Source organism: Aquitalea sp. ASV11, from assembly GCF_016429185.1.
Classification (GTDB): Bacteria; Pseudomonadota; Gammaproteobacteria; order Burkholderiales; family Chromobacteriaceae; genus Aquitalea; species Aquitalea pelogenes.
On sequence record NZ_JAELUD010000026.1, the window covers coordinates 1 to 53,421 of the forward strand.

The 53,421-nt window shown below is 59.1% G+C and carries 52 protein-coding genes and 1 pseudogene; 18 read left to right on the plus strand and 35 right to left on the minus strand.

Annotated features, from left to right (window positions below; all coding sequences use genetic code 11):
• The first annotated feature begins 69 nt into the window (after positions 1-69).
• From JHD62_RS10275 to JHD62_RS10295, 5 genes are all read left to right on the plus strand, one after another.
• A complete protein-coding gene (locus tag JHD62_RS10275) occupies positions 70-1,152 on the plus strand; it encodes an ABC transporter ATP-binding protein (protein ID WP_045845294.1) in 1,083 nt (360 codons plus the stop codon).
• Positions 1,153-1,155: 3 nt separating this feature from the next.
• On the plus strand, positions 1,156-1,926 hold the full coding sequence (locus tag JHD62_RS10280; protein ID WP_045845293.1) for an ABC transporter ATP-binding protein: 771 nt from the start codon (positions 1,156-1,158) through the stop codon (positions 1,924-1,926).
• Positions 1,923-2,633 (plus strand): ABC transporter ATP-binding protein, encoded by a 711-nt coding sequence (locus JHD62_RS10285; protein ID WP_045845292.1) that lies wholly within the window; start codon positions 1,923-1,925, stop codon positions 2,631-2,633. The genes JHD62_RS10280 and JHD62_RS10285 overlap by 4 nt, the downstream gene beginning before the upstream one ends.
• A gap of 72 nt (positions 2,634-2,705) precedes the next feature.
• Complete coding sequence (locus JHD62_RS10290; RefSeq protein ID WP_233160830.1) at positions 2,706-3,440, plus strand: YdcF family protein; 735 nt, start codon at positions 2,706-2,708, stop codon at positions 3,438-3,440.
• A 33-nt stretch (positions 3,441-3,473) separates the two neighbouring features.
• Positions 3,474-4,226 carry a molybdopterin-binding protein gene (locus tag JHD62_RS10295; protein WP_199102813.1) on the plus strand — a complete coding sequence of 251 codons (753 nt, stop codon included), beginning with the start codon at positions 3,474-3,476 and terminating at the stop codon, positions 4,224-4,226.
• Positions 4,227-4,258: 32 nt separating this feature from the next.
• On the opposite strand, the gene JHD62_RS10300 is transcribed toward JHD62_RS10295, so the two are convergent.
• The 8 genes from JHD62_RS10300 to JHD62_RS10335 form a co-directional block, all read right to left on the minus strand.
• Positions 4,259-4,582 carry a DUF2834 domain-containing protein gene (locus tag JHD62_RS10300; RefSeq protein ID WP_199102814.1) on the minus strand — a complete coding sequence of 108 codons (324 nt, stop codon included), beginning with the start codon at positions 4,580-4,582 and terminating at the stop codon, positions 4,259-4,261.
• A 64-nt stretch (positions 4,583-4,646) separates the two neighbouring features.
• Positions 4,647-5,738, minus strand: coding sequence for a polyamine ABC transporter substrate-binding protein (locus tag JHD62_RS10305; RefSeq protein WP_199102815.1), 1,092 nt, complete (start codon positions 5,736-5,738; stop codon positions 4,647-4,649).
• A 362-nt stretch (positions 5,739-6,100) separates the two neighbouring features.
• On the minus strand, positions 6,101-6,991 hold the full coding sequence (gene mmsB / locus JHD62_RS10310) for a 3-hydroxyisobutyrate dehydrogenase (protein WP_199102816.1): 891 nt from the start codon (positions 6,989-6,991) through the stop codon (positions 6,101-6,103).
• Between the two features lie 24 nt (positions 6,992-7,015).
• Positions 7,016-8,137, minus strand: a complete 1,122-nt coding sequence (locus JHD62_RS10315; protein ID WP_199102817.1) for an enoyl-CoA hydratase/isomerase family protein — start codon at positions 8,135-8,137, stop codon at positions 7,016-7,018.
• 11 nt (positions 8,138-8,148) lie between these two features.
• Positions 8,149-8,931 (minus strand): enoyl-CoA hydratase, encoded by a 783-nt coding sequence (locus JHD62_RS10320; RefSeq protein WP_199102818.1) that lies wholly within the window; start codon positions 8,929-8,931, stop codon positions 8,149-8,151.
• Between the two features lie 167 nt (positions 8,932-9,098).
• Entirely contained in the window at positions 9,099-10,259 is a 1,161-nt protein-coding gene (locus JHD62_RS10325; protein ID WP_199102819.1) for an acyl-CoA dehydrogenase family protein, read from the minus strand.
• 100 nt (positions 10,260-10,359) lie between these two features.
• Entirely contained in the window at positions 10,360-11,862 is a 1,503-nt protein-coding gene (locus JHD62_RS10330) for a CoA-acylating methylmalonate-semialdehyde dehydrogenase (RefSeq protein WP_199102820.1), read from the minus strand.
• Between the two features lie 45 nt (positions 11,863-11,907).
• Complete coding sequence (locus tag JHD62_RS10335; RefSeq protein WP_199102821.1) at positions 11,908-12,759, minus strand: 3-hydroxybutyryl-CoA dehydrogenase; 852 nt, start codon at positions 12,757-12,759, stop codon at positions 11,908-11,910.
• Between the two features lie 144 nt (positions 12,760-12,903).
• Here JHD62_RS10335 and JHD62_RS10340 point away from each other — a divergent pair, with 144 nt between their 5' ends.
• Both JHD62_RS10340 and JHD62_RS10345 read left to right on the plus strand, forming a co-directional pair.
• The gene (locus JHD62_RS10340; RefSeq protein ID WP_045845282.1) at positions 12,904-13,296 is read left to right on the plus strand and encodes a MerR family DNA-binding transcriptional regulator; all 393 of its coding nucleotides are present in this window, start codon (positions 12,904-12,906) and stop codon (positions 13,294-13,296) included.
• 35 nt (positions 13,297-13,331) lie between these two features.
• Entirely contained in the window at positions 13,332-14,519 is a 1,188-nt protein-coding gene (locus JHD62_RS10345; protein ID WP_199102822.1) for an acetyl-CoA C-acyltransferase, read from the plus strand.
• A 95-nt stretch (positions 14,520-14,614) separates the two neighbouring features.
• On the opposite strand, the gene JHD62_RS10350 is transcribed toward JHD62_RS10345, so the two are convergent.
• The 4 genes from JHD62_RS10350 to dsbD form a co-directional block, all read right to left on the minus strand.
• Positions 14,615-15,052 (minus strand): PH domain-containing protein, encoded by a 438-nt coding sequence (locus tag JHD62_RS10350; RefSeq protein ID WP_199102823.1) that lies wholly within the window; start codon positions 15,050-15,052, stop codon positions 14,615-14,617.
• A gap of 18 nt (positions 15,053-15,070) precedes the next feature.
• A complete protein-coding gene (locus tag JHD62_RS10355) occupies positions 15,071-16,186 on the minus strand; it encodes an AI-2E family transporter (protein WP_199102824.1) in 1,116 nt (371 codons plus the stop codon).
• 133 nt (positions 16,187-16,319) lie between these two features.
• Positions 16,320-17,717 (minus strand): methyl-accepting chemotaxis protein, encoded by a 1,398-nt coding sequence (locus JHD62_RS10360; RefSeq protein ID WP_199102825.1) that lies wholly within the window; start codon positions 17,715-17,717, stop codon positions 16,320-16,322.
• Between the two features lie 260 nt (positions 17,718-17,977).
• Positions 17,978-19,771, minus strand: coding sequence for a protein-disulfide reductase DsbD (gene dsbD / locus JHD62_RS10365; protein ID WP_199102826.1), 1,794 nt, complete (start codon positions 19,769-19,771; stop codon positions 17,978-17,980).
• Positions 19,772-19,935: 164 nt separating this feature from the next.
• On the opposite strand from dsbD, the gene JHD62_RS10370 reads away from it, so the two are divergent.
• Entirely contained in the window at positions 19,936-20,730 is a 795-nt protein-coding gene (locus tag JHD62_RS10370; RefSeq protein WP_199102827.1) for an alpha/beta fold hydrolase, read from the plus strand.
• Between the two features lie 234 nt (positions 20,731-20,964).
• Positions 20,965-21,639, plus strand: a complete 675-nt coding sequence (locus JHD62_RS10375) for a methyltransferase (protein ID WP_199102828.1) — start codon at positions 20,965-20,967, stop codon at positions 21,637-21,639.
• On the opposite strand, the gene JHD62_RS10380 is transcribed toward JHD62_RS10375, so the two are convergent.
• The 4 genes from JHD62_RS10380 to JHD62_RS10395 all read right to left on the minus strand — a co-directional run bounded on the left by JHD62_RS10380 (position 21,636) and on the right by JHD62_RS10395 (position 26,054).
• A complete protein-coding gene (locus tag JHD62_RS10380; RefSeq protein WP_199102829.1) occupies positions 21,636-22,928 on the minus strand; it encodes an MgtC/SapB family protein in 1,293 nt (430 codons plus the stop codon). The two genes, JHD62_RS10375 and JHD62_RS10380, sit on opposite strands and share 4 nt — an antisense overlap.
• A 142-nt stretch (positions 22,929-23,070) precedes the next feature.
• Positions 23,071-24,918: a 1-deoxy-D-xylulose-5-phosphate synthase gene (gene dxs / locus JHD62_RS10385; protein ID WP_199102830.1), complete on the minus strand. Its 1,848-nt coding sequence runs from the start codon at positions 24,916-24,918 to the stop codon at positions 23,071-23,073.
• 16 nt (positions 24,919-24,934) lie between these two features.
• On the minus strand, positions 24,935-25,831 hold the full coding sequence (locus JHD62_RS10390; protein ID WP_199102831.1) for a polyprenyl synthetase family protein: 897 nt from the start codon (positions 25,829-25,831) through the stop codon (positions 24,935-24,937).
• Entirely contained in the window at positions 25,821-26,054 is a 234-nt protein-coding gene (locus tag JHD62_RS10395; protein ID WP_045845349.1) for an exodeoxyribonuclease VII small subunit, read from the minus strand. The genes JHD62_RS10390 and JHD62_RS10395 overlap by 11 nt, the downstream gene beginning before the upstream one ends.
• Before the next feature lie 162 nt (positions 26,055-26,216).
• Between JHD62_RS10395 and JHD62_RS10400 the strand changes: the two genes are divergently transcribed.
• Both JHD62_RS10400 and JHD62_RS22980 read left to right on the plus strand, forming a co-directional pair.
• Complete coding sequence (locus JHD62_RS10400; protein WP_199102832.1) at positions 26,217-27,050, plus strand: SDR family NAD(P)-dependent oxidoreductase; 834 nt, start codon at positions 26,217-26,219, stop codon at positions 27,048-27,050.
• Between the two features lie 454 nt (positions 27,051-27,504).
• Positions 27,505-28,671: pseudogene (locus tag JHD62_RS22980) on the plus strand (methyl-accepting chemotaxis protein); the annotation flags it as partial.
• 151 nt (positions 28,672-28,822) lie between these two features.
• Here the strand turns inward: JHD62_RS22980 and JHD62_RS10410 are convergent.
• From JHD62_RS10410 to JHD62_RS10440, 7 genes are all read right to left on the minus strand, one after another.
• Positions 28,823-29,500 carry a hypothetical protein gene (locus JHD62_RS10410; protein ID WP_199102834.1) on the minus strand — a complete coding sequence of 226 codons (678 nt, stop codon included), beginning with the start codon at positions 29,498-29,500 and terminating at the stop codon, positions 28,823-28,825.
• Positions 29,501-30,081: 581 nt separating this feature from the next.
• Complete coding sequence (locus JHD62_RS10415) at positions 30,082-30,606, minus strand: hypothetical protein (protein ID WP_199102835.1); 525 nt, start codon at positions 30,604-30,606, stop codon at positions 30,082-30,084.
• A 23-nt stretch (positions 30,607-30,629) separates the two neighbouring features.
• Complete coding sequence (locus tag JHD62_RS10420; RefSeq protein WP_199102836.1) at positions 30,630-31,523, minus strand: DUF4747 family protein; 894 nt, start codon at positions 31,521-31,523, stop codon at positions 30,630-30,632.
• A gap of 97 nt (positions 31,524-31,620) precedes the next feature.
• Positions 31,621-31,968, minus strand: coding sequence for a DUF86 domain-containing protein (locus JHD62_RS10425; RefSeq protein WP_370541052.1), 348 nt, complete (start codon positions 31,966-31,968; stop codon positions 31,621-31,623).
• Between the two features lie 14 nt (positions 31,969-31,982).
• Positions 31,983-32,273, minus strand: a complete 291-nt coding sequence (locus JHD62_RS10430; RefSeq protein ID WP_199102838.1) for a nucleotidyltransferase family protein — start codon at positions 32,271-32,273, stop codon at positions 31,983-31,985.
• Between the two features lie 228 nt (positions 32,274-32,501).
• Entirely contained in the window at positions 32,502-34,451 is a 1,950-nt protein-coding gene (locus JHD62_RS10435; protein ID WP_199102839.1) for a methyl-accepting chemotaxis protein, read from the minus strand.
• Positions 34,452-34,856: 405 nt separating this feature from the next.
• Positions 34,857-37,673, minus strand: coding sequence for a valine--tRNA ligase (locus JHD62_RS10440; RefSeq protein ID WP_199102840.1), 2,817 nt, complete (start codon positions 37,671-37,673; stop codon positions 34,857-34,859).
• Positions 37,674-37,847: 174 nt separating this feature from the next.
• Between JHD62_RS10440 and JHD62_RS10445 the strand changes: the two genes are divergently transcribed.
• Positions 37,848-39,119 (plus strand): diguanylate cyclase, encoded by a 1,272-nt coding sequence (locus JHD62_RS10445; protein WP_199102841.1) that lies wholly within the window; start codon positions 37,848-37,850, stop codon positions 39,117-39,119.
• Between the two features lie 52 nt (positions 39,120-39,171).
• Here the strand turns inward: JHD62_RS10445 and JHD62_RS10450 are convergent, their stop codons facing one another.
• Positions 39,172-39,507, minus strand: a complete 336-nt coding sequence (locus JHD62_RS10450) for a multidrug efflux SMR transporter (protein ID WP_199102842.1) — start codon at positions 39,505-39,507, stop codon at positions 39,172-39,174.
• 16 nt (positions 39,508-39,523) lie between these two features.
• A complete protein-coding gene (locus JHD62_RS10455; RefSeq protein ID WP_199102843.1) occupies positions 39,524-39,979 on the minus strand; it encodes a multidrug/biocide efflux PACE transporter in 456 nt (151 codons plus the stop codon).
• 98 nt (positions 39,980-40,077) lie between these two features.
• Between JHD62_RS10455 and JHD62_RS10460 the strand changes: the two genes are divergently transcribed.
• Complete coding sequence (locus JHD62_RS10460; RefSeq protein WP_199102844.1) at positions 40,078-40,941, plus strand: LysR family transcriptional regulator; 864 nt, start codon at positions 40,078-40,080, stop codon at positions 40,939-40,941.
• Positions 40,942-40,989: 48 nt separating this feature from the next.
• Here JHD62_RS10460 and JHD62_RS10465 read toward each other — a convergent pair whose 3' ends face one another.
• Genes JHD62_RS10465 through JHD62_RS10475 form a run of 3 tightly spaced genes read right to left on the minus strand, consistent with a single transcriptional unit; the run spans position 40,990 to position 44,152 of the window.
• A complete protein-coding gene (locus JHD62_RS10465; RefSeq protein ID WP_199102845.1) occupies positions 40,990-42,780 on the minus strand; it encodes a hypothetical protein in 1,791 nt (596 codons plus the stop codon).
• The gene (locus JHD62_RS10470) at positions 42,780-43,172 is read right to left on the minus strand and encodes a GtrA family protein (RefSeq protein ID WP_165494181.1); all 393 of its coding nucleotides are present in this window, start codon (positions 43,170-43,172) and stop codon (positions 42,780-42,782) included. Before JHD62_RS10470 ends, JHD62_RS10465 begins: the two co-directional genes overlap by 1 nt.
• A gap of 8 nt (positions 43,173-43,180) precedes the next feature.
• Complete coding sequence (locus tag JHD62_RS10475; protein ID WP_233160831.1) at positions 43,181-44,152, minus strand: glycosyltransferase; 972 nt, start codon at positions 44,150-44,152, stop codon at positions 43,181-43,183.
• Between the two features lie 202 nt (positions 44,153-44,354).
• Between JHD62_RS10475 and JHD62_RS10480 the strand changes: the two genes are divergently transcribed.
• On the plus strand, positions 44,355-45,059 hold the full coding sequence (locus tag JHD62_RS10480) for a glutathione S-transferase N-terminal domain-containing protein (protein WP_199102846.1): 705 nt from the start codon (positions 44,355-44,357) through the stop codon (positions 45,057-45,059).
• 42 nt (positions 45,060-45,101) lie between these two features.
• Here the strand turns inward: JHD62_RS10480 and JHD62_RS10485 are convergent, their stop codons facing one another.
• Together JHD62_RS10485 and JHD62_RS10490 are read right to left on the minus strand one after the other, a co-directional pair.
• Positions 45,102-45,344 (minus strand): GlsB/YeaQ/YmgE family stress response membrane protein, encoded by a 243-nt coding sequence (locus tag JHD62_RS10485; RefSeq protein ID WP_199102847.1) that lies wholly within the window; start codon positions 45,342-45,344, stop codon positions 45,102-45,104.
• A gap of 138 nt (positions 45,345-45,482) precedes the next feature.
• Complete coding sequence (locus JHD62_RS10490; protein ID WP_045845263.1) at positions 45,483-46,217, minus strand: peptidylprolyl isomerase; 735 nt, start codon at positions 46,215-46,217, stop codon at positions 45,483-45,485.
• A gap of 254 nt (positions 46,218-46,471) precedes the next feature.
• Here JHD62_RS10490 and JHD62_RS10495 point away from each other — a divergent pair, with 254 nt between their 5' ends.
• Entirely contained in the window at positions 46,472-47,773 is a 1,302-nt protein-coding gene (locus JHD62_RS10495) for a ferric reductase-like transmembrane domain-containing protein (protein WP_199102848.1), read from the plus strand.
• A 13-nt stretch (positions 47,774-47,786) separates the two neighbouring features.
• Here the strand turns inward: JHD62_RS10495 and JHD62_RS10500 are convergent, their stop codons facing one another.
• From JHD62_RS10500 to coaBC, 3 genes are all read right to left on the minus strand, one after another.
• Positions 47,787-48,770, minus strand: coding sequence for a GGDEF domain-containing protein (locus tag JHD62_RS10500; protein WP_199102849.1), 984 nt, complete (start codon positions 48,768-48,770; stop codon positions 47,787-47,789).
• Between the two features lie 146 nt (positions 48,771-48,916).
• Positions 48,917-49,369 carry a dUTP diphosphatase gene (gene dut / locus JHD62_RS10505; protein ID WP_062791246.1) on the minus strand — a complete coding sequence of 151 codons (453 nt, stop codon included), beginning with the start codon at positions 49,367-49,369 and terminating at the stop codon, positions 48,917-48,919.
• A gap of 78 nt (positions 49,370-49,447) precedes the next feature.
• Positions 49,448-50,626, minus strand: a complete 1,179-nt coding sequence (coaBC, locus tag JHD62_RS10510) for a bifunctional phosphopantothenoylcysteine decarboxylase/phosphopantothenate--cysteine ligase CoaBC (protein ID WP_199102850.1) — start codon at positions 50,624-50,626, stop codon at positions 49,448-49,450.
• Between the two features lie 170 nt (positions 50,627-50,796).
• Here coaBC and radC point away from each other — a divergent pair, with 170 nt between their 5' ends.
• The 3 genes from radC (at position 50,797) to JHD62_RS10525 (ending at position 52,373) form a co-directional block, all read left to right on the plus strand.
• Positions 50,797-51,471 carry a DNA repair protein RadC gene (gene radC, locus JHD62_RS10515; protein WP_199102851.1) on the plus strand — a complete coding sequence of 225 codons (675 nt, stop codon included), beginning with the start codon at positions 50,797-50,799 and terminating at the stop codon, positions 51,469-51,471.
• Between the two features lie 119 nt (positions 51,472-51,590).
• A complete protein-coding gene (locus JHD62_RS10520) occupies positions 51,591-51,842 on the plus strand; it encodes a hypothetical protein (RefSeq protein WP_178972851.1) in 252 nt (83 codons plus the stop codon).
• A 156-nt stretch (positions 51,843-51,998) separates the two neighbouring features.
• A complete protein-coding gene (locus JHD62_RS10525) occupies positions 51,999-52,373 on the plus strand; it encodes an oxidoreductase (protein ID WP_045845257.1) in 375 nt (124 codons plus the stop codon).
• A 77-nt stretch (positions 52,374-52,450) separates the two neighbouring features.
• Here JHD62_RS10525 and JHD62_RS10530 read toward each other — a convergent pair whose 3' ends face one another.
• Together JHD62_RS10530 and JHD62_RS10535 are read right to left on the minus strand one after the other, a co-directional pair.
• On the minus strand, positions 52,451-53,059 hold the full coding sequence (locus JHD62_RS10530) for a 3'-5' exonuclease (RefSeq protein ID WP_062791242.1): 609 nt from the start codon (positions 53,057-53,059) through the stop codon (positions 52,451-52,453).
• The coding region (locus JHD62_RS10535) for a putative nucleotidyltransferase substrate binding domain-containing protein (RefSeq protein ID WP_304506246.1) at positions 53,059-53,421 on the minus strand (363 nt) is incomplete at its 5' end. The genes JHD62_RS10535 and JHD62_RS10530, both read right to left, overlap by 1 nt.

The window sequence follows — 53,421 nt, forward strand, 5'->3', positions numbered from 1 at the left end:
GATTTTCCGTCCGTCCGGCCTGCTGGGCGAAAAGATGGCTGACCGCGCCTGATCCGGGGGAGAAATAACATGAGCAAGGCATTTGATTCCAAACAAATCGGGCTGTTCATCGCCAGCGGCATTGCCCTGTGCGTACTGCCCTTCGTGGTAGGCGGCGCGCTGGGTAATTCCTGGGTGCGTATCGTCGACTTCGCGCTGTTGTACGTGATGCTGGCACTGGGCCTTAACATCGTGGTGGGCTTTGCCGGCCTGCTCGACCTGGGCTTCATCGCCTTCTATGCCGTGGGTGCCTACACCTACGCATTGCTGGGTTCGCCGCACTTCGGCATTCACTGGCCCTTCTATGTCACCATTCCGCTGGGTGCGCTGTTTGCCGCCTTCTTCGGTATTCTGCTCGGTACTCCGGTACTGCGCCTGAAGGGTGACTATCTGGCCATCGTGACGCTGGGTTTCGGTGAAATCATCCGTATCTTCATGAACAACCTGAACGCGCCGGTCAACATCACCAACGGCCCGCAAGGTATCAACCTGATCGACCCGATCCGCGTTGGCGCTGCCGACCTGGGTTCGCCGATCAACCTGTTCGGCATGTCCCTGCCGCCGGTTTATCTGTACTACTACCTGTTCCTGGTATTGACCGTCATCGTGGTGATCATGGCTTCCCGCCTGCAGCACTCCCGTATCGGCCGTGCCTGGGTTGCGCTGCGTGAAGACCAGATTGCCGCTTCGGCCATGGGTATCAACATCCGCAACATCAAGCTGCTGGCCTTTGCACTGGGTGCGCTGTCCGGTGGTGTGGCCGGTGGCCTGTTCTCTGCCTTCCAGGGTTTTGTATCGCCGGAATCCTTCAGCTTGCTGGAGTCCATCATGATCCTGGCCATGATCGTTCTGGGTGGCATGGGTAACATTGCCGGTGTGATCCTGGGTGCTGTCGTGCTGACCATTGCGCCGGAAATCCTGCGTGACGTGATTGGCCCGCTGCAGATGAAGACCATGGGTCGCATGCTGATCGACCCGGAAAACGCCCGCATGCTGCTGTTCGGCATTGCCATGGTGGTGATGATGCTGGTTCGTCCGGAAGGCATGCTGCCGTCCAAGCGCCGCAAGGCCGAATTCAAGGACGCCAAAGAAGCGGCTGCGCAGAAAGGTTAAGTCATGGCTGAAGTACTGCTGAAAATCGAAGGCATCAACAAGCGTTTTGGCGGTCTGCACGCACTGAGCGATGTCGGCCTGACCATTAACAAGGGTGAAATCTACGGTCTGATCGGCCCGAACGGCGCCGGCAAGACCACGCTGTTCAACGTGCTGACCGGCCTGTACGTGCCGGACGAAGGTTCCTTCACCTTCGACGGCCACAACCTGTTCCAGGCCAAGCCGCACGTGGTGGTGAACGCCGGTATCGCCCGTACTTTCCAGAACATCCGTTTGTTCGCGGAAATGACTGCGCTGGAAAACGTGATGGTGGGTCGTCATATCCGTTCCAAGGCCGGTGCACTGGGCGCGGTACTGCGTGACCGTCGTACCCGCGAGGAAGAAAAGGCGATTACCGCCAAGGCCTGGGAACTGCTGGAATACGTAGGCATTGCCGACGTGGCCGACGAACGTGCCCGCAACCTGTCCTACGGCCACCAGCGTCGTCTGGAAATCGCCCGCGCGCTGGCCACCGAGCCCAAGCTGCTGGCACTGGATGAACCGGCTGCCGGTATGAACCCGCGTGAAACCGAAGAGCTCAAGGAGCTGATGAGCAAGATCGCCAAGAGCGGTACTACGGTTTTGCTGATTGAACACGACGTCAAACTCATGATGGGTCTGTGTGACCGTATTGCGGTGCTGGACTACGGCAAGAAGATTGCCGAGGGCATTCCGGAAGAAGTACGCAAGAACCCGAGAGTGATTGAAGCTTACCTGGGAGCGGCACACGCATGAGCCTTCTGGAAGTTAAAAACCTGCAAGTGGCTTACGGCGGCATTCAGGCTGTTCGTGGCGTGGATTTCCACATCAACCAGGGCGAGCTGGTCACCCTGATCGGTGCCAACGGTGCCGGCAAGACCACCACCCTGAAAACCCTGATCGGCATGGTGAAGCCGTCCGGCGGCAGCATCACTTACGATGGCAAGCTGAACGGTACCATTCCGTCCCACGACTATGTGCGTCATGGTCTGGTGATGGTGCCGGAAGGCCGTGGCATCTTCAGCAAGCTGACGGTGGAAGAAAACCTGCAAATGGGTGCCTACTACCGCAATGACAAGGCGGCCATCCAGAGCGAAATCGAGCGCGTGTACGAACTGTTCCCGCGCCTGAAAGAGCGTTACAAGCAGCTGGCCGGCACGCTGTCCGGCGGCGAACAGCAAATGGTGGCCATGGGCCGTGCCATGCTGTCCAAGCCCAAGCTGCTGCTGCTGGATGAACCGTCCATGGGCCTGGCGCCCATTATCGTGGAAAAGATCTTCGAGATCATCCAGATGATTGCCAAGGAAGGCGTGACCATGCTGCTGGTGGAGCAGAACGCCAAACTGGCCCTGGAAGTGTCCCAGCGCGGTTATGTGATGGAAAGCGGCCGTATCACCATGGGTGGCCCGGCGCGCGAATTGCTCGACGACGAACGCGTGCGTAACGCCTACCTCGGCGAGTAAGCAAAAGAGTCTTCAATGACAGCAACGATTAGCCCCGAAGTACTGGTCCACCAGCTCCTCGGGGCCTTTTTATTGCCCCCGCTGCTTTTCATTCTCCCCATCGCCCTGGGGCTGTTGCTGCGCCGCCGTGCGCCTGCCATGGGGGCCTGTCTGGTATGTGTCGGCCTGCTGCTGGCCTATCTGTTGTCTATCCCCCGTACCGCCATGTGGCTGACAGCCGGTCTCGAGCGCTATCCGGTGGCAAGCATGGCCCAGCTGCAACAGCAACAGGCCATCGTGGTGCTGGGCGGCGGCAAGAAGCCGGCTCCCGAATACGAGCGTAACGAACCCAGTGCCGATACCCAGACCAGGCTGCGCTATGCCGCCTTTCTGGCACGGCGTACCCATCTGCCGCTGCTGGTGACCGGTGGCTCACCCTATGGTGGCGAGCCGGAAGGTGAGGTGATGGCGCGAACCCTGCAACAGGACTACGGCCTGTCAGTACGCTGGGTGGAAATGCAGTCCAATACCACGCTGGAAAATGCCCGCTATAGTGCGCTCATGCTGAAAAAGGCCGGTATCAGCCGTATCGTGCTGGTCAGCCAGGGCTGGCATCTGCGCCGCGCGCTGCCGTTTTTTCAGGCCCAGGGCCTGAATGTGCTGCCTGCACCCACCGGTTTTGTCCGTTATGATGGCGCAGGGCTGGCCTGGTATCTGCCCACCGGGCGGGCCATGCAGGAATGTCATTCTGCCTTGCGCGAATGGCTGGGCATTTTCTTTTACTCGGTACAAGGCTGGTTGCACGGCAGGGCCACGCAGCCGGATTGATACCGGGCTAACTCCGAGCAAGAGGTGTGAAGCGTGAACGTTGCAGCCATCATCATCGGCGATGAATTATTGTCCGGCAAACGGCAGGACAAGCATTTGCAATCCCTGATCCGCATTCTGGCGGCGCGTGGCCTGAGCCTGGCCGCTGCGGAATACGTGGGTGACGACCCGGCACGCATCACCGCTGCCTTGCAGCGTGCCTTTGCCAGTGGCGAACTGGTGTTCAGTTTTGGCGGCATCGGTGCCACCCCGGACGACCACACCCGCAGCTGTGCCGGACAGGCGCTGGGCTTGCCGCTGGAGGTTCACCCAGAAGCCGGTGCGCTGATCGAGGCACGCTTTGGCGAGGATGCTTATCCGCACCGCATCAATATGGCGATGTTCCCGGCGGGTAGTCGCATCATTCCCAATCCGGTGAACCAGATTGCCGGTTTCTCGCATGGCGATGTGCATTTCGTGCCGGGCTTCCCGGCCATGGCCTGGCCGATGATCGAATGGGTGCTGGATAGCCAGTACCGCCATCTTTTCAACGATAGCCCGGATGTGGAGCAGGGCGTGATTGCGCTGGGTGCGCGCGAGGGCGACCTGATCACCCTGATGCAGGATTTCAGCCAGCGCTATCCTGCCCTCAAGCTCTCCAGCCTGCCCAGTTTTGGCAACGAAACCATTCCGCAGATGCACATCGACTTCGGCTTTACCGGCCAGCGCCAGCTGGTGGACATTGCCATCGCTGAATGGCGCAAGGCGCTGGCGGCGGCGGGGTATATGCTGCGTGACAGGGATTAAGGTGATGTGGTGCGCTGTTTTGCGCCCAGCCCTCAGTGCATCGACAGCGCTGAATTGACGCTAGAGTGTCGTTCTCGCAATAGCAGAAACAAGGGCAGCGCCAGAGACACCCCCACGCACAGCAGAGCGAGTAGGGGTAACCACCACTGCCGCATGCCGATACGCCGACTTTCCACCATGATAAACACGGCAAGGGTGATGGCGGACAACAATACGTCAGCCCAGGCAAAAGCAGCCACTGGCGTGGCCAGCGCAGTCTGCAGCAGCAAGAGCGGCTGTAGTCCATGCTGATCCAGCCAGGGGGCAAGCTGGGTAAAGGGCAGGACACCGCCTAGCAGACATAAAACAAGATACATAGCTTGCATGGTGTCCCTTGGTTTGTTCATATCGTTGATATGACGATTCCCTTGCCAGTGCCGCTCAGCGCCCGGTTTTCAGCTGTGTCCACAGCCGGTTTTGCAGCCGCATGATGTCAGCCGGTACCGGCTCCAGCAGGAACAGCTTGTTGATGAGCGCCGGTGGCGGGTAGATGGCAGGGTCGTTGGCAATCTCCGGTTTCACGAACTTGCGCGCCGCCGCATTGGCGGTGGGGTAGAACACGGTATTGGTGATGCCGGCGTTCACCTGCGGGGTTTGCATGTAGTTGATCCACTGCAGGGCGGAATCGACATTCTTGGCCCCCTTGGGAATCACCATCACGTCAAACCACAGTGGCGCACCGGTCCTGGGGATGTAATAGGCCAGTTGATAAGGGCGTTTGGCTTCGGCGGCGCGGGCCTTGGCAATGACCACGTCACCGGAGTAGCCCAGCACCATGCAGATGTCGCCATTGGCCAGCTCATTGATATAGCCGGAGGAGCTGAAGCGCTTGATATAGGGGCGGATTTTTTGCAGGGTCTGGAAAGCCGCCTGGTAGTCGGCCGGGTTGCGGCTGTTGGGTTGTTTGCCCAGATAGTGCAGGGTGGTGGCGAACACCGCCTTGGCATCGTCCAGCACCGAAATGCCGCAGCCTTTCAGTTTTGCCGCTTTTTGCGGGTTGAACAGATTGTCCCAGTCGTCCAGCGGCGCGTCCTTGCCCAGCAGCGGTTGCACCTTGGTCAGGTTGTAGCCCAGGCCGTCGGTGCCATAGGCCCAGGGTACGCCATACAGATTACCCGGGTCGGCACCGGCTATCTTGGCCATCAGTGCCGGGTCCAGATTACGCAGATTGGGCAGCTTGCTCTTGTCCAGCTTCTGGAAGGCCCCGGCCTGTATCTGCTTGGCCATGAAGTCCGAGGTGGGGGTGACGATGTCGTAGCCGGAGCTGCCGGTCAGCAGCTTGGATTGCAGGGTTTCATTGCTGTCGTAGTTGTCGTAGCGCACCTTGATGCCGGTCTGCTTTTCAAAGCCGGGAATGGTGTCCTTGGCAATGTAGTCGGACCAGTTATATACATTCAGCACCCCGGCGGCGCTGGACGCCTGGCTGGCAGCGGCCAGCAAGAGGGTGGTGGCAAGCAGTTGTCTGGTTTTCATGGCTGGTTTCCTGAGCGGTTGTATACGTCGTCATGAAAGACCTTGGACTGTTGCTGTCTGGCATGGTTTCGCTACGCGCATGACAACCGTCCAAACTGCCCTGTGTGAATACGCCGGATGCAAAAAGCCCGGCATAAAGCCGGGCGCCGATTATTGACAAGCCCCCTCTCGCTTTCTGAAAAGAAAGCGCGGCTCCCTTTCAGGGAAAGGGCGGGGGGATTGGGATTAGATGGAAAGGCTGCGGAATAGAGTGCTTAGTCGGAAGGCCCGGCTTTGCTGGGTCCAGTGCCATCGCATCACATTACTTTGTCAGCAGCCTGGGCCCGGCACCAGGCCGGGCAGGGACAGGCAAGAAAATGGCTTCAGTCTTGCCGGTGGAAATACTGCAGGATGCTGGAAAAATCCAGCTGACCATTACCGGCTGTCGCATGGCTTTCGTACAGATTGCGGGCGAGTGAACCCAGCGGCGTGGCGGCGTGGCTGTCCAGCGCGGTGTTTTCCGCCAGGCCCAGGTCTTTGAGCATCAGCGCGGTCATGAAACCGCCGCTGTAGCCACGGCTGGCCGGGGCGGTTTCCATCACGCCCGGCCAGGGGTTGTACAGCTCCAGCGCCCAGTTGCGGCCGGAGCTCTTGCTCATGATGTCCGACAGCACTTTCGGGTCCAGCCCGTTCTTCACCCCCAGCGCCAGCGCCTCGGCGGTACCTGCCATCAGGATGCCCAGTAGCATGTTGTTGCAGATTTTCGCTGTCTGGCCCGCGCCGTTGCCACCGGCGTGGAAGATGTTCTTGCCCATGGCCTCCAGCAGCGGGCGTGCTTCGGCCAGGTCTGCCTCCGCGCCGCCGACAATAAAGGTGAGGGTACCGGCAGCGGCCCCGGCGGTGCCACCGGAAACCGGCGCGTCCAGCATGCGCAGGCCAGCTGCAGTGGCAGCATCGGCCACCTTGCGTGCATCGCTGGCGGCAATGGTGCTGCAGTCAATCACCAGCGTACCCTTGGGCAGGCTGGCAAACAGCCCTTGCTCGCCCAGATACAGCGCCTGCACATGTTTGCCGGCCGGCAGCATGGAAATCACCACGCTGGCCCCCTGCACGGCGTCCAGTGCGCTGCTGGCGGCACGGGCACCGGCGGCTTGCAGCCTGGCTAGTGCGTCGGCGGACAAATCAAAAGCGGCGACGCTAAAACCCCTGGCCACCAGATTTAGCGCCATCGGCCCACCCATATTGCCCAGTCCGATGAAGGCGATGTGTGTCATTGTGTCTCTCCTCTTTTGTTGTACTTAAGGCAGCGAGGCCAAAGGGTGCTGATCTGCCGACCACGGTGCCACAAAGTGGCTGTCCACCCAGTCCTGCGGGATGTCGGCCAGCTGGCGGTAATGCCATTGCGGCTGCCTGTCCTTGTCCACCAGCAGCGCGCGCACGCCTTCGCGGAAGTCCGGCTTGTGGCAGAAGTTGAGCGACAGGATCAGCTCCATGCGCAGTGCTTCAGCCAGCGACAGGTGGCGGGCGCGCTGGAAGATTTCCCAGGTCACGGCGGCGGATACCGGGCAGCCGTGGCGGAAGTTTTTGGCGGCGCTGGCCAGCCAGTCGTGGTCGAACTGTTGTGTGCCCAGGGCATCGGCCACGCTGGCCAGATCGCCCATGCTCATCAGCTGATGAATGGTCAGCAGATTGGGCTGCACATTGGACGGCGGCAGGCTGCTGCGTGCGGCCTGTTCCAGCTGGCTGAGCAGGGCGGAAACCTGGACGTGGCGGGTGGCGCTGTCAGCATCCCAGTATTGCTGTTGCAGTTGCTCCAGCAGCTGCGGCCAGGCATCGACAGCCAGCACGTGGTCAGCCAGATTGCAGATCAGCGCATCGTGGGCGTTGAGTGGTGCGCCGGTCAGGCCGAGGAACAGGCCGACGCGGGCGGGCATGCGTTGCAGAAACCAGCTGCCGGCCACGTCGGGATACAGGCCGATGGTGATTTCCGGCATGGCAATGCGGGTGGCGCTGGTGGCCACGCGGTGGCTGGCCCCGGCCATCAGCCCCAGCCCTCCGCCCATCACGATGCCGTGGCCCCACACGATGAGCGGCTTGGCATAGCAATGAATGTGGTAATCCAGCGCGTATTCTTCGCGGAAGAAGGCCAGCGCCTGCGGCTGCGGATGACTGTCGTCGGTCAGCAGCGCTTCGCGCAGGGCGCGCACATCGCCCCCGGCACAGAAGGCTTTTTCGCCAGCACCGCGCAGCAATACGGCGGCGATGTCCGGGTCGGCTTCCCAGCCACTCAGCTGTGCTTGCAGCAAGCGGATCATCTCCAGTGTCAGTGCGTTCAGCGACTTTTCACTGTTGAGGGTGGCAATGCCGAGGCGTTTGCCATCGGCACAGCGGCGTTCTTCAAACAAGACAACATCGGGCATGACGACTCCTGTCAGCGGTTGTGCCATTGCGGGCTGCGCTTGGCCAGAAAGGCCTGCACGCCTTCTTGCTGGTCGGCGGTGTCGAACAGCTTGATGAACTGCTCGCGCTCGTGAATCAGGTTATAGCCGGGCGGCTCGATGCGTGCGCGCTGCACCAGCTGTTTGCACACCTTGACCGAGGAGGGCGACTGGCGCGCCACTTTTTCCGCCAGCTTGAGCGCTGCTTCCAATGCCTGGCCCTGGCCGACCACTTCTTCCACCAGGCCGATGCGTTCGGCGGTGTCGGCATCCACCCGCTCGCCACACAGAATCATGCGCTTGGCCCAGCCTTCACCCACCAGCCACGGCAGTTGCTGGGTGCCGCCAGCGCAGGGCAGCAGGCCGACCGCAGCTTCCGGCAGCGCCATTTGTGCCTGCACTTCGGCAATGCGGATGTCGCAAGCCAGCGCGCATTCCAGCCCGCCGCCCATGGCATAGCCGTTGATGGCGGCAATGCTGACACCACGGAAGGCGGCCAGCGCTTCGAAGGCTTCGCCGAACAACATGGTCATTTCGGTGGCCACCAGCTTGTTGCCGTCGGCAAACAGGTTGAGATCGGCCCCGGCGGAGAAGAACTTGCTGCCGCTGCCGGTGATCACCAGCGCGTAGATGTTGTCATCGGCGTTCAGGTCCGCCACCAGCTGCTTGAGCGCGTTCAGGCTGGCGCGGTTCCAGGTGTTGGCTGGCGGGTTGTTAATGGTGACCTGGGCGGTGTGGCCGATGAGGTTCACGTCCAGATGAGCGTAAGTATTCATTTGGCTACCTTTGAATGTGGTTCAGTCTGTTTTTGCCAATCGCGACATCTACTCCGCGCGGCTAACAAAATAGCGTAGCGTCCCTGGGGCAAGGCGCGCCGACGCAGACAGTACATTGAGTACGGCAAGGAGGCGCAACGCAGCAACAGGGTTTTTGTTAGCCGCGCCTAGCGGAGGTTCTCCAGCGCGCCGTCCTTCAGCAACTGCCGGGCGACTATCATGCGCATCACCTCGTTGGTGCCTTCCAGAATCTGGTGCACGCGGGCATCACGGACATGGCGTTCCAGCGGGAAGTCCTTCAGGTAGCCATAGCCGCCAAACAGCTGCAAGGCATTATTGGCGACATTGAATGACAGATCGGTAGCAAAGCGCTTGGCCATGGCACAGTAGGCACTGGCGTCGGTGCTGCCGCTATCCAGCTTGAATGCCGCCAGACGTACCATCTGGCGGGCGGCCACCAGCTCGGTCAGCATGTCGGCCAGGCGGAACTGCACGGTCTGGAAGTCGGCCAGCGGCTGGCCAAACTGTTGCCGCTCCTGCACATAGCGCTGTGCGGCATTCAGTGCCGCCTGGGCGGTGCCAACGGCGCAGGTGGCGATATTGATGCGGCCGCCATCCAGCCCTTTCATGGCATAGGCAAAACCCATGCCTTCCTCGCCCAACAGGTTGCCTGCCGGAATTTCCACATTGTCGAAGGTGATGGCGCGGGTGGGTTGGCTGTTCCAGCCCATTTTCTTTTCCTTCTTGCCGTACTGCACGCCGGGTGCATTGGCGGGCACCACAAAGGCCGACACGCCTTTGGGGCCGGGGCCACCGGTACGGGCCATCACCACCAGCACATCGGTACTGCCCGCGCCGGAGATGAACATCTTGCTGCCGTTCAGCACATAGACTTCGCCCTTTTTATCGGCGCGGGTCTTGAGCGAGGCGGCATCGGAGCCGGCACCCGGCTCGGTCAGACAGTAGCTGCCCAGCACTTCGCCGCTCACCATGCGCGGCACCCATTCCCCGGCCAGCGTGGTGCTGCCGAAGCTGGCAATCATCCAGCTCACCATATTGTGGATGGTGAGATAGGCGGCGGTGGAGGTGCAGCCGGCTGCCAGTTCTTCAAACACGATGGCCGAATCCAGCCGCGACAGGCCCAGCCCGCCGTGGCTTTCCGGGGTGTACAGGCCGAGAAAACCCATGTCACCGGCTTCACGGATGGTGGCGAGCGGAAAGGTTTCTTCCAGGTCCCATTCGGCGGCAAACGGCGCCAGGCGGCTGCTGGCAAAGTCGCGTGCGCTGTCCTGGAAGGCCAGCTGCTGTTCGTTGAGTGCAAAGTCCATGTCGGTTTCTCCTCTTGCAGCAGCCGGGCCGGTGGGGGATGGCGGCCCGCTGCTGTCTTGTTTTATCTGACGTGAATCGGTCTGCGTTAATCAGGCCAGCTCAGCGCAGCGAAATGGTGGTGTGCACCTTGCCGCTGCTGGCTTCGTCGTCGAACCAGCGGCTGGTGACGGTTTTGGTCTGGGTGTAGAACAGGATGACCTGTTTGCCGTAAGGGCCGAGGTCACCCAGCTTGGAGCCGCGCGAGCCGGTAAAGCTGAACAGCGGCACCGGTACCGGAATCGGCACATTGATGCCGACCTGACCCACGTCGATGTCTTCCTGAAAGCGCCGTGCCGCCGCGCCGCTCTGGGTGAAGATGGCGGTACCGTTGCCATTGGGGTTGGCATTGATGATGGCAATGGCCTCATCCAGTGTGTCCACGGCCAGCAGGCACAGCACCGGCCCAAAGATTTCTTGCTGATAGATGGCCATGTCGGTGCTAACGCCGGAGAAAATGGTGGGGCAGACAAAGTTGCCGTCCGGGTAGCCATCCACGTGAACTTCCCGGCCATCCAGCTCCAGCACCGCGCCTTCGGCCACACCTTGCTTGATCAGGCTGGTCACCCGTTCGCGGGCGGCGCAGGAAATCAGCGGGCCCAGGTCCGGGTTGTCCTTGCCTGCGCCCACGCGCAGGGACTTGGCCTTGGCCACCAGGTCTGGAATCCAGCTGCGTGCTTCGCCCACCAGCACTGCCACGCTCAAGGCCATGCAACGCTGGCCAGCTGCGCCGAATGCCGCGCCGGTCAGCTGGTTCAGCGCCTGTTCCTTGTTGGCATCCGGCAGCACGATGGCGTGGTTCTTGGCTCCCATCATGCATTGCACGCGCTTGCCGGCCAGGCTGGCGCGGTTGTACACGTGGGTGCCGACGCGGCTGGAGCCGACAAAAGAGATGGCCTTGATGTCCGGGTGGTCACAAATGGCATTCACCACCGCTTCGCCGCCATGCACCACATTCAGCACCCCAGCCGGGATGCCAGCCTGCAAGGCCAGCTCCACCAGCCGCATGGTCACCATCGGGTCCTGTTCGGAGGGCTTCAGCACAAAGGTATTGCCGGTGGCAATGGCCATCGGGAACATCCACAGCGGAATCATCGCCGGGAAGTTGAAGGGGGTGATGCCGGCACACACGCCCAGCGGCTGTTGCACGGTATAGGTGTCCACCCCGCCAGCCACGTTTTCGGCGTATTCGCCCAGTTGCAGATTGCCAATGCTGGCGGCGTGCTCCACCACTTCCAGCCCACGGAAGATATCGCCCTCGGCATCGGCCAGGGTTTTGCCCTGTTCCGCCGTCAGCAGGGCGGCCAGTTCCTTCATGTGCTCGCGAATCAGCTGCTGGTACTTGAGGAAAATCCGTGCGCGGGTGCCGATGGGGGTTTTCTTCCAGCTGGCGAAGGCGGTTTTGGCGCTGGCGACCGCGGCCTCGACTTCCCCGGAGGTGGCCATGGGGACCCGTGCCAGCACTTCTTGCGTGGCCGGGTTGATGATGTCGCGCCACTCTTGGCTCTGCGATTCGACGAATTCACCGTTGATCAGCAGCTTGACGCTGGGAACAGCCTGTTTCATCTGCAACTCTCCTGTGCTTGGCGGCTTGTGTGCCGTCTTGGTATGTCAGTCGTAGTGATAAAAACCCTTGCCGCTTTTGCGACCCAGCTGCCCGGCCGCCACCAGCTGTGCCAGCAGCGGGCAGGCGCGATATTTGCTGTCACGGAATTCGGTATAAAGGATGTCCATGATGGACAGGCAGGTATCCAGGCCAATCAGGTCGGCCAGTGCCAGTGGGCCGATGGGGTGGTTCATGCCCAGTTTCATCACGGTGTCGATGTCTTCCGCCGTGGCCAGGTTTTCGAACAGGGCAAAGGCGGCTTCGTTGATCATCGGCATCAGGATGCGGTTGGAGACAAAGCCCGGCCCGTCCTTCACCGTCACCGGGGTCTTGCCCAGTGCCACCGCCAGTTCGAATACCTTCTGGTAAGTGTGATCGCTGGTCTGGATGGCACGGATGATTTCCACCAGCTGCATCAAGGGCACCGGGTTCATGAAGTGCATGCCTACCACCCGTTCCGGCTGCGGCACCCAGGCGGCAATGCGGGTGAGCGAAATGGACGAGGTGTTGGACGCCAGAATGGCGTCTGCCCGCACCACGCTGCCCAGTTCGCGGAAAATGGACTCCTTGATGGTCGGGTTTTCGGTGGCGGCTTCGACGACCAGATCGCGGTCGGCCAGCTCGGCCAGCCGGGTGGTGGGGTGGATGCGTGCCAGAATGCCGGCGATGTCGGCTTCGGCAATGCTGCCTTTCTTTGCCATGCGTGTCAGGCTGTTGCCAATGGCAGCCAGGCCCTTGTGCAGGGCGGCCTCGCTGACATCGGCCAGCCGGACTTCAAAGCCATGCATGGCAAACACCTGGGCAATGCCGTTGCCCATGGTGCCTGCGCCAACCACGCCGATTTTTTGTGTTGTCATGTGCTGTTCTCCTGCGTTGTTTTTATCACAATAACTTGACGTTTACGTCAACGTCAATCAACAATCCTGCATCGGGGATCAAAACACGGCCAGCAGCTGCCAGCAGGCAAAGGGCAGGGCCAAAACAACAACAGGGGAACAGGCATGCAAGGCGTGACCTACAGCATCAGCCAGCTGGCGCAGGAATTTGACGTCACCACGCGCACCATCCGCTTTTACGAAGACCAGGGGCTGCTGGAGCCGCAGCGCGATGGCCAGCGCCGCATCTATACCCGGCGCGACCGGGTGCGGCTGATGCTGATTCTGCGTGGCAAGCGCATTGGCCTGTCCTTGCTGGAAATCCGCGAGCTGTTTGATTTGTACGATGCCGCCAGCAACGACGAACCGCAGCTGCGCGAATTCATCCGCATTCTCAGCCGCAAGGAACAGCAATTGCAGGAACAGCTGGACGACATCCGTGTGGTGATGGGGGAAATCAGCCAGATCCGCAGCCAGTGCGAAAAGGCACTGGGCAAACAGGCAGCATCAACACCGTAGCCGGGCAAGCAAGCCTTTCGGAAAGGAATACACAGATGCAACAGCAAGAATCGATTGTCATTGTGGGCATGGCCCGTACCGCCATGGGCGGCTTTCAGGGCATGTTTGCCAGCCAGACTGCCAGCCAGCTGGGCGCAGCTGCCATCCGCGCCGCAGTAGAGCGGTCTGGTGTGGCTGCCGAGGATGTCGACGAGGTGATCATGGGCTGCGTGCTGCCCGCCGGCCAGGGCCAGGCCCCGGCTCGGCAAGCTGCGCTGGGAGCCGGGCTGCCGCTGGCGGCTGGCTGTACCACCATCAACAAGATGTGTGGCTCCGGCATGAAAGCCGCCATGCTGGCACACGACCTGCTGTTGGCCGGTTCTGCCAGCGTGATGGTGGCTGGCGGCATGGAAAGCATGAGCAATTCGCCTTATCTGATTCCCAAAGCGCGGGGCGGCCTGCGGCTGGGACATGGTGAAATCAAGGACCACATGTTTCTGGACGGGCTGGAAGATGCCTACGACAAGGGCAAGCTGATGGGTGTGTTCGCCGAAAACTGTGCTGGCGAGTATGGCTTCAGCCGCGAAGCACAGGACGCCTTTGCCATTGCCTCGCTCACCCGCGCGCAACAAGCCATTGCCGAAGGCCGCTTCCGTGAGGAAATCACCCCGGTGTTGGTGGAGGGCAAATCCGGCACACAGGCGATGGAAATTGACGAGCAACCGCTCAAGGCAAAACTGGACAAGATTGCCAGCCTGAAACCGGCTTTTCGCAAGGACGGCACGGTGACGGCGGCCAATTCCAGCTCCATTTCCGACGGTGCCGCCGCGCTGGTGTTGATGACAGCGAGCGAAGCCGCCCGCCGTGGGCTCAAGCCGCTGGCCCGCTTGGTGGCCCATGCCACTCACGCGCAGGAGCCTGGCCTGTTCACCACCGCGCCGGTGGGGGCCATGCGCAAGCTGTTGGCCAGGACAGGCTGGACGGTAGGCGATGTCGACCTGTTTGAAATCAACGAAGCCTTTGCCGTGGTGACCATGGCGGCCATGCAGGAGCTGGGCTTGCCCCACGACAAGGTAAATGTGCATGGCGGGGCCTGCGCACTGGGCCACCCCATTGGCGCATCCGGTGCGCGGGTAATGGTGACCCTGCTGTCCGCCCTGCGTCAGCATGGCGGCAAACGCGGTGTGGCCAGCCTGTGCATTGGTGGTGGCGAGGCCACGGCCGTGGCGCTGGAATTGCTGTAAGGCTGAAGGTTGTACAGCCAGCCCGGGCTGCAAGGTTCGGGCTGGCCATGGTCATGCCCTGCTGCGGTGTGCTGGGTCTGTCAGGACAGGCTGGTTCAGTTTGCCGCTTGGGATGGCTTCGACCTCAGAGCACCCAGCCTTTGCATGAACAAAGTCTGGTCGGTGGGGGAAATCAGGATGCTGTTGGGCTGGCCATCTTGCAAATAACGAATCCGCAGCCGGTCTAGCGACAGCGCAGGTGCCGAGGCCATATCCCGGCTTGGCTCAATGCCCTGGATGGACGTGAGCGGGATATTCCAGTGGAACAAGCCACTGCGCACCGTCAGGTTCTGGTCATCCAGCGTGTATCGGGTGTTGCAGAGCGGATACCACAGCAACAGCAGCAGTGGTATACCACTGAGCACAATGCCCAGAACTTTTCCTGTATCGGCCAGCGGAGGGCGAGTCGCAGCCACCGTTAGCAGAGCCGTGGCTATTACAGCCACCGCCACCAGCCACAGGTCGATCTTGGATGTCAGTACCAGGGTTTGCATGGTATGCCTTTGTGCGTGTCAGGACCGACGCTCTTCCTGTACATCACACGGCGGCTCGGACTCCTCGGTTTGCTCCGGGTAATCCTCCGGTCGCAGCCAGTGGCGGAACAGGGTAAAGCCCACGGCCAGCAGGGTAGGGCCGATGAACAGACCCAGCAGGCCCCAGGCCAGCAGGCCGCCAATCACCCCCATGAAAATGATGGACAAGGGCATTTGCGCGCCCTGGCTGATCAGCAGCGGCTTGAGCACGTTGTCGATGGTATTGACCAGCAAGAAGCCCCATGCCAGCAGGAAAATGCCCATGCCGGTCTCGCCCGAGTAAAACACCCAGCCGGCAGCCGGCAGCCAGATGATCAGCGTGGGCAGCTGCGCCACCGCCACGATGAAGCACAGGAAACCCAGCACTAGTGCACCGGGCACCCCGGCAATCAACAGGCCGATCACACACAGCACGGTTTGTGCCAGTGCCGTGCCCACCACCCCGGTGGTGACGCTGCGGATGGTGCGCGCAATCACCTCGGGCAATTCGTCTGCCGTGGCACCGCCCAGCTTGCTGATGGCCAGCTCGGCACCATCCCACAGCTTGTCACCATTGATCAGCAACAGGCCGGCAATCACGATGGCCAGCACGATTTCCAGCATGCTCAGGCTGGCCGAAGCCCCGCTTTCCAGTGCCCACAAGGCGGCCTTGTTGATGGCCGGGCGGATTTTGTCGATAAAGCCCGGCAGGTCCAGTTGCACGCTCATCCAGAACTTGTGCAGCGACTCGCCCACCAGTGGCAGGGTGTTGACCCAGGCCGGGGCATTGGGCAGGTGAATGCTGGTGAGGTCACGCGACATGGACGCCAGCTGCGGAATGGTATCGGCCAGCGTCAGGGCCATCAGGCCGATGGGAATGGCCAGCGTCAGCGACAGCGCCCCCACAATGATGACCGCCGCCAGCTTGGCGCGGCCATTGAGCCGCAGGCGCAGCCGGGTAAACAGCGGCCAGGCGGAAATGGCAATGATGGCGGCCCAGGTCAGCGCACCCAGAAACGGCTGGATTACCTTCAGGCAGGACAGGATGAGCAGGCCCATCACGGCGATGCGCAACACGGCCATCACACTGATGCTGGGAAAGGGTTTGGGCGGCATGAGGAAATCCGGAGTCTGAGTGAAAAAGGCAGGCACAAAGCCTGCCCGATGGTGTGACACGTTAATGGATCAACCCGCCAACTTCAAGCCAGCGCAACGCGGGAAACCCTGTTGCCCGGGTTATCCGGCCCGTTTATCTCACCTTGACCATGATGCGCAGCACGCCCCACTGCCGGCCCTGAACCATGATGGGGGCCGAATAGTTTTTCATCAGGTCAAAGCGGCCACCACCCATATTGCGGCGGTAGGTCTGTACCAGAAAGGGCTTCTTGGTCTTCATCTGGTTGAGCGAGGTGCGGTCCAGCTGACGCGTTCTGGCGCGGGAGTTGGCTGCATTCCATACCGGGTCAGCGGTGGGCGGTTTGGCAAATTCCCGGTTGATGATCGGGTAGTAATTGTTCATGTCGCCCGGTGTGCAGGCGATGATGTCGGGCGAGGAGTCGACAATTTCATTGCACAGCGGCCCCAGATGGCGGGCGCAGAATTCGGTGTTGCGCGTCAGGTAGTGCGGCGGTGTGATATCCGGTACTTGCTGGTACTGGGTATCGAACAGGTCATTGATGGAAATTTCGCCACGTTGCACTGCGTCTTCAAACAGTGTGGACACCTGCTTGGCCGACGCCACGATTTTCTCGATAAACGGTGTGTCCACCGTCTTGATACCGGCTTCGGAAGTCAGCGAAACCAGATCCTCGCTCATGTTCAGCAGTGAGGCGGTATGGCCCTTGATGACTTCGATATCTTTCAGTGATTCCCGCGTGGTTTCCGCCACAACCCGGATTTCTTCTTCAATATGACGGCAGTGTTCGCGGTTGCCTACCGCTTCTTCCACAATCCCGGCCACCGATTGTTTGACCTGGGCCAGGTCCTTGCTGATCTGGTCAATGCGGGTGACGGCCGAACCAATCTCACCCGTGCCGGAACGCGCTGCCTGGGCAACCTGCGAGGCGGCGCGGCTGTTGGCAATCAGCGAATCCACCTGGCTGCTGAGCGCACTGAGCGTGGCCTGAATCATTTGCACCGCGCCCTCGGTCTGGGCTGACAGGTTCTTGACGTTATCTGCCACCACGGCAAAACCGCGACCTGCCTCTCCGGCGCGGGCCGCCTCGATCGACGCATTCAGCGCCAGCAGATTGGTCTGCTTGGCGACATCGTTGACCGTTTTGGAAACCTGGGAGACATGTTCCAGCGAGGTGAGGATTTCCGGCAGCTTGGCTTCGATCTGGCCAACACCGTCCACCAGCTCAAGAATGGCATCCAGTGCCACTTTGACGGTGGCGCGGGTTTCTTCCATGCAGGTGGCCGCCTCGGTAGCATTTTTATGGGTGGATTCGGCCGCATCGCCGATACGGGTGTTGGCACCGGACAGCGAATGCACCGCCTCGACCATCGATGCCATTTTCTCCGTGCGGCTGGTGGCACGTGCATGCACCGTGTCCACCCGGCCGTCAATTTCCACCGATTCAATGCCCAGCCGGCCAACGCGCTCGGCCAGCGCGGTAACGGTGCGGCGCAAGGTATCTTCCGACACGGCATCTTGCGGCCCGGTCGCTACGGGCCGATCACTCTTCACCCAAAACATGAGACCCATCATTCCCCCAACATTCATCTGCGGTTTGATTTGCGGCACGCAAGTTGCTGGCATGGCCTGTCAGTACGACCCGGTTTTTGCACTGCACAATGCTATCAGAATAGCACGCAAAACAGGATCAGTACGTACAGGGATTGAACCCTGCCCGTACTGATCCTCGATATTAGCGATAATGATGATGAATGTTAATGACGTTTGAATTAAGGCAGCATGTTTTGCAGTTGGCGGGCAAATTCGGCAGCCGGGGTAAAGCCGATCACCCGGCCCTTTTCCTGAGCTGCCGGGTCAAACAGGATGATGCCCGGAGGGCCGAACAGACCAAAGCGCTTGAGCAGGGCCTGATGTTGCGGCAGGTTGGCCGTGACATCCGCCCGCAGCAATACGAAGCGCTGCATCAGCGGACTGACGGCGGCGTCGGGAAAGGTCTCGCTTTCCATCTCCTTGCACGACACACACCAGTCGGCATAGAAATCCAGCAGCAGCGGTTTGCCGCTGGCGCGGGCTTCGGCCAGTTTGCTGTCCAGCTCGGCCGTGCTGCTGACAGGCGCAAACACTGGCTGCTGACTGATGCCGGCCTGTGCCTTGTTGCCCGCCAGCCATTTCAGCGGATAGCGCGGGTCGGTCTCCCCGGCCAGCGCCCCGGCCAGCTGTGCTGCACCCACCAGGAACAGCAGCAAGCCCAGGCCCTTGCCCAGCTTGTGGCTGATGTGGGCATTGCCCGGCAGGGTTTCAAATGCCTTCAGGAACACGGCACAGCCCACGCACAGCACCGCCCACAGCAGCAGCACCAGCATGGCAGGCAGGAAGGGCGTGGCCATCCAGATGGCCAGCGCCAGCATCAGCACGCCAAAGGCAGATTTCACTGCCTTCATCCAGCCACCGGCGCGCGGCAGCACGTGGCCGCCAAAAGTGCCGATCAGGATCAGCGGCAAACCCAGCCCCAGCGCCATTGCATACAGCGCCGCACCACCCAGCACGGCGTCGCCGGTGCTGCCGATATAGCCCAGCGCCAGCGCCAGCGGCGGGGCCACGCACGGGCCGATGATCAGCGCCGACAGCGCACCCATGGCAAACACCGTGGCCAGCTTGCCGCCGGACAGACGGTTGGAAGCATTGGCCAGCCGCGATTGCAGCGCCGAAGGCAGCTGGATGGTGTAGAGATCGAACATTGACAGGGCAAACACCACCATCAGTACGCTGGCGCTGAGGATGACGGCAGGCTGTTGCAGCCAGACGGTGAGCAGCGAACCGGTGAGCCCGGCGATGATGCCGATCACCGTGTAGGTGAGTGCCAGTCCCTGCACATAAGTCAGTGACAGCCAGAAGCCGCGCTGGCGGGTGATGTGTTGGCCTTCACCGGCAATCAGCGAGGACACGATGGGTAGCAGCGGATACATGCAGGCAGTAAAGGCCATGCCGATGCCGGCCAAGAGAAAGCTGCCCAGCGTGGCCAGCCAGCCCTTGGCCGCCAGATTGCCGCCACTACCCGCCGGCTTTCCCGGCGTGGCATCTGCCAGCCAGCTGCTGCTGCCATTGCTGGCGCTGCCGTAGCTGTTGATATCCAGATGATGGGTGTAGGGCGGATAGCACACGCCGGCGGTGGAGCAGCCTTGCAGTTTCACGTTCAGCTTGAAACTGGCCGGTGCGCCGGCATGCAGCGGCAGCTTGATCAGCTGCTGGCCATGGTAAATCACCTGCTGGCCAAAAAAGGCGTCCTGCTTGACCTCGCCTGTCGGCAAGGCCGGGCTACCCAGCAAGCCAGCCGGTTCGGTGCTGAAGCTCAGGCGGTCACGGTAGACGTAATAGTTGTCCGCCACCTTCAGTTGCAGCAGCAGGTGGTCCGGCTGGCGTTCCACGCTGACGGCAAAGGCTTTTTCCGGTGGCAGCAGGTCTGCCTGGTTCACCGCCAGTGCGGCAGTGCTCAGGCCCAGCAGGCCAAGCAGCGCAAGCAGGCGCCACAAGGGGGACAACAGGCGTAACAGGGAGTGCGGCATGATGGTGCGTTATCTGGAAGATGCAAGGGTTGACCAGCAAGGTGCCCGCCGGTTCCGTGCCGGCTGGTGGCCGCAAGCGGTTTACCTGGTCAGGGCGGCTGGCAAAGCGCCATTTTACGGTAGTATCGACGCATAACAAATCAAAATGGGCGCAACACCACATCATGCAGGACATCATTCATTTTGCCCACGCCAACAGCTTTCCCGCGCCGGTATACGGCAAGCTGCTGCGCGCACTGGGCCAGCACTACCAGCTGGGTTGGCTGGATTGCATTGGCCATGACCCGCAGTATCCGGTGACGGACTGCTGGCCGCATCTGGTGGACGAAACCATTGCCGTGCTCAGCCGCTATGGCCAGCCGGTGATTGGTGTCGGTCATTCACTGGGCGGCTATCTGCTGTTTTATGCCGCCATCCGCGCACCACAGCTGTTCAAGGCACTGGTGATTCTGGACTCACCCTTGATGGGGCCGCGCCGTGCGGCGCTGATCTGGCTGGCCAAGAAACTGGGCCTGATCGCCCGCATCACCCCCGGCGGCAATACCCTGGGGCGGCGTGACAGCTGGGCCAGCGTGGAAATGATGCACGACTACTTTGCCCGCAAACCGGCCTTTGCCCGTTTCGATGCGGACTGTCTGGCCGACTATGCCTTGCATGGCAGCGAGGACGACGGCCAGGGTGGGCGGCGTTTGCGCTTTCGTCCGCAAATCGAACACCAGATTTACTGCGGCCTGCCGCATGACTTCCCCTGTTATCGCGGTCAACTGACCGTGCCAACCGCCTTTGTCGCCGCCAGCCGCCATGATGTGGTGCGGCCATCCGACCTGCGCTACATGCAGCGCCACTTTGGCATGCAGCTGCATGAGGTGACCGGCAGCCACCTGTTTCCACTGGAACAGCCACTGGCCACCGCTCATACCATCCTGCAACTGCTGCCCGGCCTGCTGGGAGGAGGCTAGCTGCCTGCCGCGCCGGAATCGTGCACTGCACAAGATCTGGCCGCGGCTGGTGCATGCTGTGTTACCCTAGGCGCAGTTTTTGCCATGCCGCCTCGACGGGGGTGTGGTGTCCGACTGCCTTTTCGTCCCCGCAGCTTCTTCTTGCCCGACTGCCTTTCTGAAGCGCCTGCCCGTTCGATCAGAACGTTTCCTCGCAGTGCAACCCCGCTTCAATCCCTGTAAAGGCGTCCCGGCATGCCCGGCTATCTGACCAAGCAACAAACGGTGTCCGTTGATGGCACCGATTATCTTGTCCGTTCCCTGCTGGATTCCCAGCAATATTCCGACCCGCTGGGCGAAGCCGAACAGCGTGGCATTTCACCGGCCAGCTGGTCCTTGTTCGGCTTGCTGTGGCCCTCTGCCCGCGTGCTGGCCTTGCTGATGAGCAGCGAACCGCTGCGGGGTTTGCGCGTGCTGGAAATCGGTGCCGGTCTGGCCTTGGCCAGCATGGTGGTACATCGCCGTCACGGGGATGTCACCGTCAGTGACTGGCACCCGCGCAGCCCGGATTTCCTGCGGGAAAACCTGCTGCTCAACGACTTGTCACCACTGCAATACCACGCCGGTGACTGGGGTGGCAGCAATCCGGAACTGGGGCTGTTCGACCTGATCATCGGCAGTGACGTGCTGTACGAGCGGCAACAGCCCGGCCAGCTGGCTCATTTTATCGACCGCCATGCCGCGCCCGGTGCCGAAGTCATCATCGTGGACCCGGACCGCGGCAACCGCGCCGGTTTCTGCCGGGAAATGGCGGCACTGGGCTATGGCCATGACAGCCAGCGTGCACCACAAAAGATGGAAAGCGGCGAGGCCTACAAGGGATGCATCGTACGCCTGTCGCGTCAGCGACAGCGCGCACTGGCGCACTAGGCCCGCCAGCCGAGCATCAGCAGCCCGGCCAGCATGCCGCCGCTGGCCGCCAGCAGGGTGGGCAGGCAGCGGCGTGCCAGCGCACTGCCGCCCAGGCTGGCGATCAGGCTGAACTTGAACACATTGTTGGCAGTAATCGCCAGCACCAGCGTGGTGGCCACCTGCTGGCCGTCCAGCCGGTTTTCGCCAAACAGGTTGAAAGCGGTGAGCGAGATGGCGTCCACATCGTTCAGGCCGGAAATCAGCGCCACCACATACACGCCCTTGCTGCCGAACTCGGCATTCAGCCAGGCAGCGCAAAACATCACCAGCGCAAACATGGCACCAAAGCCCAGCGCCAGCTTCATTTCCGAAGGGTTGCTCAGTTGCAGCTCCGGCTGCGGCTGGCCGTTATTGTGCTGGCGCAACTGCCACAGTGCGGCACTCAGGCCGCACAGCAGACCGGGCAACAGCACCCAGGCTGCCGCTGGTAGCACACTGCTTTGCACCACGGCAGCCAGCACCAGCAGCCGCACGAACAGCACCAGATTGGCCAGCAGGATGACGGCCGTGCCCAGGTTCAGCGACAGTGGATTGGCGCGCGCCTCGCGGGCGTAGATCAGGCTGGTGGCGGTGGAGGAAACCAGCCCGCCCAGAATGCCTAGCAAGGGGCCGCCCACGCGCTGGCCCAGTAATTTGACCGCCAGATAGCCGGACAGGCTGATGCCCACGATCAGGGTCACCATCAGCCACACCTGATGCGGGTTCACCGCTTGGTAGGGGCCGAAGGTGCGGTTAGGTAACAGCGGTAATACGATGAAGGACAGCGCGGCAAACTGTAGCAGTGACAGCAGGTCGCGCCGGTCCAGCTTGTGAGTGAGGCCGGACAGCTCGGGCTTGAGGTAGAGCAGGGCGGTGGCGACAATGCCCACTGCCACGGCGACGCCGCCATAACCATGCCATACCAGCGCGCCCAGGCAGTAGATGACCAGCAAGGACGCCACGGTGGTGGTGCGCGGCTCGGTCTTGTCGCTGTCGGCACAGCGTTCCGGCAGAAAGCCGAAGGAAGCCACTGCCAGCAGGCCGACGGTTTGCAGCAGTACGCCATGCGATGCAGCGTCCAGCATGGCGGCCAGGGTGCCGAAAATGGCGGTGAGCGGAAAGGTGCGGATGCCTGCCAGGGTGTGGTGCTTGCGCTCGCGCTCCACCCCCATCAGCAGGCCGATGGCCAGACTGGTGACAAACAGCGGCAGCGTCTCGAAAGGGCTGCCTTTGAGGTTGAGCCAGGTTGCCAGGTCAAAACCACCCATGACTCCTCCTTGTTCTGTCTGGCGCGGCCAGGCAAAAACCTGCTGCAGCGTTGCGCCTCCTTGCCGTACTACTTGTACTGTCGGCGTCGGCGCGCCTTGCCCCAGGGCGCTACGCTATTTTGCTTGGCCGCTCTTGTTATTGTCAGGGCAACCAGTTACGGATGCTTGCTTCAATCCCGGCAGCGTTCAGGCCGCAATCGGCCAGCAATACCGTGGGGTCTCCATGTTCAACATAGTCGTCCGGCAGGCCCAGCAGCAAGGCAGGCTTGACGATGCCCATGGCCTGCATGGCTTCCAGACAGCCGGAGCCGGCACCGCCCATCACCACGTTTTCTTCCACGGTGACAATGTAGTCATGCTGTTCGGCCAGCTGGCGGATCAGCCCGGTATCCAGCGGTTTGACAAAACGCATGTCGGCGACTGATGCATCCAGCGCCTCGGCCGCAGCCAGTGCCGGGGCCACCATGCTGCCAAAAGCCAGAATCGCCACCTTGCCCTTGCCACTGCGGCGCAGCACACCCTTGCCTACCGGCAGGGCAGTCATCTCCTGCTGGATTTCCACGCCGGGGCCGACGCCACGCGGGTAGCGCACGGCGGTGGGGCTGTCCATGCAGAAGGCGGTGTACAGCAGTTGGCGGCATTCGTTTTCGTCGGACGGAGCCAGCACTGTCATGTTGGGAATGCAGCGCAGGAAGGAAATGTCGAAGGCACCCGCATGGGTGGGGCCGTCGGCACCCACCAGACCAGCGCGGTCGATGGCAAACAGTACCGGCAGGTTCTGCAGCGCCACGTCGTGAATCAGCTGGTCGTAACCGCGCTGCAGGAAGGTGGAGTAAATCGCCACCACCGGCTTGGCGCCATCACAGGCGAGACCAGCAGCAAAGGTGACTGCGTGCTGCTCGGCAATGGCCACGTCGAAGTAGCGGTCCGGGTGCTCCTTCTCGAAACGCACCAGGCCGGAACCCTCGCGCATGGCCGGGGTGATGCCCACCAGACGCGCATCCAGCTTGGCCATGTCGCAAATCCAGTCACCAAACACCTGGGTGTACTGCGGCTTGCCACCACTCTTGCCACCGGCCAGGCCATTGGCCGGGTCGAACTTGGTGACGCCGTGGTATTTCACCGGGTCGTTCTCGGCCAGCTTGTAGCCGTGGCCCTTCTTGGTGACGATATGCAGGAACTGCGGCCCTTTCAGGCTGCGGATGTTCTTCAGCGTATCCACCAGCACGTCCAGATCGTGCCCGTCGATGGGGCCGATGTAGTTGAAGCCGAATTCCTCGAACAAGGTACCCGGCGTGAAGAAGCCCTTGACGTGCTCTTCCACCTTGCTGGCAATTTCCTTCAAGGGCGGGGCCATGCCCAGCACCTTGCTGGAGCCCTCGCGCATGGCGGCGTAGAAGCGGCCGGACATCAGCTTGGCCAGATAATTGTTCAGCGCGCCGACATTGGGCGAAATCGACATGTCGTTGTCGTTGAGGATCACCAGCAAATCGGTATCCATCGCCCCGGCGTTGTTCAGCGCCTCGAAAGCCTGACCGGCAGTCATGGCGCCATCACCGATGATGGCCACACACTTGCGGTCCAGCCCTTGCAGCTTGGCGGCGGCCGCCATGCCCAGCGCAGCACCGATGGAGGTGGACGAATGGCCCACGCCAAAGGTGTCGTAGGGCGATTCCTCACGCTTGGGGAAGCCCGCCAGCCCGCCTTTCTGGCGCATGCTGCCCATGCGCTCGCGGCGTCCGGTGAGGATTTTGTGCGGGTAAGTCTGGTGGCCCACGTCCCACACCAGACGGTCGTCCGGAGTGTTGAACACGTAGTGCAGGGCGATGGTCAGCTCGATGCTGCCCAGGTTGGAGGCAAAATGGCCACCGGTCTTGCTGACCGTATCGACCAGGAATTCGCGCAGTTCCGTCGCCAGTTGCGGCAGTTGCTGGCGGCCCAGCGCACGCAGGTCGGAGGGCTGATGAATGGTGTCGAGCAGCGGAGTCATTGTTGTTCTTCTGCGGTTAAAACGAGCGGGCCACGATGTAGTCGGCCAGTTGTTTCAGTCGGTCGGCAGCCGGGCCAAAGTCTTCCAGCGCGGCAAAGGCCTGCTCGCGCAATTCGCGGGCAAATTGCTTGGCCTCGGCCAGGCCCATCAGGCTGACATAAGTGGGCTTGTCATTGGCGGCATCCTTGCCGGCTGTCTTGCCCAGCGTGGCGGTGTCGGCTTCGCAATCCAGCACGTCATCCACCACCTGAAACGCCAGACCAATGCGCTTGGCAAAGATATCCAGCTGTTCGGTCTGCTTGGCCGACAGGGGCTGGCCTGCCATCGCGCCCAGCAGCACCGCCGCGCGAATCAGCGCACCGGTTTTCAGCATGTGCATGAATTCCAGCTCGGGCAGGTTCAGCGTCTGGCCCACGCTGGCCAGGTCAATCGCCTGGCCACCGGCCATGCCGCCGTGACCGGAAGCACGTGCCAGCGTGTGGCACATGGCCAGCTGGCTGGCCGGGCTGACACCTTCCATCGGGGTGGCAATCAGCTCGAATGCCAGGGTTTGCAGTGCATCACCCACCAACAGGGCGGTGGCTTCGTCGAACTCCACATGACAGGTGGGCTTGCCACGGCGCAGCACATCGTCGTCCATGCAGGGCAGGTCGTCGTGTACCAGCGAATAGGCGTGGATCATCTCCACCGCCGCCGCCACGCGTGCCAGGTTCTCTGTGCTGGCACCGCTCAGTTCACCTGCGGCAAAGGCCAGCAGCGGGCGCACCCGCTTGCCGCCTTCCAGCGTGGCATAGCGCATGGCCTGATGCAGGCGCTGCGGCAAGGTGTCGGCCGAGGGCAGAAAGCGGGCGAGGGCGGTTTCCATGGTTTGCTGGATCTGCGTCATCCAGCCGATGAAGGATTCATTGGCCATTACTGAGGTCCAGCGGTTTGAGTTCGTCGTTTTCCAGAATTTTCAATTGCTGCTCGGCGTCGGACAATTTGCCCTGGCAGAACTTGATCAGCTCCACGCCTTGCTTGTAGGACGCAAGTGCAGTCTCCAGCGGCACATCGCCGCCTTCCATCGCCTGGATGATGTCCTCCAGCTGGGCCAGCGCGGTTTCAAAGCTGGCCGGGGCTTTGGCGGATTTCGCCATGGCGTTTTCCTTGTCGCAAAATCGGTAGTCGGCCATTTTATTCCATTTCCACGGCAACACGATATTTTTGTCTGCGCGGCAAGGGGCAGGAAACTGCTTCAACAATGCCCGCCGTATGGTGTAGGGTTCCGCCTGTTTGCCTGATTTTGACGAGGTTGTGACGTGTCCCACCCCCCCTGCATTCTGATTACCGGCTGCTCCAGCGGCATTGGTTACCACACGGCAATACTGTTTGCCCAGCGTGGCTGGCGCGTGTTTGCCAGCTGCCGCCGCACCGAGGACGTAGCCCGGCTGCAGGCCGAAGGGCTGGAAAGCCTGCAACTGGATGTCACCGACAGCGCCTCCATCCACAGCGCCCTGCAAACCGTGCTGGCGCAGACCGGCGGGCGGCTGGATGCCCTGTTCAACAATGCAGGTTTCGGTCAGCCCGGCGCGGTGGAAGACATCCACCGCCAGGCCATGCGCGAGCAGTTCGAAACCAATCTGTTTGGCCCGTGGGAACTCACCAATGCCGTGCTGCCCGTCATGCGCGCCCAGGGCCATGGACGCATCATCTATAACAGCTCCATCCTGGGTTTTGCCGCCATGCGCTGGCGCGGCGCCTACAACGCCAGCAAGTTCGCCATGGAAGGCATGTGTGACACCCTGCGGCAGGAGCTGCACGGTACCGGCATTTTTGTCTCGCTGGTGGAGCCGGGGCCGATTGAAAGCCGCTTCCGCCCCAATGCCCTGCAACGCTTCTTGCAGAATGTGGATGTGGCCGGCAGCGTGCATCGCGCAGAATATGAGCGCCAGCTGGTGCGCCTGAAAAAAGAAGGCCACGCCGCGCCGTTCACCCTGCCCGCCACCGCGGTGGGCGAGGCGGTATGGCAGGCGGTCAACGCCAGCCGCCCCAGGGCGCGTTATCGCATTACCAAGCCCACCAAGGTGTTCTGGGTGCTACGCCGGGTGCTGTCCACCCGCGCTTTTGACTGGGCGCTGCGCAAGGCGGTGTAACTCTGTACAAGGGCCGCTGGCAGGAGCTGCCTGACGGCACTGCGGGTATCTGATGGATATTGCGCAGAGATGAGACATGCATGGCTGGTGGTATTTACGCTTGCCGCCATGTTTTGCTAATACTAGGGCTTCAATTGGCAATAAAGCATATGCTTTTTGAATAATGCATGGCCTGCGATGCTACGACTAAAGTTGAATTGCTTTAACTGTAAATATTTTAAAAGCTGCGTAAATTGCACCTTAATTCCGGCCATTATCTTCAATAACAAATTTCCCCCTGAAAATTCTTTACTGTAATGAAACCATGGTTATACTCGTACCCATGCTTGCAGTATTGCTTTATCGATTGACTAGTAAAAGCAGCCATCGGGGGTAGTGAATGTTTAATAAAAAACTGCATGAAAAAATTGACCAGCAAGCAGCCATGCTGGATCAGCAAAAAGCGATACTGGATGCCATCCATGCCTCTACCGCCAGCGTCACATTCGATTTGAATGCCAATGTGGTGGAGTCCAACGCCCTGTTTCAACAGGTGATGGGTTATAGCGCATCCAGCTTGTCAGGCATGAACCATCGTGCCTTCTGTGAACCCGGCTATGCCGGGTCGCCAGCTTACCAGGCATTCTGGCAATCGCTGCGCGAAGGCAAGCCCTTCATCGGCCGGGTCAAGCGCCTGCGCAGCAATGGTGACGAGGTTTGGCTTGAGGCCACCTATAACCCGATCAAGGACGCCAGCGGCAAAATTACCGGCTTTATCAAATTTGCCACCGACATCACCCCGCGCGTGCAAGAGGCCTCGCGCAACCGCGCAGTGCTGGACGCGGTGAACCGGGTGATGGCCAGTATCGAATTCACCCTGGATGGCACCATCACCAAGGTCAATGAGAACTTCCTCAAGGTGATGGGTTATCAGGAAGCCGAATTGATCGGTCAGCCCCACCGCCGACTGTGTACACCAGAGTTTGCCAATAGCCGGGAATACGCCCAGCTGTGGGATCAACTGCGCAGCGGTCGCTTTTTCTCCGGCCAGATCAAACGCATTGCCAGGGATGGCAGCGAGCGCTGGCTGGAAGCCAGCTACAACCCGGTGTTTGATGAAAGCGGCAAGGTGGTATCCGTCATCAAGTTTGCCACCGACATCACCCCCAATGTGCAGACCCAGAAACAGGAACGCGACAGCGCCTTGTTTGCCTTCAACACCTCGCAGCAAACCCGTCACTGGGCAGAAGAAGGCGTCAACAACATCAGCGACAGTGTCAGCAATATCGAAAACATGGCCAACGAAATTGCCACTGCCGCCCAAAGCGTGCAGTCACTGGGCAAGCACTCCCAGCAAATCGGCACCATCGTGCAAACCATCAAGGACATTGCCGACCAAACCAATCTGCTGGCCCTGAATGCTGCCATCGAAGCCGCCCGCGCCGGTGAAACCGGCCGTGGCTTTGCCGTAGTGGCGGACGAAGTGCGCAAGCTGGCCGAGCGCACCTCGCTGTCCACTGCAGAAATCTCCGGCATGGTTACCGCCATCCAGAACCAGACCGGTACTGCGGTGAACAATATGGACCAGATCAAGACCCTGGTGGAAGGCAGTGTCGATCAGGTCAACAAGGTGGGCGATGTCATCAACCAGATCCGCCAGGGAGCGGATTCGGTGGTCACTGCCATCCAGCAGATGGCGCTGGACAAGGGCGTACAGGCCGGCTGATTCCGCCTTCCTCCACTAGCTGAAACACGCCGCAGTCACCATCACCGCGCTGATGGGCTGCGGCGTTTCAGTTTGTCTCTCCTCTGCGTGCCATCTCCCGCCACGCCTGCTTGTTCATGCGCTGTGCCAGTTGCGCATGGCAGGCCGCCACCAGTTTCAGCAAATCCCCGTTCTGCATGCCCAGGCCCTTGGGCTGTGCAATTTCATCTGCCAGCGCCTGCAAGGGTGTGGCGCTGCATTCCAGCGCGCTGAGTCGGCCATGGCTATGGCGGCGCGGGTGGTCCGGGGTGTAATCCAGCGTCAGCAGCCAGTGGGTGTGCTGCCAGTTTTCTTCCTGTTGCAGCACGGTTTGCAGTACGGCATGGCTGATTTGCTGACCGGCTTCGGCGGCCATGGCGAGTGCCTGTTCCCAGCGCGGGGCGTGGGGTGGCAGCTGGTGCAGGGCGGGGAGCAGTTCGCGGCTTAGCCAGCGGCGTAGCTGGCGGGCGGCGGGTTTGCGGCTGCGGCGCAGGGCTTGCAGCAGGGCGGGCAGTGGCCAGCTGGGTGGGGTGTGTTCGTCGGGCTGGTGTGCGTGTGTTTGCAGTTGCTGGCGCAGTTGTTCGGTGCAGCGTGGGCCGATCGCGGCGGCGAGGTCGGCGATGGCGAGCAGGGGTGGGGTGTGGTGGAGGGTGAGGCGGATGGGTTTGCCGAGGTAGTGGAGGGTAAGGGGTGGTGGGGGCTGGGTGGTTTTGGTGTTAGCGGACATGGCGATGTCTCCATCAATATGGTGGTAGAGGATTTCCTGTCCGGATAATCAGGTCGCCAAACCTGGTTGCGCTGTTTAAGTGCAACTCGCAAAGGCTAAACAGCAAGCGGGTGAGTCGCAAGGGTTTACGGTGTGAGGATGGCTGGCAAGTAGTGTAGGAAATGGTTTTGTATCCGCTTTGCGGATGATGATTTTGCTGCCGCGTCCGCGCGGCGGCGGGGCAGGGGCCTTTGCTTGGCCAAAGGCCCCTTCCAACCCCAAAGGCCACCCCACAAGCATGGCCTGCGGCTTCCCTCCGGGGCCTGACACTGCTGCGGCACGGCTGGAACTCGCGATTGGCTATCGTCCAATCGCTCAGACAGCCAGCCGCTTAAAACCGCAGCAGCGCCACCCGTCGGCAAGCTTGACGGGGCCGGGGGCGCGTTGGTGCGGAGGCTCAAATAGTATTTAGTTTCTTCCATTTGATGCCACATTTACCGAAAATTACACTGAATTTTGTTAATAGAAAATATTAACGAAGACGAAGATACCAAATATTTTAGTGCAAAATTTGTAAAATTAATCACTGCTATGTGTACTTTTTATTCTTTTGATTTGTTTTTTATCGTATCTTGTAAAGCTGCAATGAATATTATTAAAACCAAATCAATGATGGCAGTAATGCCATATAGAAAGATAAAAGTAGAAAAAAGTAGGCTGGGCGAGCCTGTTAATCTGGAGATGAATGCAATTAAGAGGCATAGAATTAGAATTAGTAGGGAGAATGCCATGTTGCCGTTAATGTATGCGACAGGACTGGCTATTCCTATACTTTCCAAATAGGTGAAAAAAACCCTAGACATCCCGAAAATCAGTGCATAAACTCCAATGCCAAAGCCAATAAGACTGGGGTATCCAGAAATTACATATCCATCAACATCTTCGGCTTTTATATTATGCGAGTATCTGACTGATATCCAAGATATTGTAAGTGCGATTAAAATTCTTGGTGCAAGTCTTGATAGATAGTTTTGCCATTTTGTGCCTGCGGCTATGGAGCTTGGGGTGCCTTCTGAAGCATATAATGATAAAATTATCAGTATTGTATTGAGGATGGGTATTTTCAATAGTAATGACCGTATTTTCACAATCAATCACCTCCAATTGCTTGGTTGTTTGCCTGGTCAATACTTGCTCTTATTTTTTCTCTGTATTGCTCGTCTGATGAATTTCCTCTTCTTATGTCAATATTTACTGGATGATCTTTCATTCTGAAAATACGTCTTTTTATATTATCATCAATATTGCGCAAATAATTTATTCGTGCATCTCCAAATTTCTTTGCCAAATCAAGTAGTGCACGGCAAATTGTTGAAGGAGATGTCATGCCCCCGTTGGCTCCTTTCTCTACATGAGAAACCGAGATAATACCTTGCTCTCGCATCTCGTTTTCATAATCCTTAATCACTCCGGCAAGCATTTTGTCAGGATTGGAAAATGTCACATTTACTTCAATTCTGTTGAATGAGTGCGCATTTTCAAAAACATCGTTTAAAGCATCGGAGGATGTTAAGCATATGACTTTTAAAACATGATTTGGGAAGTTGTGATTAGCAATTGTATTTAGTGAAAAAATCAAAAAATCTTCTAGGTTACTAACTGACGGTAGTTTTTGTGAATTATCACCTATCGCAATGATGTGTGATCTGCAATCGAATAGGTAGTCGAAAAAATATCTCTTTGAGGATGAGTCATCATCTCCTTGAAATTGAATCTCGCCAGATTTTCTACTGACGACAGCGTCAACTTTGTCAAATTTCATCAATTTTCCATAAACGTGATCTTTTGAAATTCGTTCTGGATGAATTGAATCAAAGTCAAAATAAAAGTCACTTTGAAGCGGAAACGAGTAATCTATTGATGTCGTGTCTTTTCTATTTTCTTTAAGTAATTCGAAAAGTTTGAAGTAGCCATCAGTACCAACAAATCCATATTCTGGTTTGATGGGAAGTAATTCAATATTAAAGTAGTAATGTGATGCCATTGTATATCCAATTAAAATTGATTATGCCAAAAGAGTAGTTTGTATGTTAATTGGAAAATGCTTTAAATTCAATGCTCTCAGCCACATCTAGTAATGACTATTTGTGCCTCTGAGCTTCTCGTTTCACTACTGAAAGTTGCGGTAGCAAGGCCGGCAGTGCTGTCTGTATGGTGTCCCACACCACATCCAGATTGATTTCAAAGTATCCATGTGCCATCCGATTGCGCATCCCTCTGATAGAGTGCCACGGCACTGTGCTGTGCACCTCAACGAACCTCGGATAGCCGTCCATCAGCTTGGTCACTGCTTCGCCGATGATGATCAGGCACATGATGACAGCCCGCTGGGTCTTTTTGTCGGCAAGAAATTCTTCTTTGGACATGCCCGCCACGAAATCACAGGCGTCAGTCGCTGCCTGCTGCATGTGGTCAAGGTAATCGGTCACGCGGTGGTCTGCGCTCATACGGGCTGTGCCTCTGCCAGCACCTCGGCCCGGAATTTCAATGGCAGGTCATCAGGCGTCAGCAGGTCGACATGCAGGCCTAGCAGCGATTCCAGCTCGACTTGCAGGCCGCCAAGATCAATCAGCGTTGCACCGGGCAAGGCATCTACCAGCAAGTCGATATCGCTGCCTTCGTGGTCGGTGCCGTGCAGTACCGAGCCGAATACGCGTGGGTTGGTGGTGGGGAATCGGGCTACCGTAGCGCGGACAGCGGCGCGCTGCATTTCCAGCACAAGGGAGGGGCGCATGGGCATTCTTTCAGGTAGAAAGCTGCTGAAATGTTAAGCGATCAACCATGGCTCTCCAAGGACTATTTTCCGGTGCGTGCATGCAGCAATCCACGTGGTCTTGCAGCACCTCGTCTGGCTCTCTTTCATGCCAGTTGGCGATAGCTGATACAAAAAAGCCCACCATCCGGTGGGCTTTTACTACTTGTCCGTGACAAGCCAGCCATGGCTTGTCATTGCGCCAACCCGCTACACCGAAAACTTCCCCGCCAGCTGCGTCAACTGCGATGACAGGGTTTTCAGGCGGTTGACGGTTTCGCTGGAGCTTTGCACCACCCGGCTGTTTTCCTCCGACATCCGCGCCACTTCCTCCACATTCCGCGCAATATCCTGGCTGGTCTGGCTCTGCTCGCTCAGGCGAGTGCGGATATCGGCCACGGCCACGCATGCCTGGTTGATCTGCTCCCGGATGGCATCCATCACCTGATGCGCCTGGTCAGCCTTGCTTTGGCCTTGCTCCACCGTGCCACGGCTGCTGCTCATGTGCCCTGCCACATGCTGGGTGGTGCCCTGGATTTCCTGCACGATGGTGGTGATTTCGGTGGTGGAGTGGGCGGTGCGTTCCGCCAGTTTGCGTACTTCGTCGGCGACTACGGCAAAGCCGCGTCCGGCCTCGCCGGCGCGGGCGGCTTCAATGGCGGCATTCAGGGCCAGCAGATTGGTCTGGTCGGCCACTTCGTGAATCACATCCACAATGGTGACGATGGACTCGGACTGGCGGGTGAGCTTGTCGATGGTGCCGGCCACTTCATTGATGGAGGCCACAATGCTGCTCATGCTGTGGCCTGCATCGCCTATCACTTCCACCCCGGTGAAGGACTGGCTGACTGCATGGCGGGTCAGCTGGTCTGCCTGCGCCGAACGGTCGGCACTCACTGACAGGCTGGTGCTCAGTTGTTCCACTGCGGCGGCCATGTCCGAGGCGGCGTCATGTTGCTGTTCACTGCCGCGCGCGACATGGCGGGCACTGGTGGCAACTTCGCTGGCTGTTTCATCCAGCTGATGCGAGGTGGCAATCAGGCTGCTGACGGTTTCGTGCAAGTTGTTGCGCATGGTGCGTATCTCGGCCAGCAGGCTGTCTGTTGCTTCGTCACGCAATTTGATTTCGGTATCCAGTCTGCCGCTGGCAATCTGCTGCACCACTTTTTGCACATAGAAGGGGTCGCCACCCAGTTGCATGGTGATGGACATGTACAGGGTGACAAACAGATAGGCCGACAGCAGCAGGGTGAACAGGGCGCAGGCCATGTAGATGTTGCGCTGGAGCAGGATGTGTCCCAGCCGTACATGCAGCAGGGATTCAAGCTGATCCAGGGTCACTTGCTGCAGTGCCAGTGCGCTTTGTATGGTGCCCTCTTGCAGGCCGCCCGCAGTTGCTGCCGTACCGCTGATGGCCTTGTCCAGTTGCTGGCCATTGGTTTTGGCCTGATTAAGCAGCTGTTCCTGGCGGCTGTTGAGTACCGTTTTCAGTTGCGGGTTGTAGGCGGTGGCTTTGGCAAAGTCATCCTGCATGCCGGACAGGGCGTCATCCAGCAGGATGCGCAGCTCCACTGCGGTGTCGTGGTCCTTGGCGCTGAGTGGCTGGCTGGCGGATCGCTCCAGCAGGGCGTTGCTGCGGGTGGCGCGTATCAGCCAGTTGGGCCATTTCACCGTGACGGCGTCCATCAGGTAGTAGGTGTCGATATCCGGGTCCAGCGTCAGGTTGGATTGATCGCTCACCCGGCCGATATGTTCATTCAGGCTGTCACTCAGCTTGTCCAGATTGTCGGCGCTGGCGCTGGTCTTGACCGCTTGCCAGGCAGTGTTCAATGCGCTCCAGCTGGTGTCTACGGTTAATTGAGCGCCAATGTCGGTTTGCACGGCATTTACCGCGCCCCAGGCCTGTTCCAGATTGGCCGCGCGGGCCTGTCCTTTTTCTGCCAATACCCGCTGCTGCTGGATTTGCGCCAGCAAAGCCATGCTTGGTTTCAGGTATTGCGTGCCTATCAGTTCCTTGCTGGAGAAGTCGGCATTGTCCTGATTGCTGCGGTACAGCCCATAAGTCAGATAGGACAGCGCAATGGCGAATACCGCACCGATGATGGCAAAGCGGCTGGGGTAACTCATGTGTCGCATGGCTTTGGCTACGATCTGGAACATGGCATTCTCGCTAAGGGCTGTGATGGTGATGCTTGCTAGGTTATGCGGTACATTCGTCGGGACGAGTCTGCGCGGTGAATGTCAATCATTTTTTATCAGAGCAGATTGATTTAAAGAGGCATAACGGAACAGATGGTTGATTGCGTGTCTCCTTTTAAATATCAATGAATGATGCATTGGCTGATTTGATTTTTATGTGGCGGTCTTCCCCAGCATAGGAAAGATTGCAAAAGAATGCAGGGCGTGCGAGTTTTTTCTGTTATTTGCTTGAATGGTTAGGGACAGTTTGTAAATAATTTGATAAATGAATTGGCTAGTCAGCAGGATAAAGCCAAGGCACTTATTACTGGAATGAGCCATAAAAAAAGCCCACCGGTGGTGGGCTTTTGTCTAAGTGAGGAGCAGTCAGGCCAGCTTGGCCAGCTGACCTTTCACCTTGTCCATCTTGTCGTTCAGCTCGGCCAGTTGCGCCTTGTCACGCTCCACCAGATGCGCCGGGGCCTTGTCCACATAGCCCGGTTTTTCCAGCTTGGCGGTCAGCTTGGCCAGTTCGGCGTCCAGTTTGCCTAGTTCCTTGGTGAGGCGGGCGCTTTCGGCGGCCTTGTCCACTTCCACCTTCAGCATCAGGCGGGCGTTGCCGGAAATGGCCACTGGCGCGTCGTCTGCCGGCAGGGTGGCAACAATGCTGCCTTCGGTCAGACGGGCCAGCAGCTTCAGGTAAGGGATGAAATCCGCTACCGAGGCATCGCCGGTTTCAATGAACAGCGGGGCCTTCACGGCCGGGCCGATGCCCATTTCGCCACGCAGGTTGCGCACGGCGTTGACCATGTCCTTGAAGGCATCCATGCGCGCATTGGCTGCGGCATTGATCTTCTCCGGCACGGCCACCGGCCATTGCGCCAGCATGATGGAGTCGGTGTGCTTGGCATTGGCCAGCGGGGCGACGGTTTGCCACAGCTCTTCGGTGATGAAGGGCATCAGCGGGTGGGTCAGGCGCAGGGCCACTTCCAGCACGCGCACGATGGTGCGGCGGGTGGCGCGCTGCTGGGCTTCGTTGCCGTTTTGCAGCTGTACCTTGGCCAGTTCCACATACCAGTCGCAGTACTCGTTCCAGATGAACTCGTAAATCACCTGGGCGGCCAGGTCGAAGCGGTAGGTTTCCAGCGCATTGGTGACGTCGGCTTCGGCTTGTTGCAGGCGGCCGATGATCCACTGGTCAACAAAGCTGAATTCCAGCGGCAGGTTTTCATCCTGACCGCAGTCCTTGCCTTCCACGTTCATCATCACGAAGCGGGTGGCATTCCACAGCTTGTTGCAGAAGTTGCGGTAGCCTTCTGCCCGCTTGAAGTCGAAGTTGACGCTGCGGCCCAGGGTGGCGTAGCTGGCCATGGTGAAACGCAGTGCGTCGGTACCATAGGCCGGAATGCCTTCCGGGAACAGCTTTTCGGTGGCCTTGGCAATGGCCGGGGCTTTTTCCGGACGGCGCAGGCCTGTGGTGCGTTTTTCTACCAGCGGTTGCAGCGCGATGCCGTCGATCAGGTCCACCGGGTCGATCACATTGCCTTCGGACTTGGACATCTTCTTGCCTTCGTGGTCGCGCACCATGCCGTGGATGTACACGTCGCGGAACGGCACCTTGCCGGTGAAGTGCTTGGTCATCATGATCATCCGGGCAACCCAGAAGAAGATGATTTCATAACCGGTCACCAGCACATTGGAGGTGACAAAGGCGTTCAGTTCCGGGGTTTCTTCCGGCCAGCCCAGGGTGGAGAAGGGCACCAGGGCGGAGGAGAACCAGGTGTCCAGCACGTCCTGTTCGCGGCGCAGGGTCTTGCCCGGGGCCTTGGCCTGGGCTTCTGCTTCACTGCGGGCAACCACGATATTGCCGTCTTCGTCGTACCAGGCCGGAATCTGGTGGCCCCACCACAGCTGACGGGAGATACACCAGTCCTGGATGTTCTTCATCCACTGGTTGTAGGTATTGACCCAGTTTTCCGGGATGAAGCGCACTTCGCCGGATTCCACGGCTTCAATGGCCTTCTGGGCGATGGACTGGCCGGTAGCGTCGCCTTCGCCCACCTTGCTCATGGCCACGAACCACTGGTCGGTCAGCAGGGGTTCGATGACGGTGCCGGTACGGTCGCCACGCGGCACCATCAGCTTGTGCGGTTTGGTGTCCAGCAGCAGGCCCTGGGCTTGCAGGTCGGCCAGCATGGCCTTGCGTGCTTCCTGGGTGCTCAGGCCGGCGTAGGCGGCCGGCAGTTCGATGCTGCCCTGGGCGCTGCCGTCAAAGCCGAAGATCTGCGCCTTGGCCAGGATGGTGGCTTGCAGGCTCATCACATTGATGAGCTGGGTGTTGTGGCGCTTGCCTATTTCATAGTCGTTGAAGTCGTGCGCCGGGGTGATCTTGACGAAGCCGGTGCCGAATTCCTTGTCCACATAGCTGTCGGCAATCACCGGGATGGTGCGGCCGGTCAGCGGCAGTTGCAGCTGTTGGCCCAGCAGGTGCTGGTAGCGTTCGTCTTCCGGGTTGATGGCCACAGCCACGTCGCCCAGCAGGGTTTCCGGGCGGGTGGTGGCAACGGTAACAAATTCGTCGCTACCTACTACCGGGTATTTGATGTGCCACATGTGGCCGTCTTCTTCCTCGGAAATCACTTCGAGGTCGGAGATGGCGGTGCCCAGCTTGGCATCCCAGTTGGACAGGCGCTTGCCACGGTAGATCAGGCCTTGTTCGTACAGGCGCACGAATACTTCGGTCACCACTTCGGCGCGCACGTCGTCCATGGTGAAGTATTCACGGCTCCAGTCTACCGAGCAGCCTACGCGGCGCATCTGGCTGGTGATGGTGCCGCCGGATTTTTCCTTCCATTCCCACACCTTGGCGGTGAACGCTTCGCGGCCCATGTCGTGGCGGTTAATGCCTTGTTCGGCCAGCTGGCGTTCCACCACGATCTGGGTAGCAATGCCGGCGTGGTCGGTGCCGGGAATCCATACCGTGTTATCGCCCTTCATGCGGTAGTAGCGCGTCAGGCCATCCATGATGGTCTGGTTGAAGGCGTGGCCCATGTGCAGGGTGCCGGTGACGTTGGGCGGCGGCAGCTGGATGGCGAAGGACGGCTTGGTGGTGTCCATGCTCGGCTTGAAGTAGCCGGCCTGTTCCCAGTGTTGGTACCAGCGGCGTTCGATATCGCCCGGTTCAAAGCTCTTGGCAAGTTCCATGGTGGTGAATGGTGCGTCTTATGCTGAAAAAATGGGTCGATTATACCCTTTTTTGCGGTGTTCTCCGAGTCACGGCTCGTGGATGCCCGCTTGTCGGTTTAATCCAACCGTTACTGACATAAAGTTCAGCTTCGTCAATAATGAAGCCAAATTCTTGATGGACAGCAATTCGCCATGACTAGCGTTGCACCCCGGATTCTTGTGATTGAGGACAGCCTGATGCTGATCCGCCCCTTGTGCCGTCTGGTCAACAAGCAGGGCTTTACTGCCGTGCCGGTGACCAGCCTGGCCGAAGTGCGGCAGGCGCTGGCCGAGGATCCACGCTTCATGGCGGCGGTGGCGGATTACTGTCTGCCGGATGCGCCCAGTGGCGAGGTATTGCCCTTGTTGCTGGAAAACCGTATTCCCACCGTGGTGCTGACCGCACATAACGACATGCAAACGCGCGAGCGGGTGCTGGCCATGCCGGTGGTGGACTACATCCCCAAAGAAAGCCCTTCGGCGTTTGAGTACGTGATGAAAATGCTGCGGCGCATTCGCGTCAACCCGGGTATCAAGGTGCTGGTGGTGGACGATTCACAGGCGGTGCGGCAGTTTTTGCGCCTGCAGCTGGAGCGCCATCTGTATCAGGTGATCGAGGCCCCTGATGCCGAGCAGGCACTGGCGTTATTGCGTCGCGAGAGCGATATCCGCTTGATTCTGACCGACCACGACATGCCGGGCATGGATGGTGTGCGCATGACCAGCACGGTGCGCCGTTTCCTGGACCATACCCGGCTGGCCATCATCGGCATTTCCGGTAGCCAGGACCCCACCATGACGGCCCGTTTCATCAAGGCCGGGGCGGATGACTACCTGCAAAAGCCTTTCAATTACGAAGAGTTTTTCTGTCGCGTTACCCGCAATGTGGAGTTCGTGGAAAACCTGCAGGCACTGCAACAGTCCGCCAACAAGGACCACCTGTCCGGCCTGTCAAACCGGCGACACTTTTTCGAACTGGCCAGCGGGCTGCGCCACAATATCGGCGTAGCGGTGCTGGACATCGACCTGTTCAAGCGCATCAACGACAGTTATGGGCACGATATGGGCGACCGGGTAATCTGCCAGACGGCGCGCTTGCTGGAGTCCTTCTTTCCGGATGACATCATTGCCCGCTTCGGCGGCGAGGAGTTTGTCATCCTCACCCAGCAGGTTGACCCCCCGGTGATGCTGGCGCAGCTGGACAAGCTGCGTCGCGCACTGGGCAATCTGGACATCACCACCCCGCAAGGGGATTTGCGCTTTACCGTCAGTATCGGCATGGCTGCGATGGAGGAGGGCGATCTGGGCAGCCTGCTCAAACAGGCGGACAACTTCCTGTATCAGGCCAAGCATGGCGGGCGCAATCAGGTGTGTGGTGGCATGGTGGGTATGCCGCAGGGTGCGTCACCCGCTACGCCAGCCTGAGCGGACAGGCTGCTGCTGCGCAATGCCGCAGCAGCTTTGTGCTCAGCGTTTATTAATGAACGGCAGAGCGGGAAAACAGGTTCAGCACCAGCACGCCGCCAATGATCATGGCCATGCCGATGATGGCGGGCAGGTCCAGCTTCTGGCCGTACAACTGCCAGGCCACGATGGAGACCAGCACGATGCCCACGCCGGACCAGATGGCGTACACCACCCCCACCGGCACATGGCGCAAGGTCAGCGACAGCATGTACAGCGACAACATGTAACCGGCGGCCGTCAGCAACGAAGGCCCAAGCCGGGTAAAGCCTTCGGTCAGTTTCATCGATGAGGTGGCCACCACTTCAGCCACAATGGCAATGCTCAGGAAAATCCAGGCCTTGTTCATGTCGGTCTCCCTTGGTTTATTTGCTTTGTGTTGCCACAGTTTGCCTGCCTTGCATGACACGCTGACGTAGCCGGTCATAAGCCAGGTTGAATACATAGGTGTAAGGCAGGAAGAAGGCGAAAAAGCCCAGGTCCAGCAGCAGGGCCTGCCATAGCGAAACCTGCAGCCACCACGCGGCCAGCGGCACCAGCATCACCACCAGTCCGCCTTCAAACAGCACGGCATGGGCACTGCGCACCCACACCGTCCGCTGCAGGCCCCAACGTCGTTCCGCTCGCTCGAACAGGGCGTTGAACAGCATGTTGAACAACATGGCCACGCAGGACATCATCAGCGCCAGCGCGCCCATCTGGCCCATGCCGCTGCCGGTCAGCAGGGCGGCCAGCGGCACCAGCATCACCATGGCGCAGACTTCATACAACACGGCATGCAGAATGCGTTCGCCGACGTGTTTGTTGTTGCTGGCAGACATGGTGCGGTCCTTTCCGGTGCAGATATCAGGTGGGTTCGGGTGACATTCTGATTGGTTTGTCGGATAGTTGAAAAATAAAATCCATCGGAGAAACCGATATGTCCTGGTCGCTAGATGCCATCGCCGCCTTCAGCGCCGCGGCCGAGCTGGGTTCGTTTTCTGCTGCCGCGCGCCGTCTGGGCAAGAGTCAGTCCACCATCAGCGAGGCGATTGCCAACCTGGAAATCGACCTGGGCGTCAGCCTGTTCGAGCGCAGTGGCAGACAGCCGGTGCTCACCCCGGCCGGGCAGCAATTGCTCAGCCATGCCCGCCAGTTGCTGGAGGCGGGCGATGCGCTGAGCCGGGTGGCCGGGCTGTTGGCAGGCGGGCTGGAGCCGCGGCTCACCATCGTGTTGTCCGATACCTTTCAGTCTGAATCACTGGAGCAGATGCTGCGGCTGTTCGAGCAGCAATTCCCGGCACTGGAGCTGGAAACGCTGGTAGCGGAAAAAGAAGATGTGATTGATCTGGTGGAAAGTGGCCGTGCCCAGCTGGGTTTTGTTTCCGGGCTGGCGCGCTATCCGGCGGATATCGGTTATTACCCCATGCCGGATGCCAGCCAGAGCAGCCTGTATGTCAGCAGCAACCATCCGCTGGCCGGCCTCGCCAGCGTCAGCCGCGAGCAACTGGCCGCCGAGCGCGAGCTGCGGCTCAACACTTACTACGGCCCTCCCAGCGCCACGCTCAGTGCACGTTGCTGGTCTGCTCCCAGCTACCTGCTGCTGCTGGAAATGACGCGGCTGGGTTTTGGCTGGTCCGAACTGCCCAGCTGGCTGGCCGTCAACTTTGGCGGGGATGAGCTGACCGAGCTGAAAGTGGCCGGCTGGCCCAAGGCAGTGCAGGTGGATCTGGTGTGGTCGCAAGCGCGCCAGCCCGGCCGGGCGGCATCCTGGGTGCTGGCGCAGTTGATGGGCGATCAGTAAGTGGAAGAGAAAGTCTTGAAGGATTTTCTCTGCCACTAATATAGTTGGTCAGCGCAGCGCCAGTACCATTCCATTTTTAGAATGGTATAGCGTGGTGAACAGCCTGTTGTAATCGGCCGAGTCCGCTATCATACCGTTAGGCGTGATTAACAGCTTGCTGTGATGACTTTGCAGATACTGTTTCATTTCATTGGCAGGAATAAGGTGGCATTTTCCCCGATTGCATTGGCGTAGCGCAGAGAAGCGTCCTGGGCCAAAATGTTGACCATAGACCATGCCATCAAAATAAAAGGTTAGGGTTTCTAGATCAATATTTACCAGACTGTTCCCGTATTTGGCCCGCTGTGTATTAGCAAACGCAAACAAGTCATAACCTGAGCGCGATTCTAGAATCTGTTGCCATTCATTGTATTGATCACGAACTTGCAGGGCAGTTTTATGAACAAGATTGACAAGAACGGCAACCATCAGGAAGGTGCCAACCCATCTCCAGTTGTATGCTTTGCTCCCTGATTTTTTCTCCCGGTACTGGCTCAGCCAAGCAGCAATATCAGCAGCCATCAGACATAGCAGATAAATGCCAATGCCACTGATCGGGGCCAGATAACGGTCTACCTGAGTTACAAAGAACCAGAACATGAAGTACAAGATGATGCCGAGCAATGCCGCACGCTCACCCTTGTTCAATCGTGGCCAGCGATAGAGGATGCACGGAATCAACATCATGGATTTCATTCCGGCCTTGGCGATGGCGCTGGGGATGTATTGCAGGGTGCGGTGAGTACCATAGGTGGCTTGTTCTGCTTTTTGAGCCAGCAAGTCCTGCGCATTCCACAGGTAGTAGCCAAAGATATTGCCACCCGCGGGGTGGATGGGGTCACCTGAAATCAGGAAGGCGCGCAGATACCATCCACCGCCAACAACCAGTGACAGCATGCCACTGCCGAGTACGCTCCGCAGATCTCGCCCGAACAGCAGTATCGCGAGATAGGCCCCTGCCACATAAACCACACCAAAGTATTTGGTTCCTATAGCCGCACCAGCATACAGGGCGACCAACATGTACCAGCGTTTGTTGAGCTGCGGTGCATTGAACAGGCAAATGAATGCTGCCGACATGGCAAAGCAGTACAAGGCAAGCACTTGGTCGATATAGGCGTAACCCAGCGTATGTTTCAGCGGGGCCAGAACGCCCAGCATGGTGAGGGCGATGAAACCGGGCCACTTGCCGGATACCTTGCTATCCAGCAAACCTTTCACTCCCAGCCACATGATGAAGACCGGCATGGCCATCCAGCTTTGAGCTACCAGTGTGCCTTGTTCTTTATCCAGAAAAACAAAGCCGGTTGACATCAGTAGTTCGGAAAATTGTGGGAAGAGCGGAAACCGGATGTAAGGGTTGATATACAGCGCAGCATGGTGAGCATAGCCAAGTGCCAATGGCAGGTGATACATGGTGTCATCACTATGGCCGGAAGCACGAGCGGGCAGCAGTAAAAAACAACCCAGTCCCAGCAGAATCAGGACCGCTTCCAGACGGCTGTACTGTCGGAGGAGATTTCCCAATGCAAGGCAACTGCGGTCAAACAGCAGCGCCAGTAATATTGCAAGCCCTGCAATGATGCCAAGCGGGGTCAGCAGTTGCAAAAGCCCCAGCACGAAGAGGAGCAGACTGAAGCAGACGTAGCCGGAGGTAGCTGCAAGTGACAGAGTCAGGCTTGGGTTGTCGATCTGAATGTCAGCTTGCCGAAGAATTCTTTTGTTTGCCAGCAGGCCGATCAGCATGCAGGTAAGTAGCAGTGCCAGAAAGGTTGCAATTGGTAGCAGAAGATTGGGCATTAGAGTCCCTTGGCCCTTGTGTTGAATATGATCCTGCTGCTGAGCAGGTAGTTGGATATCAAACCTGCAATGCTGCCAGCGGCCAATGCGAACAAGGCAATGTGCGGTAATTGATGGAAGAAATTGAGAAGTAGCAAAGATACGCCCAGATTGAATGCACCACCCAGTGACATGGACACAAAGTAGAACAGCAACTCCTTTGGCCACGGATGACGTGACGGGCGTTGCTTAAAGGTCCAGGATCGGTTCAGCAGCCAGGTTGTGCACACGGCCACGACGAATGAAAGTAGCCTTGCCAGATAAAACGGCATGAATGAGCTGAAGAGTAAATAACTGCCATAGTCAGCCAGAAAGCCGGCAACACCTACAATACCAAACTGCAGGAAACGCATGCTGGGCATCATGTTTTTGGAATCGCCAGATAAGACAGCCGCTTGCTTTCGTGTCGGCCCTTGGTGACGTTATCCAGAATCAAGCCAGTTACGCAGGACAGTAGTGCACAAATCATGATGGACGCGCTGAGGACAGCCGTGGGGAAGCGCGGAACTTGTCCTGTTTGTATGAACGTCAGCAGGAGCGGCAGGGCCAATAGTACCGACAGCATGCACAGGAACAATGCGGTAAGACCGTAGAACTGCATCGGTCGCTCATGTACATACAGTTTGATGATGGTCTTCAGAATGCGCCAGCCATCGCGATAGGTAGACAGTTTGCTGCTGGAGCCTTCAGGGCGCGAGCCATAAGGTGTAGCGACTTCGGCATAGGGCATGCGTAATTCCAGTGCATGTACGGTGAGTTCGGTTTCGATCTCGAATCCCTGCGAAATGGCGGGGAAAGACTTCGCATAACGTCTTGAAAAAGCACGATAGCCTGACAGCATGTCAGTAAACTGCCCGCCAAAAATTTTCTGTACGCTGCCCGTCAGCATTTTGTTTCCAAGCTGGTGGCCATTTCGATAAGCAGCTCGACTGATTTCCTCTGTTACCACCCTGCAACCGACTACCATATCGACACCTTCATCTATTACCTTGTCGATAAGCTTGTGCACGGACGCTGCATCATAGGTGGCATCACCGTCCACCATGACATAAATATCGGCTTCTACATCGGCAAACATGCGACGAACCACATTGCCCTTGCCCGGCAAATTGACATCAATCACCGTTACACCTAGCTCTAGCGATACTTCTCTGGTTTTGTCAGCTGAATTGTTGTTGAAAACGTAAATGTCCATTTCAGGCAGGGCCTGGCGAAAATCTCGGATGACCAAGGGAATGGCAACTTCTTCGTTATAGCAAGGCACGACCAAGGCAATTTTACGGTCTCTGTACATGATGTGTCGCGTGTCCAAATCCTGATGATTGGTGGTCATTTTATTGTGTGAGGAGAATTTCGCAAAATGATTAAGGTAAATTTACTTCCCTTGTCTTGCTACTACCCGTTGATCAGCCAGCAAAACACTGCGTTCTGCCGATTGTTCTTGTTGCACCGGGCTTTGCCCATACTATGCAACAACGCTGGTTTACTTTCGCAATCCTCCGGTCAGCCCGGCTGACCCTTACCAAGGCGCACTCATGACTGATTTGTCCTCTTTCGCCATTACCGGCAAATGGCCGGCGCAACATCCGGACCGTCTGCAACTGTATTCGCTGCCCACGCCCAATGGTGTGAAGGTGTCCATCATGCTGGAGGAGTGCGGCCTGCCGTATGAGGCGCATCTGGTCAGCTTTGAAACCAACGACCAGTTCAGTCCGGCGTTCCTGTCACTCAATCCGAACAACAAGATTCCGGCCATCCTCGACCCCAACGGGCCGGATGGCAAGCCGCTGGCCTTGTTCGAGTCCGGTGCCATCCTGCTGTATCTGGCGGAGAAGACCGGCAAGTTCCTGCCAGTTGATGCGGCGCTGCGTTATGAAACCATCCAGTGGCTGATGTTCCAGATGGGCGGGATTGGCCCGATGTTTGGCCAGCTGGGCTTCTTTCACAAGTTTGCCGGCAAGGATATCGAGGACAAGCGTCCGCGCGACCGCTATGTGGCAGAGTCGCGCCGCCTGCTGGGAGTGCTGGACGCCCGCCTGAAAGGGCGTAGCTGGATCATGGGCGATGAGTACACCATTGCCGACATGGCCATCCTGCCCTGGGTACGCAATCTGGTGCAGTTTTATGGTGCGGGCGAGCTGGTGGGCTATGCCGATTTTGTCGAAGTACAGCGTGTGCTGGAGGCATTTGTTGCCCGTCCGGCGGTGCAGGCCGGCCTGAACCAGCCGCCGCGCGCCTGATGATGCATGGCGGGCTGGCAGCCAGCCGGCCCGCTTGTGGCTTTATATCCGCTTGAGCAGGCGTACCACCAGCAGCAGTGCGCTGGCTCCGGCGGTGGCCATGATGATGTGGCCAAGCATGCCGTGGACGCTCAGGCCCAGCACACCGAACAGATAGCCGCCGATATAGGCGCCGATGATGCCGATCAGCATGTCGCCCAGCAGTCCGAAGCCTTCTCCCTTGATCAGCAAACCTGCCAGCCAGCCGGCGACAATGCCGACAATCAAGAACCAGAACAAGTGCATGGCCGTGTCCTTCTGTTGCCGGAGCGCTGTTAGCGGTTCCGGGTTTTGTTTGAAACAGTTATCTGTTTTTGTTTAATTTTATGGCAATACAAAGCCGGGCAGGCCCGGCTTTGTTTCTTGCACTGACAGAGAGCCGGATTACAGCGCCGGCATGCTGTAGCCTTCGATCTTGGCGGCTTGTACCAGGCCGGCCAGGTATTCGTGCATGGCCTTGTTGCCGGCCATCTGGGTCAGGTATTGCTGCAGACGCTGCTTGATGTCGTCAAAGCTGATCTGGCCGCCCTGATTGCGCTCGTTCACCTGGATGATGTGGTAGCCAAACTGGGTTTGCACCAGGTTCGGGGTGATCTGGCCGGCTTCGGTGCTGAATACCGCTTGTTCGAATTCCGGCACCATCTGGCCGCGACCAAACTGGCCCAGGCTGCCGCCTTGCTGACCGGACGGGCAGGTGGAGTGTTCACGGGCCAGGTCGGCAAAGCGGGACGGGTTGGCCTGTACTTCGGCCAGCACGCCTTCAGCCTTGGATTTGGCCAGCATATTGCCCAGCTCGTCACCGCCACCCAGCGGGAACAGGATGTGGCTGGCCACGGCGGATTCGCCGCTGGCAAAGCGTTCCGGGTATTCGTCGTAGAAGGCGCGGCAGGTGGCTTCGTCCACCGGCTCTACCTGGATTTCCTTTTCCAGCAGGGCACCAATGGCTGCATTGGGGTTGGCAGCGTCCAGGCCTTCGGCCTTGGCTTTTTGCAGCAGCAGTTCACGCAGAACCAGTTCCTGGATGGTTGCATCGCGCGGGTTGGGCGCATCTGCGTGGTTTTCCTGTTCTGCTTGCACCATGGCTTCAGTGATTTCGACGCCGTTTACGGTAATGGCCATGAGATTTTCCTGTTCGGGGAGAGTAAGTGAGACGCTGCAAAGACTACGGCGCGCTAAAAGTGGGAATTAAATGGGGCTGCCGGGGTGGATGTCAATAGCGCTGCAAGGTGCGGGGCCGGTTTTGTGCTGATTTGCGAATATTTGTTAAGGCAGCTGGCCCGATTATCAATCAGCAACATTTCCGGCCGCGAGCGACAACACTGCGACATGCCTGCTTAGTTAAATGTCCTGAATCTTATTTTCGGGGCGATATCGTGAAATCATTCCGCTGGACAAGCTATCCGCTGGCTTCGGCTATGTTGCTGACCGCACTGGCCTTCGTGCTGTGTCACGCGCTTTATATTCCCTGGCCGGACAATTATTTTGCCTGGCGGCATGAGTTGATGCTGTTGAGCGGCGTGGAGATGATCATGCTGATGTCGCTGGGCATGCTGCTGGGCATCCGCCCCTTGTGGCTGGAAAAGCTGTGGGGCGGGCTGGACAAGATGTACCGCCTGCACCGTCGGCTGGGGATTGCTGCCGGCCTGATGCTGGCAGGTCACTGGTTGCTGGATTTGTCTCCACGCTGGTTGATGCAGCTGGGTTTGCTTGCCCCCAGAAACAAGCCGTTTCATCCACATGTATTTTCCTGGACCGGTCTGGCCAAGCAGGTGGGGGAATGGGCTGCCTGGGCGATTCTGGGGCTGGTGATCATTGCCTTGTTGCGCCTGGTGCCATATGGCTTCTGGCGCAAATTGCACAGGCTGTTTGCCCCGGTCTACCTGATGGGCGTGTTTCACAGCGTGATCCTGATTCCGCCGGCCTTCTGGTGGACGCCGCTGGGTTGGGGCCTGGCCATTGCCATGCTGGCTGGTGTGTTTGCCGCCCTGGCTTCACTGCAAGGTAAAACCGGTATTCTGCAGCGTTATGGTGGCAGCATTACCGCGCTGCGCCCCTTGCCGGGCAATATGCTGGAAGTCAGTTGCCTGTTGCCGCGCTGGCCCGGGCATCAGGCCGGGCAGTTTGCCCTGCTGCGGCTGGAGGCAAAGGAGGGTGCGCACCCCTTCACCATTGCCTCGGCCTGGCCGGGGTATGGCGAGCTGCGTTTTGTCATCAAGGCACTGGGCGACTACACCGCCAGCCTGGCCGGGCGCTTGCAGGTGGGGATGACGGTCGAGGTGGAAGGGCCGTATGGCGGTTTTACCGGTGCGGTGGATGGACGGCCGCTGGATGGCCCGCAAGTGTGGGTGGCCGGCGGAGTGGGCGTGACGCCGTTTCTGGCCTGGTTGCAGGCTGCCTGGCGGCCACTGACGGTGCCGGTGGATTTCTATTACTGTGTGCGCCATGCGGCAGAAGCTGCCGCGCTGGAAGAAATACGCACGGCATGCCGTCGGCTGGGTATCCGTCTGCATGTGCTGGAGAGTGACAAGGGACAACGCCTGCAGGCTGATGCCTTGCCGACGGCCAGCGATGTCTGGTTTTGTGGCCCGGAAGGCCTGGGACGCAGCTTGCAGCGGCAACTGGCTGCACGTGCCGTGCCGCCGCGTTTTCACCACGAGGCATTCTCGCTGCGTTAAGGCCGTATTGGTGTCAGAACAGGTCGATGTCACCACTGGCGACTTCGGCCTCGCTCACCATACCCAGTTGTTGCAGGGCTTCAAACTGGTTTACCTGGTTGCGGCCATGGCTTTTGGAGTAGTACAGCGCCTTGTCGGCACGTTCTATCGCCTGGGCTGGCACCATGCAGTTGCCCAGTCTGGTAAAGCCCAGGCTGACAGTGACCTGGCCCACTTGCGGAAAGGGCTGGGTGGAAATGCGGGTGCAAAAACCTTCCAGAATGGCCTGTGCCTTTTCGTCACTGACAGAGTTGAACAGGATGGCGAATTCTTCGCCGCCATAGCGGAACAGGCCGTCATCTTCACCAAAGAACTGCTGCATGCGTTGTGCCAGCATCAGCAATACTTCGTCACCAATCATGTGGCCGTAGGTATCGTTCACTTGCTTGAAATGATCGATGTCCAGCAAGGCAAGATAAGGTAGCCGTGGTGTGCTGTCCTGCTGCTGGGCAACCCGGGCAAACAGCTGACTGTCAAACTTGCGGCGGTTGAAGAGGCCGGTGAGGGTGTCACTGTCGGAGGCGTGCAGCAGGTTGAGGAAATTCTCATGGATGCGTGCCAGCGCCAGCAGCAGGGTGTGATCCACCTGCACCCCTTCATGTGGAGTGATCATCAGTACCGCCACCACCTGATTGGCCTGATACAGCGGCAGGCACAGGCCGGTATCGGTGGAGTAGACGTCCTGGCGTTCATCCTGTTGCAGCAGGATGCGCAGCATTTTGCTGCCGGGCAGGGTCCATGGCTGGTTTTGCTGGGGTAGCTCGTCCAGGCTGTCCAGCTGGATGCGCCACCAGGGATGGCCGTCAATCCAGCGGCAGTTGTATAGCGCAACCGTGCAATCCTTCAGCAACTCACGCAGTGTGGTGAGCAGGCTGATTTCCAGCGTACGGCGTTCGCGCTGGGCAGTCAGTGCCACCAGGCTGTCGAGGATGTCCGGCAAGGGTTGGGCGGATGGCATGTTCAGTGTGCTAGTGCTACGCATGTCCTGTGAGGCAATATCTGCTGCGCTTGGGTTCGTTCATGATAAACGTTGCCCCAGTATAGATATCCCAGACCGGATATGCCATGAAGAAGGCCGGTCAGAGTCTGACCGGCCTTGATCCATCAACTGCGGCCGGTACTGCCAAAGCCGCCTTCGCCACGTTCGGACTGGTCGAAGTCATCCACCAGATTGAACTGCACCTGGACGACCGGCACGATGATCATCTGGGCAATGCGTTCCAGCGGTGTCAGGTGGAAGGCGGTGTGCCCCCGGTTCCATACCGAGACAAACAGCTGGCCCTGGTAGTCGGAGTCGATCAGGCCGACCAGATTGCCCAGCACGATGCCATGCTTGTGGCCCAGGCCGGAGCGCGGCAGGATCATGGCGGCCAGTTTGGGGTCGGCAATGTGAATGGCCATGCCGGTGGGCACCAGTTGGGTTTCACCCGGTGCAATCAGCAAGTCCTTGTCAATGGCAGCCCTGAGATCCAGACCGGCAGAACCGGGCGTGGCATAATCGGGCAGGTTGTCGTGCAGGCGCGGGTCCAGCACTTTGACGTCTACAACAGGTTTCATGATGGTATTCCTGCGAATCAAATGGGCAGGCAGGCCGCGCGGGCCTGCCTTGGGGCAAGGTCGGATTGTGGTTGCGACTTAACGGGGCAGCAGACGGGTCAGATGCTCGACAATGGCCCGGGCCACGGCGGGCTTGGGCATGTCCGGCAGCGCGTGGGCTCCGGCATCGTCCAGCAGCACAACCTGGTTGCTGTCCGCACCCATGGCGTGTTGCGCCAGATTGGCCACCAGCAGCGGCAGCCGTTTTTTCTTGCGTTTGCTCTCGGCAAATTCCAGCAGGTTCTGGCTTTCGGCAGCAAAGCCGACACAGAACGGTGCGGCGGGCAGGCTGGCTACCGTGGCCAGGATGTCAGGGTTTTCTTCCAGTTCGATGATCGGCAGGCCCGCGCCTTTCTTGATCTTGTGCTCCGAGCGGTTTTTTACCCGGTAGTCAGCCACCGCAGCCACACTGATGAAAATGTCCGCAGCGCCGACAGTCTGCATCACGCTATCGTGCATTTGCAGGGCGCTGTCCACATTGATGCGCGTCATACCGATGGGGGCAGGCATGCCGGTGGGGCCAGAAATCAGCGTTACGTCGGCACCGGCGTCGCGGCAGGCGCGTGCCAGTGCATAGCCCATTTTCCCGGAGCTGATATTGGTGATGCCACGCACGGTGTCGATGGCTTCATAGGTGGGGCCTGCGGTCAGCACCACTTTTTTGCCGGCCAGGGTTTTGGCTATAAAAAAGCCTTCCAGCATTTCGGCAAGTGCTTCCGGCTCCAGCATGCGTCCTTCGCCCACTTCGCCGCAGGCTTGTTCACCGCTGTCCGGTCCCCAAACCGACACCCCGTCCGCCTTCAGCTGGGCGACATTGCGCTGGGTGGGCGGGTTTTGCCACATCTGGCGGTTCATTGCCGGAGCGACGATCAGCGGACAGGTGCGGGCGGCGGCCAGCGTGGAAATCAGGTCATCGCTCACGCCGTGGGCCAGCTTGAACAGCAGGTTGGTGCTGGCCGGGGCAATCAGGAAGGCATCTGCCCGGCGCGACAGTTCGATATGCGCCATGGCGTTGTCCGGTCGCGGGTCCCACAGGTCTGTGTAAACCGCATGGCCGGACAGGGCCTGAAATGTAACCGGGGTGACAAAGCGGGTGGCGGACTCGGTCATCACCACTTCCACCGTATGACCGGCCTTGACCAGCAGGCGGGTGAGTTCGGCTGCTTTGTAGGCGGCAATGCCGCCGCTCACACCTAGCAGGATGCGTCGGGCTGTCATGGCTGTCTTGAAGGAGTGTGCAATAAAGAGCGCATTTTAGCGGAAATCGGCCAAGGTCGCGCAGCGCTTTGCAACTGGTCCTTGGCCAGCACAGAGAAGTACCGCGACATGGATATGATGTTTGCTCACTGCGTGCAAACAGGCTATAGCCAAAGTAAGGAAGATGATTGATGTCCATTAACGATTGGCCCCTGGCAGAACGCCCGCGCGAAAAACTGCTGGCTCGTGGCGCTGCTGCGCTATCCGATGCCGAGTTGCTGGCCATCTTCCTGCGCACCGGCATCAAGGGAATGACGGCGGTGGACATGGCCAGACATTTGCTGGCCGAGTTCGGCTCCCTTGCCGCGCTGCTCAATTGTGATCTGGCAGCGTTTGAGCGCTGCCCCGGACTGGGGTCGGCAAAATATGCCCAGTTGATGGCCAGCAAGGAACTGGCGCGTCGCGCACTGGCCGAAGAAATGAACCTGACTGATGCGCTCAGCAGCCCGGATGCAGTCAAGGACTATCTGCGCTGGGTGATAGGCAGGCGTGATATCGAAGTGTTTGTGGTGCTGTTCCTCACCGCTCAGCACCGGGTGATTACAGTGGAGGAGGTGGCTAGCGGTACCTTGACGGAAACCAGGGTCTACCCGCGTGAAGTGGCGCGTCGCTGTCTGCAGCACAATGCAGCTGCGGTGATTGTGGCGCACAACCACCCGTCCGGGGTGGCAGAACCTTCGGCGGCAGACCGGGCGCTGACCGGCAGCCTCACACAAACCCTTGCCCTGGTGGACTGCCGTTTGCTTGATCATTTTGTGGTAACGGGCAGCCAGGCGGTGTCGTTCGCGGAACGTGGCTGGCTGTGATGAAGGGTGCGTACTGATGCTGCATCGGCCTGACAGTGCTGTGGCGGCAAACGGTTGCATCACTGCAGGTGACTGTCGGCTGTGACCTTGTCTCTCAACTGCATTACACGGAGGCTGCCATGAACATCCTGCGCTTGCTCAATGAGTCTGATTACATTCAGGTCAACAACCAGTTCATCAAACCCGATCAACACGGCGCATCGGAAGAGTTTGCCGATGAGGACGACATCGTGCTGGAGGCGCATGTCGATGGCCAGAACCTGGTCCTGACGCTGGGTGAGCTGGAAGACGCCACGCCGCTGGCTGATGGTGGATTCTGGCTGGAGGGCGTCGGCTATCTGCGTTTTCTGTCACGGCAGAGCCTGCACTGAGTCTGCTGGTCGTGTGCATGTCGGTTTGGGATGCCAAGGGTTTTCCTGCCGGTGTGCCTGCTGTTTGATTTGTCTCAAATCCGGGTTCGAAGTCAGCTGCTAGAGTATGCGCTCTTATTCTAAGGGCATAATCAGCTGCCTGGCTTCGAGGGTGAAATGGAAAAATACCGAATCGGCATGATTGGCGCAGGTGTCACTGGCACCCCTTTGTTGCGGCAATTGCTGGATGCGCCGTTTGTTGAGATGGTGGGTGTGGCTGATCTGGATCTGCGTCTGCCCGGTATCGCGCTGGCGCGCGAGCGCGGTGTTCCGGTGACCAGCAACTTCATCGAGATTGCTGAACAGGGCGATCAGGTGGACATCATCATTGATGTCACCGGTTCGCGTAAGGTACGGGAAGATTTGCGTCGTTTCATGCAGTTTTCCGGTAATAGCCATACCGTGATCGTGCATGAGCGCATCGCCTTGCTGATGATGTCACTGGGCGCTGGCACGCAGGTGGAAACCCAGCACGAGGAAATGGGCTACTGAGCCTGCGCTTACAGCAGGCATGCAAGACAAACCCGGCTTCGGCCGGGTTTTTTGCATTTCACGGCATAAGGGGCTTGTCAGCCAAAACCACGCTGTTTCAAGGCCAGGTACAGCATGCCGGCGGTAATGGCGTCGTTCAGCGCGTCGTGGCGTGGCAGGGCCGGTACTTGCAGGTCGGCAATCAGCTCGGCCAGCCGCAGGTCGATGTAGGCACCAGGGTTTTGCTTGAACTTGTAGTCGTAATAGCGGCCGGAGACTTCGATCTGCCGGTTGGGCAGGCTGATGCCGGTGATGCCGCGCACATACTTGTTGAGCACTGCCACATCGTATTCCAGGTAATAGCCCACCAGCGGCCGCCCGCCGATGAAATCCAGCAATTGCCGCACCGCGTCGTCAGCATCCAGACCTTCCGACACATCCATGGGCCGCAGCCCGTGAATGCTGATATTGCGGCTTTCCAGCTTGCGCGTGGGTTTGACCAGCACATAAAAAGACTGGCTGGACAGGATGCGGTTGCCGCGCAGCTTCACCGCGCCAATCGACAACAGCTCGGCTTCCTGCACTTTCAGGCTGGTGGTTTCGCAGTCCACGCTCACCACCTCCTGCGTGTCATCGACAAACAGGCTGGCATAGCGCGGGTCTTTCAGCATGCGGCGCTGCCACTGGCGTTTGAGATTGCCCAGCATCAGAAGCTCCCCAGGCGGAAGTGATGACGCAGCTGGGTGCGGAACTTCTTCACCACGGCCAGCGCATCTTTCAGCAGGTCGCGCTCCAGCGTGGACAGCTGGTCCGGTTCAATCTGGTTGCCCGGCAGTTTGCCCAGCGACAGCTGCTGCAAACCCTGGCTCAGCTTGAGCGTGAGCAGGAAGGACAGCGATTCGGCAATTTCAATGGCCAGCTCCTTGTCCAGATGTCCGGCTTCGGCCAGTGCGTGCAGCCGGTCGAAGGTGTTGCACTGGCTGATTCCGTGTTCCAGCGAGAGTGAGCGCACGCCATGCACCAGCGGGAAAATGCCGCCTTTTTTCAGGTCCAGCATGGCCTTGCCGTT

Coding starts and splice junctions, on each gene's coding strand:
- JHD62_RS10275 (WP_045845294.1), top strand. CDS start 70: ATGAGCAAGGCATTTGATTCCAAACAAATCGGGCTGTTCATCGCCAGC.
- JHD62_RS10280 (WP_045845293.1), top strand. CDS start 1,156: ATGGCTGAAGTACTGCTGAAAATCGAAGGCATCAACAAGCGTTTTGGC.
- JHD62_RS10285 (WP_045845292.1), top strand. CDS start 1,923: ATGAGCCTTCTGGAAGTTAAAAACCTGCAAGTGGCTTACGGCGGCATT.
- JHD62_RS10300 (WP_199102814.1), bottom strand. CDS start 4,582: ATGTATCTTGTTTTATGTCTGCTAGGCGGTGTCCTGCCCTTTACCCAG.
- JHD62_RS10305 (WP_199102815.1), bottom strand. CDS start 5,738: ATGAAAACCAGACAACTGCTTGCCACCACCCTCTTGCTGGCCGCTGCC.
- mmsB (WP_199102816.1), bottom strand. CDS start 6,991: ATGACACACATCGCCTTCATCGGACTGGGCAATATGGGTGGGCCGATG.
- JHD62_RS10315 (WP_199102817.1), bottom strand. CDS start 8,137: ATGCCCGATGTTGTCTTGTTTGAAGAACGCCGCTGTGCCGATGGCAAA.
- JHD62_RS10320 (WP_199102818.1), bottom strand. CDS start 8,931: ATGAATACTTACGCTCATCTGGACGTGAACCTCATCGGCCACACCGCC.
- JHD62_RS10325 (WP_199102819.1), bottom strand. CDS start 10,259: ATGGACTTTGCACTCAACGAACAGCAGCTGGCCTTCCAGGACAGCGCA.
- JHD62_RS10330 (WP_199102820.1), bottom strand. CDS start 11,862: ATGAAACAGGCTGTTCCCAGCGTCAAGCTGCTGATCAACGGTGAATTC.
- JHD62_RS10335 (WP_199102821.1), bottom strand. CDS start 12,759: ATGACAACACAAAAAATCGGCGTGGTTGGCGCAGGCACCATGGGCAAC.
- JHD62_RS10340 (WP_045845282.1), top strand. CDS start 12,904: ATGCAAGGCGTGACCTACAGCATCAGCCAGCTGGCGCAGGAATTTGAC.
- JHD62_RS10345 (WP_199102822.1), top strand. CDS start 13,332: ATGCAACAGCAAGAATCGATTGTCATTGTGGGCATGGCCCGTACCGCC.
- JHD62_RS10350 (WP_199102823.1), bottom strand. CDS start 15,052: ATGCAAACCCTGGTACTGACATCCAAGATCGACCTGTGGCTGGTGGCG.
- JHD62_RS10355 (WP_199102824.1), bottom strand. CDS start 16,186: ATGCCGCCCAAACCCTTTCCCAGCATCAGTGTGATGGCCGTGTTGCGC.
- dsbD (WP_199102826.1), bottom strand. CDS start 19,771: ATGCCGCACTCCCTGTTACGCCTGTTGTCCCCCTTGTGGCGCCTGCTT.
- JHD62_RS10370 (WP_199102827.1), top strand. CDS start 19,936: ATGCAGGACATCATTCATTTTGCCCACGCCAACAGCTTTCCCGCGCCG.
- JHD62_RS10375 (WP_199102828.1), top strand. CDS start 20,965: ATGCCCGGCTATCTGACCAAGCAACAAACGGTGTCCGTTGATGGCACC.
- JHD62_RS10380 (WP_199102829.1), bottom strand. CDS start 22,928: ATGGGTGGTTTTGACCTGGCAACCTGGCTCAACCTCAAAGGCAGCCCT.
- dxs (WP_199102830.1), bottom strand. CDS start 24,918: ATGACTCCGCTGCTCGACACCATTCATCAGCCCTCCGACCTGCGTGCG.
- JHD62_RS10390 (WP_199102831.1), bottom strand. CDS start 25,831: ATGGCCAATGAATCCTTCATCGGCTGGATGACGCAGATCCAGCAAACC.
- JHD62_RS10395 (WP_045845349.1), bottom strand. CDS start 26,054: ATGGCGAAATCCGCCAAAGCCCCGGCCAGCTTTGAAACCGCGCTGGCC.
- JHD62_RS10410 (WP_199102834.1), bottom strand. CDS start 29,500: ATGTCCGCTAACACCAAAACCACCCAGCCCCCACCACCCCTTACCCTC.
- JHD62_RS10420 (WP_199102836.1), bottom strand. CDS start 31,523: ATGGCATCACATTACTACTTTAATATTGAATTACTTCCCATCAAACCA.
- JHD62_RS10430 (WP_199102838.1), bottom strand. CDS start 32,273: ATGCGCCCCTCCCTTGTGCTGGAAATGCAGCGCGCCGCTGTCCGCGCT.
- JHD62_RS10435 (WP_199102839.1), bottom strand. CDS start 34,451: ATGTTCCAGATCGTAGCCAAAGCCATGCGACACATGAGTTACCCCAGC.
- JHD62_RS10440 (WP_199102840.1), bottom strand. CDS start 37,673: ATGGAACTTGCCAAGAGCTTTGAACCGGGCGATATCGAACGCCGCTGG.
- JHD62_RS10445 (WP_199102841.1), top strand. CDS start 37,848: ATGACTAGCGTTGCACCCCGGATTCTTGTGATTGAGGACAGCCTGATG.
- JHD62_RS10450 (WP_199102842.1), bottom strand. CDS start 39,507: ATGAACAAGGCCTGGATTTTCCTGAGCATTGCCATTGTGGCTGAAGTG.
- JHD62_RS10455 (WP_199102843.1), bottom strand. CDS start 39,979: ATGTCTGCCAGCAACAACAAACACGTCGGCGAACGCATTCTGCATGCC.
- JHD62_RS10460 (WP_199102844.1), top strand. CDS start 40,078: ATGTCCTGGTCGCTAGATGCCATCGCCGCCTTCAGCGCCGCGGCCGAG.
- JHD62_RS10465 (WP_199102845.1), bottom strand. CDS start 42,780: ATGCCCAATCTTCTGCTACCAATTGCAACCTTTCTGGCACTGCTACTT.
- JHD62_RS10470 (WP_165494181.1), bottom strand. CDS start 43,172: ATGCGTTTCCTGCAGTTTGGTATTGTAGGTGTTGCCGGCTTTCTGGCT.
- JHD62_RS10475 (WP_233160831.1), bottom strand. CDS start 44,152: ATGACCACCAATCATCAGGATTTGGACACGCGACACATCATGTACAGA.
- JHD62_RS10480 (WP_199102846.1), top strand. CDS start 44,355: ATGACTGATTTGTCCTCTTTCGCCATTACCGGCAAATGGCCGGCGCAA.
- JHD62_RS10485 (WP_199102847.1), bottom strand. CDS start 45,344: ATGCACTTGTTCTGGTTCTTGATTGTCGGCATTGTCGCCGGCTGGCTG.
- JHD62_RS10490 (WP_045845263.1), bottom strand. CDS start 46,217: ATGGCCATTACCGTAAACGGCGTCGAAATCACTGAAGCCATGGTGCAA.
- JHD62_RS10500 (WP_199102849.1), bottom strand. CDS start 48,770: ATGCCATCCGCCCAACCCTTGCCGGACATCCTCGACAGCCTGGTGGCA.
- dut (WP_062791246.1), bottom strand. CDS start 49,369: ATGAAACCTGTTGTAGACGTCAAAGTGCTGGACCCGCGCCTGCACGAC.
- coaBC (WP_199102850.1), bottom strand. CDS start 50,626: ATGACAGCCCGACGCATCCTGCTAGGTGTGAGCGGCGGCATTGCCGCC.
- radC (WP_199102851.1), top strand. CDS start 50,797: ATGTCCATTAACGATTGGCCCCTGGCAGAACGCCCGCGCGAAAAACTG.
- JHD62_RS10520 (WP_178972851.1), top strand. CDS start 51,591: ATGAACATCCTGCGCTTGCTCAATGAGTCTGATTACATTCAGGTCAAC.
- JHD62_RS10525 (WP_045845257.1), top strand. CDS start 51,999: ATGGAAAAATACCGAATCGGCATGATTGGCGCAGGTGTCACTGGCACC.
- JHD62_RS10530 (WP_062791242.1), bottom strand. CDS start 53,059: ATGCTGGGCAATCTCAAACGCCAGTGGCAGCGCCGCATGCTGAAAGAC.